Annotated in this window: 49 protein-coding genes and 1 pseudogene (1 of these 50 only partly in view); 18 read left to right on the top strand and 32 right to left on the bottom strand. The window is 43.1% G+C overall.

Annotated elements, in window-relative coordinates:
- Positions 1-77: 77 nt before the first annotated feature.
- From lptC to M917_RS12470, 8 genes are all read right to left on the bottom strand, one after another.
- Positions 78-662, bottom strand: a complete 585-nt coding sequence (lptC, locus tag M917_RS12505) for an LPS export ABC transporter periplasmic protein LptC (protein ID WP_021815231.1) — start codon at positions 660-662, stop codon at positions 78-80.
- Complete coding sequence (locus M917_RS12500; RefSeq protein ID WP_021815230.1) at positions 659-1,225, bottom strand: KdsC family phosphatase; 567 nt, start codon at positions 1,223-1,225, stop codon at positions 659-661. Before M917_RS12500 ends, lptC begins: the two co-directional genes overlap by 4 nt.
- A gap of 35 nt (positions 1,226-1,260) precedes the next feature.
- The gene (locus tag M917_RS12495) at positions 1,261-2,253 is read right to left on the bottom strand and encodes a KpsF/GutQ family sugar-phosphate isomerase (protein WP_021815229.1); all 993 of its coding nucleotides are present in this window, start codon (positions 2,251-2,253) and stop codon (positions 1,261-1,263) included.
- A gap of 233 nt (positions 2,254-2,486) precedes the next feature.
- Positions 2,487-3,011, bottom strand: coding sequence for an RNA chaperone Hfq (gene hfq / locus M917_RS12490; protein ID WP_021815228.1), 525 nt, complete (start codon positions 3,009-3,011; stop codon positions 2,487-2,489).
- A gap of 444 nt (positions 3,012-3,455) precedes the next feature.
- Entirely contained in the window at positions 3,456-4,643 is a 1,188-nt protein-coding gene (gene miaA / locus M917_RS12485) for a tRNA (adenosine(37)-N6)-dimethylallyltransferase MiaA (protein ID WP_021815227.1), read from the bottom strand.
- A gap of 205 nt (positions 4,644-4,848) precedes the next feature.
- Entirely contained in the window at positions 4,849-6,600 is a 1,752-nt protein-coding gene (mutL, locus tag M917_RS12480) for a DNA mismatch repair endonuclease MutL (protein ID WP_021815226.1), read from the bottom strand.
- Between the two features lie 205 nt (positions 6,601-6,805).
- A complete protein-coding gene (gene tsaE / locus M917_RS12475; RefSeq protein WP_021815225.1) occupies positions 6,806-7,327 on the bottom strand; it encodes a tRNA (adenosine(37)-N6)-threonylcarbamoyltransferase complex ATPase subunit type 1 TsaE in 522 nt (173 codons plus the stop codon).
- Positions 7,328-7,332: 5 nt separating this feature from the next.
- Complete coding sequence (locus M917_RS12470; protein WP_021815224.1) at positions 7,333-7,944, bottom strand: 6-pyruvoyl trahydropterin synthase family protein; 612 nt, start codon at positions 7,942-7,944, stop codon at positions 7,333-7,335.
- 323 nt (positions 7,945-8,267) lie between these two features.
- Here M917_RS12470 and M917_RS14550 point away from each other — a divergent pair, with 323 nt between their 5' ends.
- Positions 8,268-8,390, top strand: coding sequence for a hypothetical protein (locus M917_RS14550; RefSeq protein WP_021815223.1), 123 nt, complete (start codon positions 8,268-8,270; stop codon positions 8,388-8,390).
- Positions 8,391-8,483: 93 nt separating this feature from the next.
- On the opposite strand, the gene M917_RS12465 is transcribed toward M917_RS14550, so the two are convergent.
- Entirely contained in the window at positions 8,484-8,816 is a 333-nt protein-coding gene (locus tag M917_RS12465; RefSeq protein WP_021815222.1) for a YnfA family protein, read from the bottom strand.
- Positions 8,817-8,822: 6 nt separating this feature from the next.
- Complete coding sequence (locus M917_RS12460) at positions 8,823-9,635, bottom strand: PhzF family phenazine biosynthesis protein (RefSeq protein ID WP_021815221.1); 813 nt, start codon at positions 9,633-9,635, stop codon at positions 8,823-8,825.
- Positions 9,636-9,948: 313 nt separating this feature from the next.
- Here M917_RS12460 and htpX point away from each other — a divergent pair, with 313 nt between their 5' ends.
- Complete coding sequence (gene htpX, locus M917_RS12455; RefSeq protein ID WP_021815220.1) at positions 9,949-10,857, top strand: protease HtpX; 909 nt, start codon at positions 9,949-9,951, stop codon at positions 10,855-10,857.
- 105 nt (positions 10,858-10,962) lie between these two features.
- Here the strand turns inward: htpX and M917_RS12450 are convergent, their stop codons facing one another.
- Complete coding sequence (locus M917_RS12450; RefSeq protein WP_021815219.1) at positions 10,963-12,237, bottom strand: saccharopine dehydrogenase family protein; 1,275 nt, start codon at positions 12,235-12,237, stop codon at positions 10,963-10,965.
- Between the two features lie 239 nt (positions 12,238-12,476).
- Complete coding sequence (nspC, locus tag M917_RS12445) at positions 12,477-13,688, bottom strand: carboxynorspermidine decarboxylase (RefSeq protein WP_021815218.1); 1,212 nt, start codon at positions 13,686-13,688, stop codon at positions 12,477-12,479.
- Between the two features lie 89 nt (positions 13,689-13,777).
- Here nspC and M917_RS12440 point away from each other — a divergent pair, with 89 nt between their 5' ends.
- Positions 13,778-14,443 carry a DUF924 family protein gene (locus M917_RS12440; RefSeq protein ID WP_021815217.1) on the top strand — a complete coding sequence of 222 codons (666 nt, stop codon included), beginning with the start codon at positions 13,778-13,780 and terminating at the stop codon, positions 14,441-14,443.
- 54 nt (positions 14,444-14,497) lie between these two features.
- Here the strand turns inward: M917_RS12440 and M917_RS12435 are convergent, their stop codons facing one another.
- From M917_RS12435 to lpxB, 3 genes are all read right to left on the bottom strand, one after another.
- Positions 14,498-15,694: a CAP domain-containing protein gene (locus M917_RS12435; protein ID WP_021815216.1), complete on the bottom strand. Its 1,197-nt coding sequence runs from the start codon at positions 15,692-15,694 to the stop codon at positions 14,498-14,500.
- A gap of 144 nt (positions 15,695-15,838) precedes the next feature.
- Positions 15,839-16,732, bottom strand: a complete 894-nt coding sequence (locus M917_RS12430; RefSeq protein ID WP_021815215.1) for a ribonuclease HII — start codon at positions 16,730-16,732, stop codon at positions 15,839-15,841.
- A 56-nt stretch (positions 16,733-16,788) separates the two neighbouring features.
- Entirely contained in the window at positions 16,789-18,099 is a 1,311-nt protein-coding gene (gene lpxB, locus M917_RS12425; protein ID WP_021815214.1) for a lipid-A-disaccharide synthase, read from the bottom strand.
- 353 nt (positions 18,100-18,452) lie between these two features.
- Here lpxB and M917_RS12420 point away from each other — a divergent pair, with 353 nt between their 5' ends.
- Positions 18,453-19,535, top strand: a complete 1,083-nt coding sequence (locus M917_RS12420) for a 3-deoxy-7-phosphoheptulonate synthase (RefSeq protein WP_021815213.1) — start codon at positions 18,453-18,455, stop codon at positions 19,533-19,535.
- 115 nt (positions 19,536-19,650) lie between these two features.
- On the opposite strand, the gene pepN is transcribed toward M917_RS12420, so the two are convergent.
- Positions 19,651-22,251, bottom strand: coding sequence for an aminopeptidase N (gene pepN / locus M917_RS12415; RefSeq protein ID WP_040642843.1), 2,601 nt, complete (start codon positions 22,249-22,251; stop codon positions 19,651-19,653).
- 385 nt (positions 22,252-22,636) lie between these two features.
- Between pepN and M917_RS14265 the strand changes: the two genes are divergently transcribed.
- The 3 genes from M917_RS14265 to M917_RS12400 all read left to right on the top strand — a co-directional run bounded on the left by M917_RS14265 (position 22,637) and on the right by M917_RS12400 (position 24,818).
- Positions 22,637-23,236: a DUF6231 family protein gene (locus M917_RS14265; protein WP_021815211.1), complete on the top strand. Its 600-nt coding sequence runs from the start codon at positions 22,637-22,639 to the stop codon at positions 23,234-23,236.
- A gap of 151 nt (positions 23,237-23,387) precedes the next feature.
- Positions 23,388-23,906 (top strand): peptidoglycan-associated lipoprotein Pal, encoded by a 519-nt coding sequence (pal, locus tag M917_RS12405; RefSeq protein ID WP_021815210.1) that lies wholly within the window; start codon positions 23,388-23,390, stop codon positions 23,904-23,906.
- A 117-nt stretch (positions 23,907-24,023) separates the two neighbouring features.
- On the top strand, positions 24,024-24,818 hold the full coding sequence (locus M917_RS12400; protein ID WP_040642798.1) for a 4'-phosphopantetheinyl transferase family protein: 795 nt from the start codon (positions 24,024-24,026) through the stop codon (positions 24,816-24,818).
- 235 nt (positions 24,819-25,053) lie between these two features.
- Here the strand turns inward: M917_RS12400 and M917_RS12395 are convergent, their stop codons facing one another.
- Positions 25,054-25,869 (bottom strand): hypothetical protein, encoded by an 816-nt coding sequence (locus tag M917_RS12395; protein WP_021815208.1) that lies wholly within the window; start codon positions 25,867-25,869, stop codon positions 25,054-25,056.
- Between the two features lie 591 nt (positions 25,870-26,460).
- Between M917_RS12395 and M917_RS12390 the strand changes: the two genes are divergently transcribed.
- The gene (locus M917_RS12390; RefSeq protein WP_021815207.1) at positions 26,461-27,219 is read left to right on the top strand and encodes an IclR family transcriptional regulator; all 759 of its coding nucleotides are present in this window, start codon (positions 26,461-26,463) and stop codon (positions 27,217-27,219) included.
- A 182-nt stretch (positions 27,220-27,401) separates the two neighbouring features.
- Here M917_RS12390 and mmsB read toward each other — a convergent pair whose 3' ends face one another.
- The 8 genes from mmsB to M917_RS12350 form a co-directional block, all read right to left on the bottom strand.
- Complete coding sequence (gene mmsB, locus M917_RS12385; protein WP_406622053.1) at positions 27,402-28,373, bottom strand: 3-hydroxyisobutyrate dehydrogenase; 972 nt, start codon at positions 28,371-28,373, stop codon at positions 27,402-27,404.
- A 72-nt stretch (positions 28,374-28,445) separates the two neighbouring features.
- Complete coding sequence (locus tag M917_RS12380) at positions 28,446-29,714, bottom strand: enoyl-CoA hydratase/isomerase family protein (RefSeq protein ID WP_021815205.1); 1,269 nt, start codon at positions 29,712-29,714, stop codon at positions 28,446-28,448.
- A 51-nt stretch (positions 29,715-29,765) separates the two neighbouring features.
- A complete protein-coding gene (locus M917_RS12375; RefSeq protein ID WP_021815204.1) occupies positions 29,766-30,548 on the bottom strand; it encodes an enoyl-CoA hydratase in 783 nt (260 codons plus the stop codon).
- Positions 30,549-30,620: 72 nt separating this feature from the next.
- Positions 30,621-31,781 (bottom strand): acyl-CoA dehydrogenase family protein, encoded by a 1,161-nt coding sequence (locus M917_RS12370; RefSeq protein ID WP_021815203.1) that lies wholly within the window; start codon positions 31,779-31,781, stop codon positions 30,621-30,623.
- Between the two features lie 268 nt (positions 31,782-32,049).
- On the bottom strand, positions 32,050-33,534 hold the full coding sequence (locus tag M917_RS12365; RefSeq protein ID WP_021815202.1) for a CoA-acylating methylmalonate-semialdehyde dehydrogenase: 1,485 nt from the start codon (positions 33,532-33,534) through the stop codon (positions 32,050-32,052).
- A gap of 442 nt (positions 33,535-33,976) precedes the next feature.
- On the bottom strand, positions 33,977-35,995 hold the full coding sequence (locus tag M917_RS12360; RefSeq protein ID WP_021815201.1) for a propionate--CoA ligase: 2,019 nt from the start codon (positions 35,993-35,995) through the stop codon (positions 33,977-33,979).
- 218 nt (positions 35,996-36,213) lie between these two features.
- The gene (locus M917_RS12355; RefSeq protein ID WP_021815200.1) at positions 36,214-37,884 is read right to left on the bottom strand and encodes a fatty acid--CoA ligase; all 1,671 of its coding nucleotides are present in this window, start codon (positions 37,882-37,884) and stop codon (positions 36,214-36,216) included.
- A gap of 161 nt (positions 37,885-38,045) precedes the next feature.
- A complete protein-coding gene (locus M917_RS12350; protein ID WP_051354288.1) occupies positions 38,046-39,191 on the bottom strand; it encodes an MFS transporter in 1,146 nt (381 codons plus the stop codon).
- Positions 39,192-39,657: 466 nt separating this feature from the next.
- Here M917_RS12350 and M917_RS12345 point away from each other — a divergent pair, with 466 nt between their 5' ends.
- Both M917_RS12345 and M917_RS12340 read left to right on the top strand, forming a co-directional pair.
- Positions 39,658-40,404, top strand: a complete 747-nt coding sequence (locus M917_RS12345; protein WP_021815198.1) for a hypothetical protein — start codon at positions 39,658-39,660, stop codon at positions 40,402-40,404.
- 122 nt (positions 40,405-40,526) lie between these two features.
- A complete protein-coding gene (locus M917_RS12340; RefSeq protein ID WP_021815197.1) occupies positions 40,527-41,273 on the top strand; it encodes a hypothetical protein in 747 nt (248 codons plus the stop codon).
- 81 nt (positions 41,274-41,354) lie between these two features.
- Here the strand turns inward: M917_RS12340 and M917_RS12335 are convergent, their stop codons facing one another.
- The 4 genes from M917_RS12335 to M917_RS12320 form a co-directional block, all read right to left on the bottom strand.
- The gene (locus tag M917_RS12335; protein ID WP_021815196.1) at positions 41,355-41,867 is read right to left on the bottom strand and encodes an Rrf2 family transcriptional regulator; all 513 of its coding nucleotides are present in this window, start codon (positions 41,865-41,867) and stop codon (positions 41,355-41,357) included.
- A gap of 193 nt (positions 41,868-42,060) precedes the next feature.
- Positions 42,061-43,314: an NnrS family protein gene (locus M917_RS12330; RefSeq protein WP_021815195.1), complete on the bottom strand. Its 1,254-nt coding sequence runs from the start codon at positions 43,312-43,314 to the stop codon at positions 42,061-42,063.
- A 289-nt stretch (positions 43,315-43,603) separates the two neighbouring features.
- A complete protein-coding gene (locus tag M917_RS12325) occupies positions 43,604-44,041 on the bottom strand; it encodes a DUF3429 domain-containing protein (protein ID WP_021815194.1) in 438 nt (145 codons plus the stop codon).
- Positions 44,042-44,079: 38 nt separating this feature from the next.
- Positions 44,080-45,438 (bottom strand): DASH family cryptochrome, encoded by a 1,359-nt coding sequence (locus tag M917_RS12320; RefSeq protein ID WP_021815193.1) that lies wholly within the window; start codon positions 45,436-45,438, stop codon positions 44,080-44,082.
- 225 nt (positions 45,439-45,663) lie between these two features.
- Between M917_RS12320 and M917_RS12315 the strand changes: the two genes are divergently transcribed.
- Positions 45,664-45,909: a hypothetical protein gene (locus M917_RS12315; protein ID WP_021815192.1), complete on the top strand. Its 246-nt coding sequence runs from the start codon at positions 45,664-45,666 to the stop codon at positions 45,907-45,909.
- A gap of 111 nt (positions 45,910-46,020) precedes the next feature.
- Here the strand turns inward: M917_RS12315 and M917_RS12310 are convergent, their stop codons facing one another.
- On the bottom strand, positions 46,021-47,511 hold the full coding sequence (locus tag M917_RS12310) for an aldehyde dehydrogenase family protein (RefSeq protein ID WP_021815191.1): 1,491 nt from the start codon (positions 47,509-47,511) through the stop codon (positions 46,021-46,023).
- A gap of 373 nt (positions 47,512-47,884) precedes the next feature.
- Between M917_RS12310 and M917_RS12305 the strand changes: the two genes are divergently transcribed.
- The 7 genes and pseudogenes from M917_RS12305 (at position 47,885) to M917_RS12275 (ending at position 56,016) form a co-directional block, all read left to right on the top strand.
- A complete protein-coding gene (locus M917_RS12305; protein WP_021815190.1) occupies positions 47,885-48,496 on the top strand; it encodes a TetR/AcrR family transcriptional regulator in 612 nt (203 codons plus the stop codon).
- A gap of 244 nt (positions 48,497-48,740) precedes the next feature.
- Positions 48,741-49,953, top strand: a pseudogene (locus M917_RS12300) (iron-containing alcohol dehydrogenase).
- A 124-nt stretch (positions 49,954-50,077) separates the two neighbouring features.
- Positions 50,078-51,127 (top strand): NADP-dependent oxidoreductase, encoded by a 1,050-nt coding sequence (locus M917_RS12295; RefSeq protein ID WP_021815187.1) that lies wholly within the window; start codon positions 50,078-50,080, stop codon positions 51,125-51,127.
- A 195-nt stretch (positions 51,128-51,322) separates the two neighbouring features.
- Positions 51,323-52,000 (top strand): type 1 glutamine amidotransferase domain-containing protein, encoded by a 678-nt coding sequence (locus tag M917_RS12290; RefSeq protein WP_021815186.1) that lies wholly within the window; start codon positions 51,323-51,325, stop codon positions 51,998-52,000.
- Between the two features lie 4 nt (positions 52,001-52,004).
- Entirely contained in the window at positions 52,005-52,634 is a 630-nt protein-coding gene (locus M917_RS12285; protein WP_021815185.1) for a glutathione S-transferase family protein, read from the top strand.
- A 286-nt stretch (positions 52,635-52,920) separates the two neighbouring features.
- Positions 52,921-54,609, top strand: a complete 1,689-nt coding sequence (locus M917_RS12280; RefSeq protein WP_021815184.1) for an efflux MFS transporter permease — start codon at positions 52,921-52,923, stop codon at positions 54,607-54,609.
- A 102-nt stretch (positions 54,610-54,711) separates the two neighbouring features.
- Positions 54,712-56,016 (top strand): HlyD family secretion protein, encoded by a 1,305-nt coding sequence (locus M917_RS12275; protein ID WP_021815183.1) that lies wholly within the window; start codon positions 54,712-54,714, stop codon positions 56,014-56,016.
- A gap of 67 nt (positions 56,017-56,083) precedes the next feature.
- Here the strand turns inward: M917_RS12275 and pdxH are convergent, their stop codons facing one another.
- Both pdxH and glmM read right to left on the bottom strand, forming a co-directional pair.
- Positions 56,084-56,743 (bottom strand): pyridoxamine 5'-phosphate oxidase, encoded by a 660-nt coding sequence (gene pdxH / locus M917_RS12270; protein ID WP_021815182.1) that lies wholly within the window; start codon positions 56,741-56,743, stop codon positions 56,084-56,086.
- A 52-nt stretch (positions 56,744-56,795) separates the two neighbouring features.
- Positions 56,796-57,671: the 3' portion of a phosphoglucosamine mutase gene (gene glmM, locus M917_RS12265; protein ID WP_021815181.1), read on the bottom strand. It continues 495 nt past the right edge of the window; only the last 876 of its 1,371 coding nucleotides appear in the window; the start codon falls outside the window, past its right edge — the gene reads right to left on this strand; the stop codon is at positions 56,796-56,798.

Genomic DNA, 57,671 nt, shown 5'->3' with positions numbered 1-57,671 from the left:
GATTTGCGCACTTCATGTTAGGGCGTGTCATCATGTATTTTTAGTATTTAGTACATAGCCAATAAGGGCGATACTGATCAGAATAATGCTTTATCTTGGCGTTCGGCTGGAGTAAAGGCGACTGCCACTTGACCAAACTCATACTCACCCGTTTCAAGGTTCGCTTTCATACTGGAGGCTTCAAAGCGATTCATACCCTGTTCAATTTTAACAGGCTCTTCACTATATACCTGACCTGACTTGGTATTGCCTTTGAGCGTACTCCCAGTCACCTTGATGGGTTCAATGTCAGGTGCGCTTTTATTACCTTCACTGACCAATGAAAAACCACCTGACAAACTAAGCTCACCCGTTTGCTGACTAATAGCAGCACTACCCGCTTCGATACGATAGCGCTGCTCAGCTGATGGCTCCCAATTCATAGTGATGCCTGACATCTCATCTAAATTGGTCTCTGGGTTATGCGTCAAAGATTCAGCGGTGAGCTCATACTCAGTCTCACCTTTCTCATTTGTCTGTACCGCCTTGATATCTGTCGCTTCATAATCGACATCAGTCGTCTCCATACTAACGGGTGGCGCAACTTCCCCTTGCTGCTGAAAAAACCAGCCAGCAATACCAGCAATAATCAGGGCGAGGACGATTAAAACACGAGTATTCACGACAAATCATCCTGATTTTTGGCTTCATCAAGCGTGTAGTGTGCGATAAAGTCTTGATAGTGACCATGACCTTTTAAAATAAGGTCACATATTTCACGTACGGCACCAGTACCGCCAGCACGCGTGGTAATCATATCACTGCGATTGATGACTTCTGCGTGCGCATTAGGCACTGTTGCAGAAAATCCCACCGTTTGCATCGCTTTAATATCTGGTAAATCATCACCCATATAGGCGCAATCAGCGGCAGTGATACCAAGTGCTGGTTCAAGGATAGACAGCAGCTCGTTAAAAGCCATTAACTTGTCGTCGCGACCTTGTATCACATAATTGACACCCATTTCTGCGGCGCGCTTATCAACCATGGCACTACTGCGACCAGTTATAATTGCCGTCAAAATACCATAACGCGCTAAAGACTTGATGCCAACGCCATCATGAACTGAAAATGCTTTGGTCTCTATACCATTGGCATCATAAATAATTTGACCATTTGATAAAATACCATCAACATCCATTACTAATAGCTTTACTTGTCCAGCTTTTTTGATTAAGTCTTGCATCCGTGGTCTCTTTTTAAAGGCTATTTTTTATGCGACTATTTTACACCAGCTTGCAGCAAATCATGTACCGTAATAATAGCTTCTAAATGATTCTCGTCATCAATAATTAATAACTGATTGATGCTATTTTCATTCATGACACTTAGCGCATCTGACGCACGCATGGCCTTGCTAACGTGGCGCGGATTGCGAACCATCATGTTGCACATTGGCGTTTGCAGATCAATGCCTTTTTCTAGATTGCGTCTCAAGTCACCATCTGTAAACACGCCAACGACCTTATCATTATCATCAATCACCACTGTCATACCCAAACGTCCAGCAGACATGGTAAAGAGCGCTTCTTGCAGCGGTGCGTTTTGATGTATGATAGGTAATTCGTCATAATTAGTATGCATTAAGTCTTCAACTCGCGTAAGCAACTGGCGACCCAACGCGCCTGCTGGATGCGACAAAGCAAAATCTTCTGACGTAAAGTTGCGGGCATGTACCAACGCCACAGCCAATGCGTCGCCAAGTGCTAACGTCGCTGTAGTACTAGACGTTGGCGCAAGGTTAAGTGGACAAGCTTCCTGTGACTTACCAAGCGTCAATACAATATCTGCCGCGTGTGGTAGCATACCGCGCTTATCACGGCTAATGCTAATAAGCGGTATATTCAGACGTTTGACGACGGGCAATAACATCTTGATCTCATCCGATTCACCAGAGTTGGAGATTGCCAGCAATACATCGCCTTTTACCAACATACCCAAGTCACCATGCCCTGCTTCACCAGGATGCATAAAAAATGCAGGCGTGCCCGTAGAAGCAAATGTCGCTGCTATTTTACGGCCAATCAATCCAGACTTGCCCATGCCAGTGACCACTACTCGACCCTTACAAGCCAAAATAATATCGCAAGCTTGCGCAAACCTGTCGTCTATCTGCTCTGTCAGTAATGACAATGCTGATATCTCAGTATTAATCGCATCAATAGCTGTACTTATAAACTGCTCATGGGTCACATTGATTTGGGTATTACTCATGAATCCACTCTATTTTTATAATGAATCAAGATAGTATTTTACTATACTATGCCTAATATTAATAATAATCCGTCCAGCCTATAGCAAGTAATGTGATTGCAGCTGACCTGACACTTATGTCAGCTACTGGTTTTATATACATTTATTTAGACAAAAAAAACCCACTATAGAAGCAGGTCTTGATCAAATTAATCATGTCTCAACGATGCATTCTCAATCATGCAGTCTAATGTTTAATCATTGCTATCATTAGTGTCATCGTTTGACTTGTCTTCAAAGCTTGTGTTCTCTGCTGGTGTTTCAAAACCACGGTCTTGACCAAAACCACCGCGCTCAAAGCCGCGTTCCTGACTTTGACCAAAGCTGCCGCGCTCAAAACCACGCTCTTGACCTTGGCTAAAGCCGCCGCGATTAAAACCACTACGATTGGCCGCAAAACCGCGCTCTTCAAAACCGCCAGCAGCAGGATTGCTACCACGTTCAAAGCCACCGCCCTGATAACCTGTTGGGGCGGCACTTTGAGCTTGAGCACCAGTACTCGTTGTACTGCTTCGCGGGTTACGAGCTGGTACAACAGTTGAAATGGCATGCTTATAAACCATTTGACTGACAGTATTTTTGAGCAGTACCACATACTGGTCAAACGACTCAATCTGACCTTGCAGTTTGATACCGTTGACCAAAAAAATAGAAACAGGAATGCGATCTTTACGCAGCGAATTCAAGAACGGATCTTGTAAAGTTTGTCCTTTTGACATGAAATCTCTCCTAAATATTATATAGTTATATTTTAAGCGCCAATTATTCTAAGTGTTGATTCAATTATAATGGCTAAAGGTAGATAGAATAATAAGTTTTCTTTTTAAAATGTATCTAAATAATCACTTATCATCGTTAAGTGATTCACTTTACCGTGAATAAATTATTATTGTCAGTCATTAAGTAACTATTTATTTCATTAATTTGTTTTATAAATATTCTTTGCCAACAAATATCCCTCAAGCAGCTGCTATTAGGCAGAAATTGGACCGATATTATACTTAATGCTTTAATAGATTGAGATTATAACAGCTATCTTCATCATCATTTGAAACTAATTGTCATTACTTATTTATGTACTTATAAAAATTTCTTAGATTTTCGATACCGCATTTTTTATAGAGAATACTTCTAATAGTATGATTTTTTATTGTAGATACCCTTTATTGCAGATACTCTCGTGCTTGTACCATGGTAGAAAAATCTCGTATCGTTAGAGTATTATTTACAGAGTCATTATTATTGCGTAAATCAGATTCTATTGGCATTACGATAGGAGTATCAGGCAATTGCATGACTTTGCGTAACCAAGTGTGCTGGCGCTTCGCCAACTGCCTCGTAGCATATAATGCCTTATTTTGCATTTGCTGACAAGCAAGTGCCTCTGTCTGAGTCGCAGATCTGATCGATTGAGATTGTGTCTGAAGTATGGTACTCGGCTTTGTTTTTTTATTGACTGACTCATCAAGCGTGCCAAAAGCACTATAAAATTGCGCTCTATCCAAATGTGGTTGAGAAAATACTGGATGGTCAATATGGACTAAATACTCTAATACTTGCCGATAACCAACGCAGCGCATAGCAGGCAAGTTAGGTGTCAACGGATACTGCTCAAGTAAATGAACGACTTCATTCACCAAACCTTCATCCCACATGATGTCTAAACGCTGCTCGATACGCTCATGCAGCCATAAACGATCTGGCATGACTGCCAAGGCGTGCCATTGCTGGTTTGGATTGTGGGCTAATGCTTGTTTGGGTTGGCGCTGCCAGTCACTTATTGGCATGTCTGTTTGCAGGTACACTTCCACAGCGCGGGTAATACGCTGGGTATCAGTGGCATTGAGTCGCTGATGACTGATCGAATCTACTTTACCGAGATAGTCGTATAATGTACCAATGCCCTCCTCTTGTCGCCACTGCTCAACTCTCGCGCGCACGCTGTCATCACTATCAGGCACAGGAGACAATCCATCCAGTAGCGCCATGTAGTACATCATTGTGCCACCCACGAGCAAAGGTATTTTGCCATTCTGGTGACAACGGTCAATTAATTTTGCAACGTCGCTGACAAACTCAGCGACACTATAGCTTTGCATTGGATCAATGATATCGACTAAATGATGCGGATAACGAATTAGCTCAGCAGCAGACGGTTTGGCTGTACCAATATTCATATCGCGATATATCAGCGCTGAATCTACTGAAATTAGCTCATAACGTCCGGTATCGTATAGCTCATAAGCCAGCGCTGTTTTGCCACTGGCCGTTGGTGCCATCAAACACACCACACTATTATCTGCCAATTTATGAGATGAGTTATGAGATAAGCGATCGGACGAATGTCTCATGAAATTGCCTTTAGTAATGATGAGTAGTTGTTAATAATTATGAATATAATCAATCCACTATAGAACAAATACAGTGCTATTAGAGTAATCTTTTCTTACCTGCTATGTCTGCGCAGCTCGATGCTGCGAAAATATTATCCTAGTAGCACGTTACAATGGTTGTACTTTTTTTATTTAGGGTCAGCCAAAACTAAAAGCAGTATCTTTAAAGTTCAGATGAAAGCATCCACGTTACCAATTGATGATTATCGATGATTGCCATTGCATTCTCAGTCAACAATGCTTCGACATCTGTTGTAAACACTGTCAAATCTTGCATAGACATTTGCGCGCTTGCGGTAGTCAATTGCTGATTAATGGCACTGGCACTGCACAGTGTTTCTTCGTTTTGGCATACACCATCATTCTTAAACACATTCGATTCAAACAACCATGCTAACTTTGACCACCAGTCATTTGCACTAATAAGTAAATATTGGCCTTGATGATAAAAGAGGAGCCAAGGCAACGCTTTACGATCGCTGTGTTTAATAAGAGAAGGCTCAAGTATTGAATCATTTAAGCGAGTGATGACCTCTAAACAATGCGGTAAGCCTGTTTTTTCTGCAAATGAATCACCTAAAAAAGTGGTATTCTCCACTGAAACAGTACTTGAAGTATTAACCTTTTGATCCAAAGGCTCATCAATGTGGCATTCTGCTGAATATGCAGATAACTGCTTGTTTACTGGCCGTTTAAGCGGCAGCTGATATGACTGTTTAGGAGATTGTACTTGTCTGTTTAACGCCAGCTCATTGCTAGATGAAATCTTGGATGAATCAAATGATTTACTGGTAGAAATGTGACGGCTTGGTACTTCTTTCTCTTTCTGACCCCTCATTTCTATCGCACTGACCATTTTGAGCTTTGTCCGAAGCGCATGGCTTAAATGCGCCATGATATTGTTTAGTGGACTGATTTTGATGCGCTGTTTGGAGGGATGCACATTGATATTTAGCCATTCAGTGGGTAAATCAAAATATAGCGCATAACCGATGCCTGCAAGCTGTGCTTCTTGAGCCAATTGGCGCAGCTGATTACTAATCAACGCCTCTTTTACCAGCCGGCCATTCACATAGATAAGCTTTGGCAAAGTACGCTTTTGATCACGCATAGGCCATAACCAGCCACTGATACCTGCATGGCTGCTAGCGGTTCTGTGGTATTCTTTTGCGTGCTCTATCAGGCTAGATAGATCTACCGCCACTTCAATGGCACTCTCCATCAACGAGGTGCCAATGGCTTGCTCAAGGCGTGATAAGGACAGACGATTATTGTTACTACTTGCGCTTGCAGATAATGAGAGCCTTTTCTTATTATCGTGAAAGAGCGTGAGCGTGATATCTGCCCGCGCTAAGGCTACTTCACGAACGATGGTTTCAATATGCCCAAATTCGGTTGCAATCGACTTTAAATTGCCTCGGCGGGCAGGCACGTTAAAGTATAAATCTCTGACCGTGATCGTCGTACCACGATTGTGCACAACAGGTAGTAGTTTCGGCGTATCATCCAGTATACCTGCGACCTGTAATTGGCGGCCGATACCACTATGGTCATGACTGCTGGTCAATGTCAGACGCGAAACAGCAGCCGTCGCTGCCAATGCCTCTCCACGAAAACCCAACGTCATAATGCCATGAAGATTGGCCACATCAGCGACTTTACTGGTCGCATGACGAGTAATCGCCATCACCATATCATCGGGGTGAATACCAGCACCGTTGTCCACCACTTCAATCATGCCCATACCGCCTTGAGCAATATGTACCGCGATTGTGGTAGCACCCGCATCAATGGCATTCTCAAGTAACTCTTTGACCACCGCTGCAGGACGCGTTACGACCTCACCAGCAGCTAATTGATTGATTAGCAATGGCGACAGTTTTTTAATACGTGTATTAGAGAAATTATCGGGCATTAATGAGCATCATATATTTCGAAGTGCACGTCAGGTATTCATCATATGTTACAGTCAGTTCAATATAAACGAGAGTCAGCGAGACTGGGATAAATTTTTTGTAGCATCGAGCTGCAACGGCACAGCAAGCAAGAAAAAATTGTACCAGTTTCGCTTTGTAATATCGCGTACCCGTTTTATTTGGTATCAACTATTAACCTAAAAACTAAATATTAAGCACTGATAAATCTATCCCTTGCGCTTGTCCTGATTTCGACAGTCGCAGCTCAACTTGACGAGCGTCCTTATCATTATCGTCATTACCTTGGGTCATATCAATAAACAGCGATGGTGGTGGCAAATAACTATCGGCACGACTGGCCCATTCGATAATGACCAGCGCATTTGGTTCATCCAGATACTCATCAAAACCTATAAATGACAACTCTTCTGGATCTTGCAGGCGATACAGATCCGCATGATAAACAGGTTTACTTGTCCCATCAGTTTGTCGAATAGTATAAGGCTCAACCAACGTATAGGTCGGGCTTTTGACTGCATCTTGATGACCTAATGCCTGTAGCCAATAGCGAGTCAATGTGGTTTTGCCTGCACCCAAATCCCCTGCCAGCCAGACACTTCCTGTCAATGACAAAGCAGCCAGTTGCTTTGCTAAAGCTTGCGTATCCTCTTCAGAGTGCAATATCAATGTTTTCACATTTTCGTTATCTGTTATATTATTAGACATCTGGCTTAATCTGCCTTTACTTGCGTCTGTACCTGCATGGTCACTGACGGATTGACAAAACGCTCCCCACGAATCAACTTGGCATACAGCTCAGGATCATGCCATTCAGCACAAACTTGCTCACTAAACTCAAACGCTTCTAAATCAAGTTTGCCCATTTGCTCATTAGCCACATCATCAGCAAAACACTGCGCATAACCAGTCGCGGTTTCGTGTGCAATCACCGAATAAACGCTGACATCTGTCTCACCATTTTGCATTTGAGTTTGTTGTAAAATCTCTTGCGCCCAAAAAAATATCACGCGTGAGAACTGCTCTGCCGATGGTGATACTGGCAAACTTATCCAACGCGCACTGAATTTTTTGCAAGCAGCGATATAGTCAGGATCGTCTTTATTCCAAAAACAAATGGCATGATCAAAACTATCAATAATGTCTTTGATCGAAGATTTTAGCAGACCAAAATCATAAACCATCTGTCCCTGATCCAAGCGCTTGGCCTCAAGAATCAATTCAATCTGGTAGCTATGACCATGAATAGAATGCTTACAACGCTCAGAGCTACAATTACGAACAATATGAGCGTTTTCAAATTTAAAAAGTTTACGAATACGCATGATAATCAACCAAAACAGTAAGCATCTTTGTGCTAAATGAGAGTTTGCCACATCGGCTTGTCGCCCATTATAGCAAATCGTCCTCTATCCGTAAGTAAGCACTTATGAATACTCATATTGATTGAACGAATCAATTGCATTCAATCCTCACTAAAAAATTGTTAAATCGTAGTGGAATTGTGCAAGCGCTATCAATTGCCCAGCCTTAAGTCTATACTCAAATCAAAATGCAGCGTTTACATCGAATGTAGCGCGTCTCTATTAAGTCGATTTAATCTTACTTAGAAAACCGTATATATTTGTTACCCCAAGAGGAAAATACCATGAGCAAAGGCCAAGACAGTAAAAAGAACGTCAAAAAGAAACCGCTTTTGACAGCAAAAGAGAAGAAAGCAGCCAAACAAGCAAAGAAAGATGATAATGGCAGTATCTTAGGCAAACATTAATATTGAGCGCGTTACTATACTAATTGAATATAGACTAATTGCATCTATGCCAATCACTCTCACCGTTTGATTGGCATTTTCCATATCATGTAATCATGTACTGCGCGGCGCAAACATAATAATCGCCATTCCTACTAGCGCAACTATAGAGCCGAATATATCCCATGTAGTGGGCCGAATGCCATCCACTGTCCACAGCCAAATGATTGCCATAACGACATATACTCCACCGTAAGCGGCATAGACTCGACCTACCGCCGTTGGATGTAGTGTCAGCAACCACACGAAGGCCGCCAAACTAAGCACGGCAGGAATAAGCAGCCAAATGGACTTACCTTCTCGCAGCCAAAGATAAGGCAAATAACATCCCACAATCTCTGCTAGTGCTGTCAGCGCAAAAAGCCCTACTGTCTTTAGTTCAGTCAAAGTCTATTATTCCTCAACTGTGATAAAACCCGTCATATACTGCACGGCGTTACCAGAAACCAGTACTCTATTATTTGCCACGGTACAGTTAAGCACGCCGCCTCTCTTAGACGCTTGATAAGCAATCAATTCATTTTTATTCAGACGCTTAGCCCATAAAGGCGCTAAACCAGTGTGTGCCGAACCCGTTACAGGATCTTCATCACCGCCGTTAGCTGGCCAAAAATAACGTGAGATAAAATCATAGTCTTTGTATTCAGCAGATTTGGCTTGGCACGTAACCACTACATCTAAAGGGGTAAGCTGTTTTAGTTGCTCGTTATCACGCTTTACATTTAATACATCAGACTCAGAATCATAAATCACAAAATAGGCTTGCTCATTACGATAAATCTCAACTGGCATAATAGAAAGACCTGCCGATAAACGCTCAGGAATATCATCGATTTTTTCAGGCATTCTATTAGGGAAATCCATTTGTATTTTCCCAGCCTCTGTTTGTAAGACTGTCAAAATTCCAACCGCTTCGGCTGAAAATTTAATGGCATCTACAGTAGGGTTTTTGTTAAATAAAACAAAGGCTGATGCCAAGGTCGCATGTCCGCAAAAAGCAATCTCGGTAAATGGTGAAAACCAACGAATGTGATAAATGCCTTCTTTATCAGCAACGATAAAGGCGGTTTCCGATAAATTATTTTCAAAAGCAATAGATTGCATCAAATCATCACTTAACCACTTCTCTGTGATAATCACCGCAGCGGAATTGCCTTTAAACATAGTATCAGTAAAGGCATCGATGACATTTATTTCTAATTGCATTTGATATTCTCTTTTTAGTTATATGAATGACTATTGAGTTATTGATGAGCTTATCGATAAAAACTTATCTCAATCTCGCTAACTCTCTTTTATATTGACCTAACTATATAACGACCGATAGTAGCAAAAACATCCTAGTGCTGCTAGCTTGAATAGTAGCACTAGGATGTAATGTTGCAGCGATTAAACCATCAAAGGTATTGTTATTTATCAAAATAACGCCATTTACATAGAATCAAAATATATGAATAACTGCTTACCAAAGGATTCTGTCCTGAAGTTGCACTTAAATTTTAATTAGGAAATTAGCGTCATGATGCGTATTGGATTGTTCTTATTAACCAACTTAGCGGTGATTGTGGTATTTAGCATCGTGTTTGGTATTTTATCCAGATTTTTTGGAATTGGAGGCGTACACACGGCAGGTGGGCTAAACTACACCAGTCTGGCGATTATGTGCGGCATATACGGCATGGTTGGTTCGATGGTATCACTATTTATCTCGAAATGGATGGCCAAAAGATCAACGGGGACGGTGGTTATTAAAACACCCAGCAATGCCACTGAACAATGGCTCGTAGATACTGTTGCCAAACAAGCGCGAGCGGTAAATATCGGTATGCCTGAAGTAGGGATTTTTAATAACTCACAGCCAAATGCCTTTGCTACCGGCTGGAACAAAAATAAAGCGCTGGTGGCGGTTTCATCTGGTTTACTGCAAAACATGAATCAAGATGAAGTAGAGGCGGTACTCGCACATGAGATTGGCCATGTGGCCAACGGTGATATGGTCACACTGGCGCTCATTCAAGGAGTAGTGAACGCCTTTGTGATGTTCTTTGCGCGTATTATTGGTAGTTTCGTAGACCGGACTGTATTCAAAAATACCAGCGATAGTCCTGGAATTGGGTACTTTGTGACTAGTATTGTGATGGATATTTTGCTCGGTTTCTTGGCATCTGCCATTGTGATGTGGTTCTCGCGTCTACGCGAATTCCGTGCTGATGAGATGGGGGCAAAACTTGCCAGCAAAGACAAAATGATTAGTGCGCTTGATGCACTGCGTCCTTCTGCACAGCGCCCAGATCAAATGCCAGAGAGCATGAAAGCATTTGCGATCTCATCGGGACAAACACAAGGCTTTAGTATCGCGAACCTGTTTCGCTCACACCCAACGCTCGATGACCGTATTGCGGCGTTGAGAGCATATAATCCTAGTTGAAGCGTGATAGATTGAATAATTTTTTAGAGTGTGATCCTCCAATTCTATTAGCCCAAAAAAGCCCATCTATAACAGATAGGCTTTTTATTGAATCAAATTCGCTAACTAAATATCAAACTCAAGCGCTCTATCGCCTTCGCTGTCTTTGATACGCGTTGGCAAGCCAATCTTATTCAATAGATTGATAAATGGCTTGGCATCCAGCTCTTCGACATTGACCATCTTGCCCGCATCCCACTCACCAGTCGCGACTAACATGGCTGCCGCAACAGGTGGTACGCCTGCAGTATAAGAGATGCCTTGGCTACCGACTTCATTATAAGCGTCTTTATGGTCGGAGATATTATAGATAAATACCTCGGTATCGACGCCATCAATCTTGCCTTTGACCTTGTCACCAATACAGGTTTTGCCAGTATAGTTCGGCGCAAGCGAGCTTGGATCTGGTAGTACGGCTTTGACGACTTTTAACGGAATCACTTTTTGGCCTTCAGCTGTCATCACAGGCTGCTCAGACAGCAGACCTAGGTTTTGGAGCACAGTGAAGACATTCATATAATGCTCACCAAAACCCATCCAAAAGCGGATATTTGGTACGTCTAAATTAGCCGATAGCGAATGCACTTCATCATGACCACTTAGGTAGCTGTTTTGCACGCCAACAACTGGCAGATCATCGGTACGCTTCACTTCAAACATCTTGTTAGATTGCCACTTGCTATCCTGCCAAGAGTAGACCGTTCCAGTAAATTCACGGAAATTAATCTCAGGATCAAAGTTAGTGGCAAAATATTTGCCGTGGTTGCCTGCATTAATATCAATAATATCAATGTCAGTAACCGAGCCTGCATCCATCATGTCATAGCCAAGACGTGCATAAGCATTAACCATACCAGGATCGAACCCTGCGCCTAAAATAGCGGTGACATTATTGTCTGCACAGCGTTGCTTACGCTTCCATTCATAGTTGTCATACCATGGCGGCGTCTCACAAATCTTGCTTGGATCTTCATGGATAGCAGTATCAATATACGCCACACCTGTCTCAATACAAGCTTCGAGCACCGTCATATTGACAAATGCTGAGCCAACATTAATGATAATCTGCACACCAGTGGCTTGTATGAGATCGATCAATGCTTGGGTATCCATAGCATCGACTTGATGCGTATGCAATACCGCATGCGTTTTAAAGCTGTCTTTTTCTATGACGCTTTGAGCGATAGCGTTGCACTTGTCTAAAGTACGCGAGGCGATATGAATCTCGCCAAGTACGTCATTATGCATGGCACATTTATGTGCCACCACTTGAGCGACCCCGCCTGCCCCAATGATAAGTACGTCTTTTTTGCTGGGCTTAACTTGTTGGTTTGTGTTCAATGAACAATCCTCCTTTGTGTCCCTGTCGATACCATTGATCGCGGCTATGCAAAACAGAAACGAGTGAATGATATGCGTGAATTAAAAAGGAAGACCGAGGAAAACCCACGCACCCGTCGGGCAAATAATACTCTCGTATTTGCCCGACGCGATTATAACAATTTTTACATGCTTTTCGGCAATAATTAATAAATAATATAACCAATAGTTTTGTATGTAACAAACCAGCAGACTTAAAATTAAGACAAGCTTGCTTTGTAGTCTTGATAATCGAACTCGCGCTGAATATCGATACTGCCATCCAGACGGCGAATCACAATGGCTGGCATATTCACACCATTAAACCAATTTTTCTTTACCATGGTATAACCTGCGGCATTACCAAAGGCAATCTTATCCCCTACTTTTAAATTACTCGGTAATTCATATTCACCAAAGATATCACCCGCCAAGCAAGATCGACCATAAATAATGGTGTTGTCTGACGAGTTATTTTTGTCTATCGCTTTTATTTCGATAGCGTCATTATTAATAGCGGCAATTGATGCAGGCTCTTGATAAATCAGCAAATCGAGCATATGCGCCTCAATGGAGGCATCGACGACCGCCAAGTTTTTTTCATTGTGCATGGTATCTAACACGGTTGTGACCAATGAACCTGCACCATGAATACTCGCCTCGCCTGGCTCAAGATACACTTGTACGCCATAAGTCTCGCTAAACCCTTTTAATCTTTCGGCCAGTTTTTCTAGTGGATAATCAGGCGCGATAAAGTGGATGCCACCGCCCAAGCTCACCCACTCTAGCTGCTCTAAAATGTCTCCAAATCGTGCCTCAATGTCTGCCAAACTCTCACTAAAGGCTTCAAAGCTGTCATTTTCACAGTTGTTATGAATCATCACACCCGTAATATCATTGAGTACCGCTGCAATTTTGTCTTTATCATGCTCACCAAGACGACTAAAAGGACGAGCAGGATCCGCAATAATAAACGATGAATTGCTCGTTTTTGGGTTCAGGCGCAATCCGACTGGAATACCTTGCGCCGCTGCTTGATCTTTAAACGCGTTGAGTTGCGAAATCGAATTAAAAATAATCTTATCAGCGTAGCTGAGTACTTCAGGGATTTCATCGGCGCTATAGGCCACGCTATAAGCATGCGTTTCTTTCTTATCTTTACTATTAACATCGGCATTATTACCAAAAGTCTCATGACCCAAACGCACCTCATTCAATGATGACGAGGTCGTGCCATGTAAATAAGGCTGCATCACATCAAATACACCCCATGTTGCAAAGCATTTGAGCGCCAGTAACGCCTTGGCGCCTGATAACTCACACAGCCGAGCGATAATCTGCATATTGGCAACGATTGCCGCTTCATCAAGCAGGTAATAAGGCGTTGATGGCAAAGAGGCGTCGGGAGTTTTTACTGAGTTTTTTGCGTTCATAAAGGTTACCTAATAGCCGCTGTTGGCATCATGACAGAGATAAATATTTGCGCTATAGTAGACTAAATTCATCATAATTAGAATATCTTATGTCATTATCCACCGATTATTCCTCTTCTACCAACCGCACCAATGTATCGGCAGTTGATCCAAAAAATATCAGTTTAGAGTATCTCAATGCTGATGCCCGTGCGGTCTTGGATTTTTGGTTTGACAAAGACAACGAGCAATATTGGTTTGCCAAAAACGATCCATTTGATCAGCAGATAAATGATAAATTTGGCACAATTTGGCAGGCGGCAAAGCAGGGAGAATGTGTGACATGGCGCATCACAATATCACCAGCAGACAGCAACAGTTCAATCACCGCCTTGGCTGGACGCTTGGCAGAAATTATTGTCTTAGATCAGTTTTCACGTAATCTATGTCGCGGGCGAGCGTGTGCCTTTTCGCAAGACAGTATGGCATTGGTATTGGCACAAGAGGCCATTCAGCATCCGCATTTTGATACGCTACCAGTAGATTGGCGCAAGTTTATGATTATACCTTTTATGCATTCAGAATCATTGATGATTCACGAGCGTTATCTGCCACTGTTTGAACAGCTAGGCGATGCTGAAACCTTGGATTTTGAGCACCGTCATAAAGATATTATCGAGCAGTTTGGTCGTTATCCCCATCGTAATGACACGTTAGATCGCGAGTCAACGGACGAAGAAGAGGCCTTTTTGCAGCAGCCGAACTCGTCTTTTTGATGTCATTTTATGCATAAAATCTTATTATGTATAAAATCTTAGCAAAGGTGCAGTTTATGCGCTATTCACTGCACCCGTCTTAAAGACAAAGCTCTTGCGCTCTATCGCCTTGTTGTCTATCAATACATCAAAGCTCACGCGATATTCACTATTGCCATGCAAACCGCAGTTTTTACTTCTGCTACTAAAAGCCTCGCAGCTTTTTAAATCGTCAGTAATAGGTAAGATAAACGCTTCATTTTCTGGCAAGGCATTGGTCGTATTTTTGTAAGGATCTTGACGATAATCTAGCAATTCAATCGGCACATTGATATTGCGCCGCATATCATAAAATGTCACATTGCTGATATTAATCGTGCGTGCGGACGGCACACTGATATAGACGGGTTGCCCAATTGGGTCAATTTGTAAATCTCGACCCGTATGTTTAACGGGGTCGGGAATTTCATTATATAGCGCAGTCACGGTATCAGTGACACCTTGACACGGATAAGTAAATACGCCTTCGATGGTTGCGTTTTTGGTCGCTTGCGTTGCTGCGGTCTTATTGACCAATACATACCCTTGATTATCGGTAGCGTCTTTATTATATGGCTTATAGGTAACCATACCCGTGCCAGTCAGATATAAGCTTGGCGACATAAGAGACCGCAAGTGATACGGCGCAGCCAACAATGACTTGGCCATTGAGCTTGCCATGACCTCTGAGCTAAACAGCTTACCTGCTGAACTATAATACATCGATTGTGCGATATTCTCGGCTGCCCCAAAGCGTGCATTAGCGTAGTCTGCATTTGATAACCGCGCTCCCAAATCTAGCCCGCCAAAAAACGGATTGTTGGTATTGGTCACGTTTGCAATATCTGCAATCTCATTCTCGTAATGTGCATTAAATAGGGTCGGTGTGCTATTGGCAAAAACGTATTTGATATAATTGGCATGCTGGGTGGCAATATTTTCTAAAGCCGTATCAGCAGACAAACCATTTAGACCACAACTGGTTCTCGCCAAACTAAATGTATTGTTGGCAATTAACGCCGCATTGGTATCGTTGGTTCCTATTGAATTGGTAGCCTGATCGTCAAGATTATCATTCGACCGGTCTATAGAGGCATCGCTCGGCTCGGCGATAGGTGGAATGATTCTCGGCGCAGGAGTCTTATCAGCGTCTTCCCCACCGCCATTGCAGGCAGTCAAAAGTACCGTTAAAAACAGTATGGTCGCAACGTTATTTTGTGAGGTGTGGGACATTACCCTTGATCCTATGACGTGGTAGCACACATATGAATATAATATAGCTTAAAATCAACTATATAGGTATTGGTAAGCGATATTATAGTGCTTCATGATACTGTATTTTTGCTTAGGCTATTTTGAGTACCAGTTGCTATTAATTTAGCGTACGTTTTCAAGTGCCTTTCTTACGGGCGCAAAACTGCGTCTATGCGCAGATAGTACGCCATACGTCTCAATTGCTTCCATATGTGCCCGTGTCGGATAACCTTTGTGCTTGGCAATGCTATACTCTGGGTGCTCGGCATCAAGGGCATACATGGTTTTATCACGACTTACCTTTGCCAATATACTGGCTGCCGCGATACTGGTATGACGCGCATCACCCTTCACCCAAGCTTGGCAATCAATCAACGATTTTGTTATACCTATTTCATTAAGCATTGCATAATCTAGATCAGGGCAGCGATTACCATCAAACAATATCTGAACTTGCTGATGAGGTCTTATTTGAGAGATTGCATGGCTTGTTTCAATCACATCGTTAACAAGGTGTTTGGATATCGCTGCTAGCAATGCCTCTGTACATAAACGCATACCGAGCATCGTCGCTTGCAAGATATTGACCTGATCGATGACTGCTGCTGGCACATCAGCGATGACTTGACCAATGGCATACTGAAGAACCCGTGGATAAAGAATATCACGCTTCTTTTCGCTCAGTTGCTTTGAGTCCGTCAATAGTGACAATGGCGTATCCTTGAGGGGCTGATCCTCAATCAGTCCTGACCAAGCCGAAGGTAATATCGCAGCAGCCACATTGACACTGCCTAGTAAGGGGCCACGCCCTGCTTCATCAACGCCGATCTGTAGTGAGGACTGTGCTAAATCCTCTCTTTTATTTATCGCATATTGAATAAGCAGCTCGGAGACATTTAATTGACCTGATAAGTGGATGGGTGCCGCCAGTTGAACGTATTGGCCTTTAATATCAACTTGCTCAATACTCATGTCAATTAGTGTCATATTACTTTCTACAAAATGCTGATTACTCATAGCGTTGTGATGTCTTTTTATTAATAGGATGAGAATGGGTTACGAGCGATTGTCAATTAGGCGTTGTGGCTATCGTGCATAAACCACTGCTCAATCACGCTATTAGCAGGGTCATGGTTGCTCTGCTGTTGCAATGATTGCTTGGTATCTACAAGGTCTCTTAATTGCTCGGCATAAGCACGTGGCTGCATGAGGCGCATGACTGTACGGCAAATATTATCGCCACTCGCCTGCTCTTGGATAAGCTCAGGGACGATTGCGGTACCCGCTAAAATATTGGGCAGTGCCACATAAGGCACTTTTACCAACCGCTTGGCAATTTGATAGGTTAGCTGATTTAGTTGATAAATAACTACCATTGGTCGCTCAAGTAGCATCGCCTCTAACGTTGCCGTACCAGATGCCAGCATGACAACATCCGATGCCGCCATTGCCTGCTGACTAAAAGCTGGCTGGCTATCATCATAGACCACAACGATAGCCGCGCGCAGTTGCTCTGAGCGTCGATCAATGACATCTTGGACGATATATTGATGATTTTGATCAACAGTTGGAATGATAAAACACAGCTTGGGATCTAACAATATCAGCTTTTGGATACCGTCCAGCATCAATGGCAAAATGGCGGTAATCTCGCCGCGCCGTGAGCCCGGCATCACACAAATAAGCTGACTGACATCATCAAATCGTTCAATAAAAAACTGCTGCAACCCATCATTGTGCCAGACCAGCTCGCTACGGCGCTGATTGATAGGCGTGTCCAATAACGCTTGATCGATGGTACGTAGCAGCGGATGACCGACACAGATTGCTGGGTGGTTGTGGCGTTCATAGACTGGTAGCTCAAACGGGAATAAACACAACACCAGATTGGTAGCGGCTTTAATATTGTGGATGCGCGACTCACGCCACGCCCAAATAGAGGGACTGACGTACTGCACACAGAACACGCCTTGTGGCTTTAGCTTTTTAGAGACTCTCAGATTAAAGTCAGGCGCATCAATACCAATAAACCAATCAATCTCAGCTGCTTTAAACGCCGTCAGTAATTCACGGCGGGCTTTGAGCAAATCAGGCAACTGTGACATAACCTCCACCAGCCCCATCACCGCTAAACGTGCCAATGGAAAAATACTTTGCATCCCTTGCGTTTGCATTTTGGAGCCACCAACGCCCACCCAAATGATATCATCACGCAGGTTGTTCATTTGCTGCATGAAATCAGCCCCCAAACTGTCGCCTGACACTTCACCAGCGACAATTCCTATAACGAGTGGTGTCGTCTTTATTGTCGCTACGTATTGATCAGGCAATGTCTGAGCGATGGCAGCAGTATGTTCATTATGAGGCGTAGCAGAATCTGTCATGACAAGCTCTCGATATTCAAAATTACAATTAATACAAAAATGACTATTATAAAAGATAACCCATAAAATGCGCGATAAGATGACCAAACCAAATGAGCATTCTTATCATCTATCGTATTTGGATTCAGTCGTTTATGTCGTCATCATACGTGACGATGGCATAAATAGCTAAAATCGCGTATAAATTCTATAAAAAATCAACCATTCTGAAGTGTCAACAATTTTTAGCTATAACTAAGTTTTGGTTTCCTCATTCCAGTTATCAGTCAATTAACTGCTCGACTACCCTTGTCAATCAACACTTTTGTCCGCATAATGAATATTCCTATAAATCAGCTAGATGATATATAACCATGACAACATCAGTTACCCATAATGCAGATATTGACGACGTGAATATTGAAAAATTTATTCCTTTGATTACTCCCGCTGAGCTAAAAACTGAGCTGCCTCTATCAGATGAAGCCTATAAAACCGTACTAAACGGTCGAAACACTATCCAAAATATCTTGGATGGTAAAGACAAGCGTCTGTTTGTAGTTATTGGGCCATGCTCGATCCATGATATTAAAGCCGCTCACGAGTATGCTGATCGGTTGGCCATATTGGCAAAAGAGATCGAAGACAGTGTATTTGTCGTGATGCGTGTTTATTTTGAAAAACCGCGTACCACTGTCGGCTGGAAGGGTATGATTAATGACCCTGATATGAATGACAGCTTCGATATCGAGAAAGGCTTGCGTACAGCTCGTAAGCTACTGCTTGATTTGAATGAGAAAGGTCTGCCTTGTGCCACTGAAGCATTAGATCCTAACACCCCGCAGTACATGCAGGATTTGATTAGCTGGTCAGCAATTGGCGCACGTACCACTGAGAGCCAAACGCATCGTGAAATGAGCTCTGGCTTATCATGTCCAGTTGGCTTCAAAAACGGTACTGATGGCGGTATGACGGTTGCGGTCAATGCCATGCAAGCAGTAAAAGCGGGCCATAGCTTTTTGGGTCTGTCATCAGATGGCAAAGTCTCTATCATTAAATCCAAAGGTAACCCTTATGCCCATGTAGTACTACGCGGTGGCAACGGCAAACCCAATTACGATGAAACGGCTGTCGCTCAAGCAGAAAGCGAGCTGGCAAAAGGCAAAACCAATAGCAAGATTATGATTGACTCAAGCCACGCCAACTCAGGTAAAGATCCGTATCTACAGCCAATGGTCATCAATAACGTTGCGGAGCAAATCCAAAACGGTAATAAGTCCATTATTGGTATGATGATTGAAAGTCATCTCAAAGGCGGTCGTCAGGATTTAACAGAAGATCTTGATGCACTTGAATATGGCATGTCCATCACTGATGGCTGTTTAGATTGGGACAGCACCGTTACGGCGTTACACAGTCTACACGATATGGTAAAAGACGTATTGCCCACTCGTTAATAGCGATTGGATATATTGACTCGGTGTTAAGCCATTCATGAAAAAATCCCGCCTGATATCAATGATGTCAGGCGGGATTTTTTATCTATTGATCTATGAGTAAGTCTGTCTTACATTAACCATTTTCGGCCTTTAGTACACTCTCTAAACTTTCAATTACGTGTTTGGAAGCGGCGTGTTTTTGCAAGTCCAAAAGTTTATTATGAGCCATTTGACGACGTGGCTCAACCAATGTATTCCATCTTGCTAACGTTTGTAATAAGCGTGAGGCCAATACCGGATTGGCATCATCCAACTTTTTGATCACCCCTGTATAAATCTCTAAACCCTCTTGTGTCCATAATACCGTTGGCTGCGAGCTAAAGGCGCTAATAACCGAGCGTACGCGATTGGGCGTATTCCAGTCAAAGTCTTGATGCTCAAGTAAGGATTGAATAACATCGGTACTAACAGTATCAGCAGACGCTTGCACACTGAACCATAAATCAATGACCAAATCATTTTCTTGAAAGCGTTCATAGAAGTCGGCCAAATACTCATCAGCATTTGTCACTTGATGATTGACCATGGCTTTTAATGCACCAAAGCGTTCGGTCATACAGCTGGCATTATTATACTGCTGCTCAGCCCATTCTACTGCGCCATTGACATTGGCAGTCAATGCCATGTCCAGCACCACATTACGCAAGGCGCGTGTACCGCGAGCATCGGCACTATCTTCGTAAGACTGCATTGGTAGCTGCTCATAAAGCCCTGCCCACTGATCTTTTAACGCCTCTGCGACCTGTTGATACAACGCTTCACGTTGGGCTTTAATCAACTCTGGATCATAGTTTTTGTTGATGGCAGACGCCAGTTCTTGCGCTGAGGGGATATCAAGCAAACGCGCGGCTAACATGGCATCATCGGCTGCCAGTCTCGGCAACGTTTGTGCCAATGCCTGCAAATAAACGTCCGGACTGCTTTTTGAGCCTTGGCCTTGCAGCAAAATACGATTGACCAGCATTTGTGTCACTTGCCAACGGTTAAAACCATTGGTCTCATGTGTCAGTAAAAACGCCAAATCTTCATCCTGATAATCATAATTAAGCTGGACAGGCGCGCTAAAGTCTCGCAATAAAGACACCACAGGCTCGCTAGCTACATCTTCACAAGCAAAGGTTTGTGTTGCCTGATCTAAGAGCAACATACGCTCAGCGATGATATTACCCGAGTCTTTATCAAATAACGCCGTCGCCACCGGAATCGGCAAGGGTTTTGGTGCATCAAAACCACTGACGTGACGTGTCTGCTGACTCAAAGTAATGGTTAGCGTTTGCGTGGCACTATCATAATTTTGGTGACCCGAAACAACTGGCGTACCAGGTTGGCGATACCAATCGATGAAGTCCTCAATCTTATTATCAGTGATACTGAGCGCAGATAAAAAGTCCTCAACGGTGACGGCTTGCCCATCATAACGACGGAAGTACTCATCCGTCCCTTTACGAAAATCTTCTTGCCCCAATGTATTGGCAATCATACGAACAATCTCAGCGCCTTTCTCATAAACAGTCGTCGTATAAAAGTTATTAATCTCAACGAAGCTCTCAGGACGCACAGGATGCGCAAGTGGCCCAGCATCTTCGCTAAACTGATGCGCACGTAAAGTCGCGACATCATCGATACGCTGTACGGCACTCGATTGCTGATCCGCTGAAAACGACTGATCACGATAGACCGTAAATCCTTCTTTTAAGCATAACTGGAACCAATCACGACAAGTGATGCGATTGCCCGTCCAGTTATGGAAGTACTCGTGAGCAATAATGGCTTTGACGCTAAAGCTACGTGCATCAGTCGTCGTTTCTGGACTAGAGAGCACACAGGCGGTATTGAAAATATTGAGACCCTTGTTTTCCATCGCGCCCATATTAAATTGGCTGACCGCCACGATCATATAACGATCCAAATCATAGGCTCGGCCATAATTGACCTCATCCCATTTCATGGCATCCTTTAGGGCTTGCATACCGACATCACATTTATCGATATCAGCAGACTTCGCGTATATCTCAAGTAGGACATTTCGACCCTCACTGGTTTTATAAGAATCGGTTAATACGTCTAAATCAGCGACCACACAGGCAAACAGATAGCTTGGCTTATTGGTGGGATCATGCCAAATGGCATAATGGCGGTTTGGCTCGTCAGTTACCTCCCCTGCTTCGACTAAGTTACCATTAGCCAATAACGTTGGGTAACGTTTATCTGCCTCAAGACGCGTGGTAAATATCGCCAAAACATCGGGACGGTCTGGATAAAAAGTAATCTTGCGAAAACCTTCAGGCTCACACTGAGTGACGAACATCGTATCATCACCACTACCTGCCATATAAAACCCTTCAAGCGCCGTATTGGTCTGTGGGCAGATGCGTACTTGAATCTCTAATGTAACCTCATTAGGAGCATCAGAAATCGTCAGCTTCCCTGCTTGTTGCTGATAATCCTCAGTACCCAGTTGACTGCCATTCATCTTCACCATTAGCAGCTCTAAATCTTCACCGAACAATACAAGATCGCCTGTGGTTTGGCGTACCATTTTCAGAACGCTGTCTATCTGGGCATATGTTTCAAACAACTTAATATCTAAATCAATGGTTTCCACATCAAAACTTGGTTTTTTATAGTCTTTTAAGTTGATTTTACTAGGCGCATGCGGCGGTACGTCCGGCATATCTGGATTGATAATTTGAGCATCGGTTTCAGCAGTCGACATATGAATTCCTATTATTTTGAGAGTGAGGTATTTATGATATAACCATACAGAGGGAAGTGTTGAAGCACTATAACGGAAGTAGCAAAAGGCACAGCCGTGATAACGTATTACTAAGATAGTACTTTCTTGCTTGCTGTGCCGTTGCTGCCAGAGGCTGCGAAAACCTATCCTAGCGCCCTGATTTATTTTATAGTGGATTGACTATAGATTGACCTGAAACGCTAAAATTCAAGACCATGATTAGAATCATGAGATGATTAACATGCGTTAGCAATTGGATAATGACGACTAAAATGATTTAATAGACGCACTGATGACCCACATTCTATAAACGGCCTATTATATGACAAAGCACATTGCCAGTCGCTCAGATATTACTTTACCACTACTCAGAGACTATGTTGATGCTCTGCTACCATCGCTAGCGAATGGTAATGCTGAGGTGTTATGGATTGTACAAGACAACAGTGCTTGCGCGGCCTTAAGAGCACAGCTAAAAAGCCACATACCTAATACAGACAATGATGCAGCAGTGAACGCAACTCGGAAATTACAAGTATCGACTTTATCAGAGCTTACGCAACAACAGACATCTAAACGCTATGAGCTTACCTGCTTTTGGCTCCCTACATTATCATCAGAACAGCTACAAAAATGTATTCCACTACTTATGCGGTATCGCGATCTTTATGCTGCACACTTGCTAATCGCCCTTGATAGCACTATAGACTTAAAGGCTTATGGTTTCACCCCATTTGACATCTTGAATGAGCATGCTTTAAAAACAGATGATAGTAATCAAACCATATTACCCTCGTCACTCACTTCATCGGTATCAACCACGCTGTGGCAGTTTAATTTGTATGATTATAAACAACTGCCCAATTGGCTCAACGCCGACTACTGGGCCAATCCTGAAAACTGGGGCAAACATCGGTGGTAAAACATTGCATATCTATCTGTAAATTCTAGGGATATTTACAGTAATACTACTTACATAAAGTAACATTTAGTATATGATAGATAGCAATTGCCTAAGTTTTATCGTAAGCAGTTTAAAAAAACAAATTTAATTAAAATTTTAGGAGCTCATTATGTCAACCAGTTTTTCTAAGATCGCGGTTCTTGCTGTATTATCAAGCGCGGTTGCATTAACCACAGGTTGTGCTACCAAACGTTCTACTTCTGAAGTGGTGGTTGCCCCACTAGGTATTCCAGGCGGTCAAGTTGGATACACTGGCGCTGTTATCGTAGATAACTCGAATGCGGTCATTTCTGGTGCTGAGAATTTGCAAGCGGTTGTCTATTTTGCCTTTGATAGCAGTGCTATTACGACACAAGCAGCAAATGTTCTAAATCAACATGCAAGCTTGCTAAGCTCAAACCCAGCCGCTGGTGTGGTCATCGCAGGTCACACTGATGAGCGTGGCAGCCGTGAATACAATATCGCATTGGGTGAGCGCCGTGCCCAAGCAGCACGTGATTATCTTGCTGCCCAAGGTGTCGCTGTAAATAATATCCGTGTCATCAGCTATGGCGAAGAACGTCCTGCAGTTGCTGGTAACACAGAAGACGCTTATGCTCAAAACCGCCGCGCTGAACTGTCTTATTAAGACTGGTAGACCAATAAAAGTCAATAAAACTTAATGTTCTTTATAAAAGCCCAGCGATACCACATTGCTGGGCTTTTTACGTTTTACTCAGTCAACTAACATCAATCGACACACTCAATGATGCCAATCCTAACTCATACCCAATATACTCAGCTCGCCCCTACGACGTGGTGTGCCACGGCACAAGTGAATGACGCTCTATCTCAAAGCTTTGAAGAATTATGGAGGCAATCATCATGGTTACTCGTCTCTCATATACCACCTATTATAAATTTCTATAGGCATGATGAGCTCAATTGGCAGAACTACCTTTCACCTGTAACTTTGTCAGTACGTGATATGACTCATAATCAACGCCAGCTACAGCGTAAAGGCGTTCGACTATTACTACAACAGTTACTGGATCAGCTAGAAATTAATGATGCTTTGGATGAGTCTGCTTTTCCTTATCGATTGATCAATAATAACTACTATGTTTGCTTTAGTCATACAGGCTCTAAGAATAAAAATGACGTGAATAACAACTCTGGTCAAGCAACTCATCAGCCCCTAAATAATCAAGTTGCCGTGATTATTAGCCGCGATCGTCCTGTAGGGATTGATATAGAAGCAAACGACGTTGCATGGAAAGTAGCACAACGTTTTTATTCAGCCAATGAGATTGCCACCATACAAGCACTGCCAATGATTCAACGTAATATTGTCACTAAGCTCCTGTGGCAAATAAAAGAAAGTTTAATTAAGATACATCAGTATACATTGGCACAAGGCCTAGGTAAGGACTACGCTTATCTCATTGCTGGTTTGCTCAATGCCATAAAAGAGCCTTCTCCTTTAATCGTCATTCCCGATATTCAGTCTCATTACCATATTGCAGTTTTGCCCGCCCAACAAACTATCGTCATCTTTTAGAGATTTTGTAAATATATAGTTGAAGCAGTTTATAAAGCGGGTACAAGGCAACCGAGTACAGATAGTAACGTTATATAGCAAGCGAGGCTAACAGCGTACCCACTTATAAATTCTCTGACTATATTTGTCGCGAATAATGGTCGTTACTTTATTACAAACAAAAAAAACGACCCTAATTAGGATCGTTTTTTTATTTTACTATCATTCTAATAACAGTACTTAAACTGCTATCAGATTAGAAACGGTAAGTTGCACCAACTTTAACAATTGGCATCCACTCAAGATAGTCTTTATCTTCTAGCTCTTGCTCAGCAGCATTAGCGGCCGCAGCTGCCTCGATTGGGTTAGTGCCATTGCCTGCAGCACGTACAGTTGCATCTGTTTTGCCCATATACGCGGCACCTAGTTCTCCAAATACACCGAAATTATTAGTGATATTAGGACGGAAACCAACAGTTGCGTACGGTGCTAATTTGTTGCGATGCTCTAAGCTACCCTCTAAGGTACCTACTTCGTCTGCATCATAATCAACATCATCAATTCTAAAATTACCATCTTTAGCATTGGCACGAACATCGATATCATTATCAGGAACAATGATACCAGCGCCCATTGTAAACCAGTTACCAGCAGGACGTAATTGTACGCCTAGGTAAGGGTTGCTGAAATCTGTATCAACATCGTAGTTTACGTCGTTTGCATCAAAGTCGCCGCCGAATAGGTCAGCAACATCGCCACCTGCCCAACCAGCTTGTAATTCAGTTTTCTCGTTTACAGACCAACCAATGTTAGCACCATAACCTAACGTACCAACTTCAGCACTAACAGATGCTGGGTTGATAGCAGTTTGGAAAAGTGTTTTCGTACCACCAAAGATAGCACCTGTTGTGTTACGTACCACACCAGCATCAGCATTGTAGGCATAAGAAGCAGGTTGTGCTTCATAAACAACAGTGTCATTACCGTCAACAACGATAACAGGTTCAGCAGCTAGTGCAGCAGTTGATGCTAATACAGCAGCAGAAATTGCTGTTAATTTAATAAGTCTCATAAATACTCTCCTAAAGTGTGGAATAAATCGCCCAAAAAAATGATAATTTAGTGTTTTTTAAATCAATCATTTTGTTGAGCAGATTAAAACAATTTTGGCTGGAAAAGTCACCCCTATAGGTGGGCTTTTTATTTGCCATTATGTAAAGATTGCATAGGTATTGTAATAATTGCTACACCAACCCGCAAAACTTCGGCTTTCTGTTACACAATACTCTTAAAGCAACCAAACTACCCTCGCATGAATATTGGCTAGCTTAATGTTCCTGTGAGGGTATTACAAAACGTGTCATCATAATGACCTACCTCACTATTTAATACAATGACAGTTATATGGGTTATTACTACAGTTTGTTGTGTTTTGTGAGTGGGCGTATCTATTATTGCTATTATATAAAAGCTAAGACATGCAAATGAGTCATATAAATATTGCTATATAGCATGACTAGTTCTCGTATAAGCTTGATATTATGCTAAATTAGAAACTATGACGAAATAGCACAGGGCTTCTGATTTGCTACTGTCTGTTCTATTTATGAAAATGTTGTGATGTTTTTTATTTTATTCTTTTTATTATCATTGAGTCATTCATATGCCTAAAGTATCGTCGATTACCCGTGTTCTAGAGATAATAGAGGCTGTGTCTTACGCCTCTAAGCCGCTCTCGCCACTTGAGCTGTCGCAAGAGCTGGATATTCCTAAACCAACCATGCATAGATTGATTCAAAATTTGGTTGATGATGGATTTTTGACCGTCGATATTGGCGGTGGTATTATTCCGGGTAAACGGGTACGTAACTTAAGCGTCGAGCTTTGGCAGCAGCGGTTATTTTTTAATGAGCGGCAAATGATTTTGCAGAAACTGGTTGATGAGATTAAAGAAACCTGTGGTATTGGTGTTCCCTATCACATGCATATGATCTATACTAATCGGGCACAAACAACTTTGCCGCTACAGATTTATTTACCCGTAGGTGCAAAGTCACCCATGTGGTGTACTGCCACAGGCAAGCTATACCTGAGCCAATTATCTGCCGCGAGTCGCCATAAGATATTGCAAGGGCTGCCACTAGACAAATTCACCAAAAACACCATTACAAATATCGATGCGTTAAATGCCGAGCTTGATCGTATTGCTGAAGCTGGCATCGGTATCGATAATGAGGAATTCATTTCTGAGATGGTGGCAGTGGCCGTACCCATATTAGACAAAAAATCACGCTATCTGGCGTCGTTATATGTGCATGCACCAACCATAAGGGTTTCATTGGATGAGCTGTTGGCTCATGTACCTCGCTTACAAAAAGCGGCGCAGGATATTCAGACACTCGTATACGATCTGCAAAGCTAAATACCCTAATGAGCAAACGCGAAAAAGACCTGTACCATTATAATGACACAGGCCTTTTTTAGTTTTATTTCTGATGAATCGTTTCCTTTTTTCAAAAACTTGAGTAGTAAGAAAAACGAGAGTACCAATAGCTAGTAGACTAGCGAGCTGGACGCTGCTAATCCTATTTTTTGAAATTAGCATTAAGACAGCACTGAGCTATCGTGGCGACCCATAATGCTAGAGAAGTCCTTATCGCCATTTTCTACTGAATGAGCCTCATATAGCTCGGTCGCTTTGGCACCCATTGGCGTTTCAACATGGGTATCTTGAGCCGTTTGCATGGCAAGATTGAGATCTTTTTGCATCAGCTTGCTCATAAATCCGCCTTGATAACCATTGCTAGAAGGCACGTTTTCCATGACTTGTGGATAAGGGTTGTAGACTTCTAATGTCCAGTTGCGACCTGAACTTTGCAACATGATATCCGATAAGACTTTAGGGTCTAAGCCGTTTTTGACGCCCAAATTGATGGCTTCCGCTGTCCCTGCCATAAGAATACCAAGCAGCATGTTGTTGCAAATTTTGGCAACTTGGCCAGCACCATGATCGCCAGCATGAAAAATATTTTTGCCCATCACGGCCAATATTGGCTTAGCTTTGGCAAAGACATCGTCGCTGCCACCAACAATAAACGTCAAACTACCAGCGATTGCACCGCCTGTACCACCAGACACTGGCGCGTCTAAGAAGTCTATACCAAGCTTGATTGCCGCATCTGCAACTTTCATGGCATCAGCCGCCGCTATCGTACTGCTGTCGATGACCAGTGTGCCTTTCGGTAACGCTGCAAGTAAACTATCGCTACCATTTTTACCCAAGTAGACAGAATGAACGTGCTTGCCAGCAGGCAGCATGCTGATCACCACTTGAGCATTACTGACAGCATCTTTAGGACTACTAGCAACGCTTGCCCCTGCTTGTTGTAAACGCTGAGTCGCTGATTCAGACAAATCATAGACTGACAGCATATATCCTGCCTTTAATAAGTTTTCTGCCATCGGTGCACCCATATTGCCAAGGCCAATAAAAGCAATATTGGGTTTATCAGTATTTTGCTCCATCGTATTTATATTCTTTGTACCCATCTCATCGCTCCTTGATGATTTATGCAGACATTGCTACATATAGCCTGTCATTATTTCTAAGTTTCATTTAATATTTATTTGAATTAGCAAATCAAATCTTTAACGTACCAGCTGATTACCCAAGGAATTATTACTCAACCAATCATCCAATGGATGTTCACCTTGCGGGTAAGGATTCACAAAATGCTGTTGGATATATGCTTGGCCTTCTACGCTCAAACACTCCGATAAAGAACGCGACCACTGTGGACTGCGGTCTTTATCAATCAGTAGCGCACGCACGCCTTCTTTAAAGTCAGGATTGGCGGCACAATGCACGGCTACATTTGTCTCTAAATACAGTACTTGTTCTATCGATAAATCAGTGACCTTATGATAAAGCGCATAAGTCAACGCTGCGGTAACAGGACAGCCATGACGATAAGTTGCCACCGCTCGCTGTGTCCAGCTATCCTCAGCAAAGGCTGTATCTAACTGTGCCAATGCGTCATCACTTTGTAATAACGCATCAATGTCACTCAAGCCGCCACTATTCATCAGCTGTGCGATAGGTTGCCAGTAGGTAGCGAGTTTGCTGGCTGGCAATTCAGCCATTGGCTGAGCAGCAAGTACGCGGCTGACGATACTGTGAGCACTATTATCATGAAATTTGTCTGCATTATCGGCGTTAACCACTCCTTGCCAATTACTCTGTTTTAAGCGCTGGATAATGCCGTCATAATCACTACTGGCAACGGCATATTCTGCAAGGTTGACTAATAGCGCGTCCTTACCATTACACATCGCCCCCGTCAGCCCCAAAAACAACCCTGTCTTGGCTGGCATCCGCTGTAAAAACCAACTACCAGAAGCATCAGGAAACAGTCCAATAGTTACCTCCGGCATAGCAAACCTTGTGCGCTCAGTGACCAAACGATGACTGCACCCTGCCATGAGTCCCATACCGCCGCCCATGATAATGCCATCACCCCAAAGAATAAGTGGCTTAGGATAAAAATGCATCTGCCGATAGAGACGATACTCATGGCTAAAAAACTCTGTCGCATAAGGGTTCGGTAATGGCGCAGTCGTCGACATGCTGTCATAGAGCTTGCGGATATCACCGCCAGCACAAAATGCCTTATCCCCGGCTCCTTTTAAGACCAATGCCACTATCTGATTGTCGTCTTGCCACTGCTCTAGCTGCGCTGATAACAATTGACACATCTCAACGCTCAAGGCGTTCAAAGATTTAGGCGTATTTAACGTCATTATTCCGATTAGATGGCCGCACTCTGTCGGCTCAGTATCGAATAGTACAGGCGACTCTATCGCTAGAGCTTTTTGATTATTACTATCATGCGTCGCTGTCACATCTGTTTTTATCATATAAAGCACCTACAAAAATTAGAAAAGTACGTTCGTTCAGTCTGATTCATTTCATTTATTTTGCCAATTGGGTTGACGTTTCTTCAAAAATGCTTGAACGCCTTCACGCTGATCTTTCGTATCGAACAACTTAACAAAGGCTTCACGCTCATGAATAAGGTTTTGCGCTGGCGGGTTGTCTCTAGCAGCTTGAATAAGTTTTTTAGAGTAACTGACGGCGACTGGTGATTGTTTGGCAACCTTTTGTGCTAGAGCATGGGCAGCGGAGAGACCTTCACCTTTGTCCGTAACCTCTTCGACCAAGCCAATACGTAGTGCGGTATCAGCATCAACGCGCTCGCCACACAATATCATTCGCTTCGCCCAGCCTTCGCCAACGAGCCAAGGTAAGTTTTGTGTACCGCCCGCACATGGCAATAAGCCCACACCTGTCTCAGGCAATGCCATTTGCGCATGCGCTTCGGCGATACGAATATCACAGGCCAGCGCACATTCAAGCCCGCCGCCCATCGCATAACCGTTGATGACTGCAATACTAACACCGCGGTATGCGGACAATGCTTCAAAAGCTTCACCAAAGGCGATTGCCATGCTGATGGCCTGACCTTTATCGCCTTCTGCAAAATTATTGAGATCCGCACCTGCTGAAAAGAATTTTTCACCCTCACCATGAATAATTAAGGCATAAACATCATCTTTTGCATTTAGGTCAGTGACGAGCTGTTTGAGTGCCTTTAGACTGTCCATTGTCCACGTATGCGCTGGTGGATTGTTCAGGGTTATGATAGCGGTGTGATCGTTAATCGATAATTTAAGATTGGTATACTCTGTCATAGAACATCCTTGTTTTAGTATGGCTACATATATGATGCTTGGCTGGTGAATACGTTACTTTTCCAATTAGCATTAGCGTAATTGGCTTAGCGCATCGTCCTGTAATAGTTGACGCGAAACAATCACTCGCATGATTTCATTGGTGCCTTCTAAAATCTGATGCACACGCAAATCTCGCACGTGGCGCTCAAGTGGATACTCATTCAGATAACCGTAGCCGCCATGCAACTGCAACGCTTCATTTGCAACATCGAAGCAAAGATCCGTTGATAAACGTTTTGCCATGGCGCAATAAGTGGACGCTTGTGAATCATTATTGTCGACTTTATCAGCAGCTAAATAAAGCATTTGCCGTGCAGCTATCGTTTGCGTAAGCATATCCGCAAGTTTAAACTGCACGGATTGTAAGCTGGCAATTGGACTGCCAAATTGACTGCGCTCTTGCACATAATTGGTCGCCGTCTCCAGCGCTGACTGCGCTGTACCAACGGCACAAATGCCAATGTTAATACGGCCGCCATCTAAGCCTTTCATCGCGATACGAAAGCCCTGACCTTCCTCGCCTATCAGATTGTCTACGGGTACTTTTACATCCTTAAAGCTAATCGTTCGCGTTGGCTGTGCTTTCCAGCCCATTTTGTGCTCATTTTTACCATATTCGATACCAGCGCTATTGGCATCAACGACAAACGCTGACACGCCTTTTGGCCCTGCACCGCCCGTTCTTGCCATCACCACCAATACATCTGTCGAGCCTGCACCTGATATAAAGGTTTTTTCGCCATTGAGTACATAATAGTCGCCCTGCTTGTCTGCTTTGGTACGCAAAGAGGCAGCATCAGAACCAGCGTTTGGTTCTGTCAAACAATAACTGCCAAGCCATTCACCGCTGACCATATTCGGCAAATACTGCTGACACAAGGCATCGCTACCATATTCACCAATCATCCAGCCAGCCATATTGTGAATGCTCATATAAGCGGCAACGGATGTGTCACCCCATGCCAGCTCCTCAAAAACCATGGCAGAATCCAAGCGTGGCAGTCCCAAACCATCATATTCTGGGTTGGTATAAAGCCCTAAAAACCCAAGCTCGCCTGACTTTTTGATGACATCAACTGGGAAATGTGAGGTGCGATCCCATTCTGCGGCGTTTGGCTTAAGCTCTTTTTGGGCAAACTGTCGGGCAGTTTGGCGAAAAGCGATCTGGTCATCGGTCAATGAAAAATCCATGAGATCATCCTTGTGCGTACATAAAAAAATATGGTCGATAAAATTTGATGAGTCGTTGTTTCTTTATCATTATCTGAAAGGTTGGCGTCAGCAAAACTAACGCCATACCGCAAATATAGTTGATACCAAATAAAATGGATACACGACATTATGCTCCGAGACTGGCACAAATTTTTCTGCCTTGCTGTGCCTACGCAGATTACGAAAAATGTATCCCAGACCCGTTATACCTCTTTTATATTGACCTAACTATACAGTAGATCAATAATTAAATTGAAATAGTGGTATTCACACCGCGGCTCGCTTCATCATCGAACCAGCGCGCAGTAACAGTCTTGGTTTGAGTATAGAACTGTACGGCTTGCTTGCCATAAGGACCAAGAGCGCCAAGCTTACTCGCACGTGAGCCTGAGAATGAGAACATCGGTAGTGGCACAGGAATCGGCAAATTGATACCGATTTGACCGACCTGAATGTCTTGTTGGAATTTGTGTGCCGCTGCTCCCGATTGAGTAAAGATTGCCGTGCCATTGCCATGTGGATTGGCATTGAGCAGCTCTATCGCCTCATCCAAGCTCGCAGCACGCATGATGCAAAGCACAGGGCCAAATATTTCTTCTTTATAAATTTGCATGTCGCTTGTAACGTTATCAAAAATCGTGGGCCCAACGAAATTGCCTTTTTCAAACCCTTCTACAGTAATACCACGACCATCCAGTATCAAGCTTGCCCCTTCCTCTACACCCGTACCAATCAAATGCTCAACCCGAGCTTTGGCAGCTGGAGAAATCAGTGGGCCTAAGTCTTTATCATTTTTGCCTGCTGATACTACCAAGTTTTCTGCTTTGGCTTTGATGTCATCAATCCATTCCCCTGCGGCACCAACCAGCACCACGACTGACAATGCCATACAGCGTTGACCAGCGGCACCAAATGCAGCGCCTGCCAACTGATTGAGCGTTTGCTCTTTATTGGCATCCGGTAGGATCACACCATGGTTTTTGGCGCCCATCATACACTGGGCACGTTTGCCTGATTTGCTAGCGCGTTCATAGACATGATGACCAACAGCAGTAGAACCGACAAATGATACGGCCTTGATATCGGGATGATCGCAAATAGCATCGACGGTTGCTTTACCACCATGCACGACGTTTAGCACGCCTTCAGGAACGCCCGCTTCTACTGCCAGCTCTACCAAACGCATGGTGACCATTGGATCTTGTTCAGAAGGTTTTAAAATAAAGGTGTTACCCGTCGCGATGGCCATCGGGAACATCCATAGAGGAATCATCGCTGGGAAGTTAAAGGGTGTGATGCCCGCACAAACGCCCAATGGCTGCCAGATACTATAAGTATCAACACCAGATGCGACATTTTCAACAAAGTCGCCAATCTGTAAATTGGCGATACCTGCAGCATGCTCCACCACTTCTAAACCACGGAAGACATCACCGCGCGCATCGGCAATGGTTTTGCCTTGTTCGGCGGTTAAAATTTCTGCCAGCTCATCCATATGCTCACGAATCAGCTCCTGATATTTTAAAAAGATACGGGCACGAGTAGTAATGGGCGTTTTACGCCACGTCTGAAAAGCTGTTTGGGCGGCAGCGACCGCTTGATTGATTTCATCATTGGTGGTTTGCGGGACTTTTGCAATGATTTCTTGAGTTGCTGGATCGGTGATATCAATCCACTCATCTGTCTTTGATTGAGTAAACTGACCATTGATAAGCTGCTGAACGTGATGCATAAGATATCCTTATCTTGTTTGCGAGACTACCGTTTTTTTTGAGGTTTTTGACTGTTTAAAGAAATTTATGAGTTATAAATTTTTATAAAAACCATCAATTTAAAATGATTTATTTTGTATCGTTATTGACTATAACAATAAAACAATTTTAGGGTCAAGCGCTTTATCGAATTTTTATTTATGGGTTAAATAATCAGGTGAATTGTAGCAAAGTGCAAAAATAAAAAAGCTCATGATGTTTCATGAGCTTATCGTTTATAGTCGGTGAAAAATAATATCGATACAAAACATACTGCTGGTGCAAATTTTTCTTGCTTGCTGTGCCTTCGCAGCTCGATGCTACAAAAAATTTACACCAGCGATACTGTAGCGACTTTAAAGTATTTCAACTACAGCATTGGCTGTGTATAACAATAACAATCATGCCTGACTGACTTGCGTTTTAATAATCCTTCATAGACTGCTTAATGGCATCAATCGCTGCTGGATTGTCAAGCGTCGACATATCGCCTGTGGCTTTATCTTCTGCCAATGCTCGAATCGCTCGGCGCAGGATTTTACCTGAACGGGTCTTTGGCAGTGCTTGCGGGAAATAAATGGCAGCTGGTCGTGCAATACCGCCCAATGATTTCACAACAGCCCCAATCACTTGCTGCTCAATGCGAAAGCGATTCTCAGTGGTCGCAACTTGCTCCTGATCTCTTAACACACAAAAGGCAATGGGCAATTCACCTTTTAATTCATCTTGGATGCCCACCACAGCACACTCTGCCATCTCCGGATGCGTACTAATGGCCTCTTCGATCTCTTGTGTGCCTATTCGATGACCAGCAACGTTAATCACATCATCGGTACGTCCCAAGATATAGAAATAACCCTCTTCATCTGTGACCGCGTAGTCTGAAGTAGAATACTGCTGACCATCAAACAGACCAAAATAACTACTGACAAAGCGTTCATCGTTACGCCATACTGTGGTGAGACAACCCGGTGGCAGAGGCGCTTTGATGGCGAGCAAGCCTTTTTCACCAGCTGCACAAGGTTTACCTGTTTCCTCATTTATAACATGCGCATCGTAGCCGTACATCGGATAGCCCGGCGATCCTTGTTTGTGCGGTTTATGGTCGAATTTGGGCGTATTGCTCAAAATTGGCCAACCAGACTCTGTTTGCCAATAATGATCTAAAATAGGAACGCCTAAATGCTTAGTCAACCAATTGGCCGTTGACTCATCCAGTGGCTCACCTGCCAAAAAGAATGATTTAACGCTTGATACATCATAGCGCGTCATCCACGTCTCATCTTGTTTTTTGAGCATACGCACACCGGTGGGCGCAGTAAATAAAATATTAACCTTGTTGGCCTCGACAATGCGCCACCAGATGCCCGGATTTGGACGATGTGGCAAGCCTTCATACATGACACTGGTCATGCCAGCAAGCAATGGCGCGTAAATAGTGTAAGAGTGCCCTACTGCCCAGCCGATGTCTGATATTGCCCAAAAAGTTTCGCCCGCTTTGCCATCATAGATATAATCCATCGACGTGGTGAGCGCGACGGCATGACCGCCTGTATCACGCTGTACGCCTTTTGGTGTACCTGTCGTCCCAGAGGTATAGAGCAAATATGATGGCGTATTGGACTCGAGCCAAACAGGCTCTACCACGGCATTGGCTTCACAGCTACGGCGGCGTTCCGTGGCATAATCCACATCGATGTCTTGTGGTTTGAAAGGTAATACCCCGCGGTTTACAACGAGCACATGCTCAGGTTTTATGTTTGCTTGCTCAACCCCTTGATTGACCAAGTTTTTATAATTGATGACCTTACCACCGCGCAAACCTGCATCTACCGTAATGACCATTTTTGCTTCGGCATCATCCATGCGAATAGCTAAGTTGTGTGCAGCAAACCCGCCAAACACCACCGAATGAACTGCGCCAATACGAGCACAGGCCAGCATCGCATAAGCGGCTTCCAGAATCATCGGCATATAAATAATGACGCGATCGCCCTTCTCAATACCGTGTCGCTGTAACACATCGGCAAAATAATTTACTTCTTTGTATAAATCGTTGTAAGTCAGGCGACGCTTGGTGTAGTCCGTATAAAACTCAACGCTATTGCCCAAGTCTTTGAAAGCGTCAGTAATCCCCGGAAAGGTTTCGATCAATTCTTGATTAATCTCGGACGATAGCCAGATAAATGCATCTTGCTCTGCGCGTTCCTTTAAGTGGCGATCCACACAGTTATAGCAAAGATTGGTCTCGCCGCCGACGAACCATTTGGCAAAAGGCAAACGACTGTCATCAAGGATTTTTTCAGGCGCTTTATGCCAATAGATACGTTTTGCTTGCTCTGCCCAAAACTGCTCACGATTATTGATTGAATCATGATAGATATCAGCAAACGTTTGAATAGAAGCTTGGTCAGTGATTGGATGGGTGGCTTGTTCGCTCATAGTGGCTGTCCTTAGCGTAAACGATGGTGATGCGATACGATTGTATCAGATAACAATATAGTCCAAGATTGGCTATCCCTGCCAGAACTAAAAAAACCGATACATAATGTATCGGTTTAAAATGTAGCAGAGCGCACGATAAAGGTCAACTACTAAGCAGGTGATTAGCCACTCATTTCGACTGATCTAGCATTTTGTTAGTTGGCAATCTGACGCAACTACACTTCTGTTTGATCGGCATACATCTCACGCATGACTTTTTTGTCATGCTTGCCTACCGACGTTTTTGGTAACTCATCAACAAACTTAAACTGACTTGGTACGGCATACTCAGGAATGATGCCACGCTCGACTGCTTTTTCGGCAATGGCTTTGATATCCTCAATATTGGTGTCTTGGCAAGCCGGCTTGAGGACGATTAGTGCCAATGGACGTTCGCCCCACTGTTTATCACGAACACCAATTACTGATACATCAGCCACTGCTGGATGCAGTGATAAAATTGTCTCGATCTCCAACGATGAAATCCATTCGCCACCTGACTTGATCACATCCTTTAAACGATCCGTAATTCTAATATAACCGTCAGGACGTATATAGGCGATGTCTTGAGTATGCATATAGCCATTTTCCCACAACTCTTTACCTGCATCATCATTCTTCAAATAGCTTTGGGTCAACCAAGGGGCACGTAGAACCAGCTCGCCAGTGTTTTCTTTACCCTTGCCCACTGATTGATTGTTTTCGCCCCATACCTGCGCATCTACCATCAGCACAGGCTTGCCTGTCATACAGCGACGGGCAATGTCTTCACCCTCTGTCATTTCAGGTTCATTCAGACTAAATTCTGTCAAGCTAATAAGCGGCGCTGTCTCTGACATACCATAGCCTGTATAAACCTCGATACCTTGTGCCATTGCTGTTTTTGCCAAACCTTCTGTCAATCGTGAACCACCGATGATCATTTTTAGACCATTAAAACTGGCGTCACGATCTTGTGCTTCTTTAAGTACCATCTGTAAGATCGTAGGCACACAATGAGTGATACTCACTTTTTCATTGATAATCAAATCCATCAAGGCATCAGGCGCATAGCGTCCCGGATAGACCTGCTTTAGACCTACCATAGTGGCAGTAAATGGAAAACCCCACGCATGTACGTGGAACATCGGCGTCATCGGCATATAGACATCGCCATAACTGACGCCTTGTTTATTGGGCAACATGCCAAGCGTGGCCGCTTCTGCTAAGCTGTGCAATACCAATTGGCGATGACTAAAGAACACACCCTTTGGATCACCCGTTGTGCCTGAGGTATAAAAGGTGGTAGCAATGGTATTTTCGTCAAAATCTGGGAAATCAAACTCGCTATCGGCGGCTTCTAGCAATGCTTCATACTCACCTGTCACCCGGTTTTGATTGCCGCCGAACACACCTTCAAACGTCACGCCATTGTCATCTAGCCAAATAATATGCTCAATACTGGAGTTTTCAAACTGATAATCTTTGACCAAGGGCGCAAACTCAGAGTTGAGCAACAGCACTTTTGGCTTAGCATGGTTGATGGTGTAAAGGATTTTTTCTGGGGACAAACGGATATTCACGGTTTGCAGGATGTACTCTGACATCGGTATGGCAAAGTAAGACTCGAGGTAGCGATGACTGTCCCAATCCATCACTGCGACTATATCGCCAGCGTCAAGATTCAGATCCGCTAAAACATTGGCTAGACGATTGATCCGGTTAAATAAGTCTTTATAAGTAAAGCGCTTTTTGTCTGCATAAACGATTTCTTGATCTTGCGATACCGTCTTGGCTCGGCTCAACAACTGCTTTACCAATAATGGATAATCGTAAGCAGAAGGCGCGCTTTGATAAATATTTGACATAAATGTGACTTCCTTGTTGTCAGGTATGTAGGTAAATTATAAATAGTAGCGTAAAAGGCATTCTCTTTTACTGATAGTAAGAAAAAACCGATGCTATGTAAAGCGAGCTTACATAAGTATCGTAGGCTTCATGGTTTCATAAATTTTTTGCAAAAAGCAAATTAAGCGGTACGTGATTTTGTTTTAATCATACCAAAACTGGCCACGAGCAACGCCAATACTTGAACAAACAATAGCAACCAGACGGTGAGCGACCACTGCCCGCGCGCATAAGTTATGCCGCATAGCCACGCGCCCAAAGTTCCTCCCGCGTAATACCCCATATAATATAATCCAGACGCCAGTGATCGTCCTTTTTTGACATTGACAGCAATATAACTGATGGTGGCAGCTTGGGTGATAAAGACACCCGACGACATAATCGCCAGTCCAACAATAACGCCCCATAATGGTGTCACTAAGGTCAATAATACACCAAACATTGACACCATCACTGCGACTCGAACCGTCCGTGCCGATCCAAATCGGCGCAACAACGTGGTCGATAATGGTGTGATAATCACGCCAATCAGATAAACGGCAAAAATATTGGCAAGCGCACCCGTACTCAAATTGTATGGCGATTTAGCAAGATGCAAATTGATAAAGGTAAAACAACCGACTAGCGAGAATAAAACACAGGCGCCAAGCAGACAGGCTGTCACGACATAGCGGTTGGTCAAATGCTCACCCAATGTCTGTACCGCTGAGCGAAAGTTTGGATTGGCTTCAAAACAGCGCGACGTTGGTAGCATCTTCCATGCCCATAATGCACCTACAAGTGTCAGCATTGCCATTAAATAGTAGCCAAGCCGCCAACCGATAAGCTCATGTAAATGTCCAAGTAAAAAACGTCCCAAAAAGCCACCAAGCACATTGCCTGAGACATAAAATGACATCAGCTCAGTGAGTGCTCTTCCTTTAAACTCCTCACCAATATAAGCAATGGTCACGACCGTGATACCAGGAACAGATAAACCTTGCATAAACCGGAAAAATCCCAACCAACCTATGCTAGGACTTTGAGCAATCAACGCGGTGGGTATTGCTAAGAATAATAACGCGCCAACTATAAAGGATTTGCGCCCGACCGCATCGGAGAGCATGCCCAAAAACGGTGACATGAGGGCAATCGCCATCACTGTTGCCCCAACAACCATACCTACTTGCACCTCAGTAGCAGAAAAATCTGCCATCAGTACAGGTAGCACGGCTTGGATAGAGTACACTTGCAAAAAAGCAAACATACCAATCAAACCAATGGTCAATTTCAATACCCATGAGGGTGAATCAAATGACGGATGATACGCAGAAACCGATGGCGTCTCTGTGTGGGGAGCTTGGCTCTTTTTATTTATATGATTATTCAAAATAATACTGACTATATTGGAGCCATTTAGCAAAGGCTATAGGCGTAGGTGATAGAAATAAAACGAGAATACCTGAACTGATAGTCACAATAGAATTAGTCGTTCATGGTGAAGCAATATGTACTTTACATTATCATACCGAATAATAGACTCAGGTTTCAGTGTATGGTTCGTTTTTTTATTCATGTCTTATTCATACGTTTACTTAACAAATTTTTTCTACTTTTACACATCTACAGTGCTTCTATCTTTTTTATTACAGACTTTGTGCCCTCAAAAAACCATACTCGTAAGGCGTTATATTTTAATAAACAAGATTAACGACTAGAATAAATTTAAAAATCAGCGTTAAGGGGCGATGTTAATGACCGATGAGATTTATGATTTAGGCAAAGGATTTTGGAGTATACGAGGTTCATTTATTAAAAATGGCATACTCGATATAGGCGTTCAATCTGCGCTGATAAAACTGGCTTCAGGACGATTTGTTTTCTTAGACAGTTATACGTTGACAGGTGATGTTCGTCAGCAAGTCATGAATTTGACCAACGATGGTCACGATGTCGAAGCCATCTTAAACGTCCATCCTTTTCATACTGTTCATTGCGCGCAAATGGCGCAGGATTTTCCGCAAGCGACCTTCTATGGTAGCAGTCGCCATCATGAGCAAGTACCAAGCGTGAGCTGGGCAAATGATTTGGTCGAAAGCGATGCCGTCGCAGAGCGCTATGCTGAACTTGATTTCTCTCTTCCTAAAGGTATTTACTACATCTCGCCCAATGACGCCGTCCATGCCAGCTCTTTATTGGTTTATCATGCCGCTAGCCAAAGTATCTATATTGATGACACTTTTGAGATTCCACCTTCTAAGCTATTCAATGCGTTACAACCAAGTTTGGGTTTGCATCCGACAACCAAGCAAGCCCTCAGAAATGAGCCAAACGCTGGCAAGCAGTATTGCGATTGGGCCACAGATCTGGCGCATAAATGGCGTAATGCTCAATATTTTTGCGGCGCGCACTCTGGCTTGGTAGAGTTTGGCGAAGGCAGATTTAAGACAGCGCTACTGTCTGCCATTGACGTCGCTCGTTCTGAGCTTCAGTCGTCATAAGCTGCTGCGACAATGATCTAAATAAGACAAGCATTCAGTAGCATTCATTTCAAAAAGCTACTTACAGTCTACGCTACTTTCTATCACTCATTCTTTTAAAAATCACATAAGGAGAAATATTAATGTCCGATAAAATACATGATTTAGGGGCAGGATTTTGGAACATACGTGGCTCGTTTCGCATTGGCGGGGTTTTAAATATTGGCACCCAATGCTCACTCATTCAACTTGAATCAGGGCGCTTTATATTTTTAGACAGTTATGCCCTAACGGGTGATGTTCGCGATGAAGTAATGGCGCTGACCAATAATGGGCAAACGGTCGAAGCGGTGCTTAATGTCCATCCCTTCCATACCATACACTGTGAGGAAATGGCGAAAGATTTTCCACAAGCGACCTTTTATGGCAGTAGCCGCCATCATAAAAAAGTGCCTAAAGTACAATGGGCCGATGACTTGGTCGAAAGTGAGGCGGTGGCTCAGCGCTACCCTGAGCTTAATTTCTCCATATCAAAAGGCATCTACTATATCTCACCCAATGAGATGATTCATGCCGGCTCCTTATTGGCCTATCATCCTGCTAGCAAAAGCCTGCATGTGGATGATACTTTTATGAGTCCGCCGATGAAATTATTAGAAGTGGTATTACCAGAGCTGATACTACATCCTACCACCAAAAAAGCGCTAATAGACGAACCCGATGCTGGCAAGCAGTACTGCGACTGGGCGACCAATCTGGCACACGAATGGCGTGACGTTCGTAATTTCTGTGCAGCGCACTCATATCTGGTTAACTTCAGAGAAGGTGAGTTCGAAAAAGCATTATTGAAGGCAATTGCTAAAGCCCGTCCAAAATTAGAAAGTGCTTAATGAGCGACCTATTTTAAAACTGTAGAAATACAAAAAAGGGCTGCCAAAATGGTCGCCCTTCTTTATGATCAGCAAACTATATTATGAGCGAAATAGGAATGTCGCTAGCTCATCCTCATTGGTAATGACATCCGCCAATGTATAGCGCTCTAGAACATTAACAAATGCCGTTAACGCTTCAAAAAACACCCCTTTGAGTTGGCAGACGGGACTAATGACACAGCCTATAGATTTATCCACTTCTTCATCGATAAGAGTGATGGGTAAGCCTGTCGAGCGAGGATGTCGATCACCACTATTCACTGGTGTCGCAAAACACTCTACCAAATCAAAATCAGGCTCTATTTGTTTGATCAATACGCCTAAATTGATGTCTTTAGGTGCGCGAGCCAACCGAATACCGCCATTCTTACCGCGCACACTCTCTATATAACCGAGCTGACCCAATTGATGAATAATCTTAGTCAAATGACTTTTAGAAATACCATAGCTATGGGCAATATCGCTGATATTTGCCAATATTGATGGCTCAGGCTTTACTGCTAAATAAATCAATGAGCGCAGTGCATAATCACTATAATTGGTCAATCGCATTTGCCACTACTCCTACTTACTTTAATTAATAGTCCGGTCAATATAAAAGAGAGTCAGCAGGACTGATACAAATTTTTTGCAGCCTCTGTCTGCGCACACAGCAAGCAAGAAAAATTTGTATCAGCCCCACCCTAGTATTGACTAGATCATGACTGCTCTATTTTTCACCTCACTTTGGCGGTAAAGCTTATTATTAACCAAACAAACCATCAGGTCTTGGACGTGCCAGCATTGGTAAATAACTGATGCAAAACAGCACGAAGCACGCAATCCATGCACCTTGAGCCACCATAATCCATAATAAGTAATGATCTATATCAACGAGTGGTAACAGTACACGACTAATAAACACCAGTACCATCAAACCATACATCACATTCACCATTTTAGAGGGCTGATGAATACTACGCCCTGTATGGCCAAGAGATACGCGGGTCATCATTGCCACCGTCATCATACCAACACCTGCAATCGCCAACCCATGCATCGCAATACTGTGAGCGTATCCCAACCACGGCTGCAATGCGTACAACACAAAACTCAAGCACATACCCAAAAACGCGATATATAGCGACCAAAGCAATGGCTTTTGCCAAATACCGCGATGATACCATCCTATTAGACGTATGAGGTTGACCAATGCCACCCCAAGTGCCGTAATAGTGAGCAAGTATTTGTTAGGATAAAATAAATCAACGATAAAAAATGCCAAAAAGAACAATAAACTTGCGATATCTTGCGTCTTACTATTGCGTAGGATTACATCTTCTTGGTCGCCTTGGCTATTCACCACGCTAAGCCCACGCTCAATAAAGAATGGCACCACGCGCCGACCAATGGTCAGAACCAAACCAATAATCAAATAAAAGCCCAAATATATCCCGATTTTGGTCATAGTCATATCTGCATTAATAATGCCCCAATAACAAAGGCCATTGCCCAAGGTCAGTAACGCAAGCTTCGCCAAAATGCCCATCTGCTTGTATTGCTTAACTTGTAATACCGCCCGAAAGATTACAAAAGCCATCCAGCCGATAAACAACAAATCAAAAACGGCGCCAATGTACAACCACGACAGGCTACTACCCGCGATAGTCATACCAAGCCCAACAGCCATCCAGCTCAATCGTGCCAACAACCAACAACTAAAAATACCCAGCAGTTTATAGCCATGCGGCATCATCACTCCTGTCCAAGTTTTTACCGCTGTCAATAAGAATCCTGCGATCACCGCCAATGCATACCCATATACCATCTCATGACCGTGCCAATAGAGCGGATTTAGCACCTGTGCATCAATATCTGTATGACCCGTAAATACAAACGCCCAAAGCAACATCGTTACTATAGCAAATAACCCCGCAGCACTAAAAAATATACGAAAACTCAAATTAAAAATAGGATGCGGTGACGTTGCTGGCTTGCTGGGTAAATTGATAGAGTGCATAGTGGTCTTCTTAGGGAACTATTAATAAAAGTCATCTTAAAAATACATTTTAAATGAATGTTATAAAACATACAATGACTGTGCAGAAATATCGCATCTATGGCAGCTTACGTACAATAGAACCCATAAACTTTTATGATTATCTGCATTTTTAAATGCACAAAAAAACCACTAAAACAGTGGCCTTGTTTGTATATTTTTTAATTAGCAGCGTTGAGTTAGCAATCTTTGGTCAGCAATCCTTGCCATCAATTATGGAGAATTAGCACTATTTATAACGAAGCCCCACTTATAAATTAGTCACTGCAACCATTAATGCAAAAACCACAATCAAAGTGACATACTTTCTGACCTTAAAATACTCATGACCGATAATGTGTGCTTGATGAAGACCATAGTCAATCACTAACAAGCTCACAAATCCAAGGATCAATAGCCAAATAAAACCCACGGTCGATAACGTCAAAAATCCAAGCCACAGACCAAGCGCAATAACATTGCTAAACACGGGGAGCTTGAACGCCCATGTATTGTCATCAGCCAAGCCAAGATGGTTACCCCAATGCGCCCCTGCCATGAATGAGGCAATGACCAAACCATAAATGGATAGAACATACTGCGTTTCCCCCAAAACTGGGATCGCAGCAACACCCGCCGTCATCAAAAAGGCGCAAATTACAAAAGGAATAGCACCTGCAACGGTCAAATAAGGACTTGGTTTTTTCATTTTTTATACCTATCTTGTATTTATTTTATGGGGATTGACTATACCTCGCCTTGCCATTTACGGATAAACCCGCCATTTGGATCATATTGCTGGGCTTGTTTGTTGAGATTAAATTGTCTGCACCCTCTCGGATCAGCGCCAACCCCTGCCAAATACTGCCAATTACCCCAATTACTAGCGACATCATAATCGATAAGATGCTGCTCAAAGTAAGTCGCACCGTAACGCCAATCCAAACCCAGCTCGTGAATAAAACAGCTAGCAACCAATTGTCTGCCACGGTTCGACATATACCCTGTATTTTTTAGCTGATGCATACAGGCATTGACAATAGGATATGGCGTTGTGCAATTTTTCCACTGCACTAAACGCTTTTGATTAAACTGGGTCGATGGCGAATGTTGCGCAATCCCTTTAAACCAAAATAGCTTTTGCTGATGAGCAGCGGCGTACCAATAAAAATACTCACGCCAGAGCAGCTCAAACCATATCCAATAAGTAGAATCATTTGCAACGATATCGCGCTCATAACGACGCAGACGATTCAATACTACGTTCACAGATAGTGAACCATTGGCCAGCCAAGCTGAAAACTTAGTGGAATGTGTCCAGTCGTCAAGCGCATTTCGCGTGGTTTTGTAAATACTTGGCGCATCGGAATCAAAATAGGCTTCCAAATGCTCTACACCGTTTGGCTCACCACCTTTAAAATCAGGTAGTTGCCGTGGTAACTCATCAAATATTGGCTCGTCAAACGTTGGCACGGCAAAAAAATATTCGCGGCTGTTTTGCAAAGTTTCAGGCATTGGTGGCAATGATTTGAGAGTTGGACAAATCACAATATCTTCTTTTGCCTGCAATAAATCATAATTTGATTCGATTTTTTTGCGAAAGGCTGTAAAGCTTTTGGGCAAATCATCCAGCGGCAATTTATCAAACAACGTGGCGGTGGCTTGTACATGCCAGCATACCTGTGGGTTTTGTGCTTGCAGGCGCTTATACACTTGGTTTTGGTCGTAATCTGCCGTTTGACTGACACAGATATCTGTGACGTGTTGCTGCTGAATAAGCTCATTCAACTGCGTAAAGGTGTCTGATGTCGCCAAGTTGTCTTGCAAATACAGCAATCTATTCCCAAGTTGCATGAGTGACGCATCTAAAGCCGTCAAACTCTCAGACAAAAACCGCTGGCGTGCATGACCCATCATGTCATAGCAATAAGCCTGACGGTTGTCTTTTTTATACAGATCATCGGTCAACGATGGCGCATAGACGAGCAGTAATTGCCCATTACTGGACAGACTGACCGCTTTTGATAAAGTGGCATTGTCTGCGACCCGCAAGTCATTATGAAATAAAACCAGCGTAGTATTTTGAGCCGATGGCTGATTTGACATATCCTAAGCCTCTTAGTATTTAGATGTGATGAATGAACCACAATACTTAATTTTTAACGTTATCTTTAAAGTTTCAAAATATCATATACTGTCAATCTCATGTTTGATATTCGAGTGCAGCGCTCAAAATATTGACTGGACAAGACTCATAACCTCAAAAACCACTTATGGGCATTGACTCTCATAAGCCTGACTGCTTAAATGGCTTATCCTTAGGAGAATAGTATGACTGAACAAAATGCATCAGATGAAAATCGCAAGATTATCAATAGGTTTTTGATGACTCTCACAAAAGAGCAGCCGCAAATGTATTATGCCACGACGTCCGAAATTGCTCGTAGCATTCATAGGATGATTAAAGAACATACCAATCGATTGTCAGTAGAAGAGCAAGCGCTCGTCAGGCGAATGACTACTGAAGAAATTGAAGGCCTGCTCGGTTTTCATGCTAAAAAAAATAACGTTGAATAAAGTTATTGATCTTCACAAAAATTGATACTCACAAAAAAAGACTGCCACTAGAGCAGTCTTTTTATTCGAAACGTTTAGCGCTTATTTAAAGCGTTTAGAACGGATAATCATTTAGAAAGGATAGTCACGCGGCGTATGCTGCATAGATATCCAATGCGTTCTGGTAAATTCTTCTAGCACCCATTCGCCATTGAAGCGGCCAATACCTGAGTTTTTCTCTCCACCAAATGGCACGTTACTTTCATCGTTCACTGAGATGTCATTGATGTGAGTCATACCAGCTCTGATACCGCGAGCAAAGCGTAGGCCTTTTTGCATGTCTGCCGTAAATACTGCACTAGACAAGCCATACATCGAGTCATTGGCTATCGACAGCGCATCGTCCTCATCTTTGGCTCGGATGATACCGACCAATGGCCCAAACACTTCATTGCGCGACAAGTCCATATCGCGTGTCACTTCGCTAAAAATATGCGGTGGTACAACTTGGCCTTTAATCTCACCGCTCAATATCATATTAGCACCCTCTTCTTGGGCTTTAGCGATTTTCTCTTTGAGCGATTTGACCTGTTTTTCATTAATGATTGGACCGACTGCCGTATCTGCTTTGCTAGGATCACCGACATTTAACGTCTTAACATGAGCCAAAAAGCGTTCGACAAAGTCATCATAGATCTCGTCTTCTACGATAATACGGTTGATAGCGATACAGATTTGACCTTGATGCAGAAACTTACCAAAGGCGGCAGCTTTTACTGCTTGCTCAATATCTGCGTCTTTTAGCACAACAAATGGACTGTTACCACCCAATTCGAGCGCGACTTGTTTAATATAGTCACCGCCATTGGCCAATTCACCAATGTGCTTACCGACAGAGGTAGAGCCTGTGAACGATACAAAGCTTGGGATTTCATGAGTAACGACAGCATCGCCAATTTCACTGCCCGCCCCAACGACGACATTCAGCAAGCCTTTTGGCAAACCTGCTTCTTCAAATATTTTTGCTAGCAGCAAACCGCCTGTAATAGGAGTATCACTTGCAGGTTTTAGTACCACAGCATTACCCAAAGCCAAGGCTGGCCCGATAGAACGCTGCGTCAGATGTAGCGGGAAGTTCCATGGGCTAATAACTGCTACCACACCGATTGGCTCACGGTAGACAAAGTTTTCTTTACCTGGGGTATTAGAAGCGCGGATTTCACCGTGCACACGGTTCGGAAAGCTGGCCGCTTCAAGCGTAATTGACCGTGCACCACTGAATTCTACCATTGCTTTGATGCGAGTACTGCCCGACTCTTTGATAAGCCAATCGACGATTTCATCTTGACGCTGATCTAAGATATTGACAACCTTGTACATGACAGCAGAACGCTCAGCTGGAGTTTTTTTCGCCCATTCTTTTTGTGCCTTAGTAGCAGCTTGATAGGCTTCATCAAGCTGCTTTTTTGTGGCTTGCTGTATTTCGACTAATGTATCGCCATTATATGGATTGACGTCAGTGTTGACGCTATCATCTTGACCGCTTTGCCATTCACCGGCGATATATTGCAAGTGAAAATTGTCATAAGCATCGGCTTTAGTATTATTAATATCAGTTGACATCGTTTTTCCTATTTATTTTATGATTGTAGTTTTGGTTGTGAATAAATCACACGATTAACAAGTATGAGCTAAATTTTGAATGAGTTCTTCACCGTTATCTTTGTATACGTTATCTTTACACAGCAATTTACGCTTACTAAGATCAATTGAAACCCAACTTGCTAGACGACTGGTCTAATGCTACCATAGAGGCAATAAAAACGAGAATGTTTTGTCACTTTATATTGTTGAAAGAACGTAACACCAAATTATAACTGCTCATATAACACTGAATAAAATTTATAAAAAATGACAGTTAATGACTTTCATCTAATAACGCTTTATTCTTGCAGCACTTTATCTTTTTATAAAACCTAATCAATCTTAGGAGAACATGACTACTATGTCTGCTAACTCAAATATAATTCCACCAGACACCAAAACGCATCTATTAGAAACAGGCTATCAGCTTATCGCTAAAAAAGGATTCACTGGCGTCGGTATCAAACAGATACTGGACACAGCTGGCGTTCCTAAAGGCTCTTTTTATCATTACTTTGCTTCAAAAGAAGCTTTTGGTGAGGCTATTATTAGCAACTATTTTATCAACTATAAAATACGTCTAGATGCTATTGTGCATCGAAATAATAGTGCGCAACAAAACCTTTACGACTATTTTCAGAGTTGGTATGACACTCAGCAAAATGGCTGCGACCATGGTAAGTGCCTAGTGGTCAAGCTCAGCGCTGAAGTGGCAGACATGTCCGAGCCTATGCGCATAGTACTAAATGCGGGCTATCAACAAATCATTACTTGGCTTGCCGAACAGATCAAAGCAGGCTGGGCGGATAACTCTGTACCACACTTCGATAATGTCGCAGCCGAGAGTATGGCCAAACGTTGGTATTTTGCTTGGCTTGGTGCCAGCTTAATCGCCAAAACTAGCCAGACCAATACACCACTGGCAGAAGTATGGCAAATGACGACCTCACAGATGGGACGTTGATACCGTATATGTCTCATCAAAATATTGTTCTCATCACAAACTGATTAATAAGCGTGATTTAGTCGCTCATCAATGGGCCTTTAAATAAGACCAACCCAGTTATAAGAGATTTTTGTAAAAACCGCTAGACGACCGGTCTAATTACTGTACAATGCCCACAGATGTAAAAGATGGATGGCGAATAGACAACCAAACTTTTGCACTCAATACATTTAATAAATATCTAACAAAGCTTAGGAATCCTATGAATAACTTTCAATATTACAATCCCGTTCGTATCGTCTTTGGCGAAGGTCAAATCACACAGTTATCAGAGTTAGTCCCGACTGATGCGCGTGTTCTTATCACTTATGGTGGCGGCTCAGCGCAGCGCACAGGCACGCTAGATGAAGTAAAAGAAGCATTGGCAGCAAGTGGCTCACGCACTGTGTTTGAGTTTGGCGGTATCGAAGCCAACCCAGAATTCACTACCCTATTAAAAGCAGCGGACATGGTCAATGAGCATAACATCGACTTCTTATTAGCAGTTGGTGGCGGCTCAGTCATTGACGGCAGTAAATTTGTCGCGTTGGTGTCTTCGCTGACTGAAGAAGACGGCACAGTCTCACGTGAACAAGCATGGGACGCTCTCACCAGCTATTGCAAAAATATTGATTCTGCTATCGATCTGGGTGCGGTCCTGACCATTCCAGCCACTGGCTCTGAGATGAATTCAGGTGGCGTTATCAATTATAGCGAACGCCAAGCTAAGCTACCGTTTGGTAATGCACTCGCCTTCCCTAAATTCTCAATTTTAGATCCGCTCAAAACGTTAACATTACCTGAGCGTCAAGTCATGAATGGCGTTGCTGATGCATTCGTCCATGTGATGGAACAGTACCTGACATACCCAGTTAACGCTAAAGTTCAAGATGCCTTTGCGGAAAGCTTACTTAAGATCTTGATTGACGAAGGTCGAATCGTGAAACAAGATCCGGAAAACATGGAAACACGTAAAAATATTATGTGGACAGCAACGATGGCGCTGAATGGTCTCATTGGTACAGGTGTGCCACAAGATTGGACGACGCATATGATCGGTCATGAGCTGACATCATTGCATAGCATCGACCACGCTCGTACTTTGACTATCCTACTTCCATCAGTAATGCGTGAATTAAAAGAAAGCAAAAAAGAAAAATTAGCTTCAATATGCGCGTAACGTATGGAACATCACCGACACCGATCAAGATGACGATGCCATTATCGAAACAGCCATTGTCTTTACCGAGAACTTCTTCCGTGACCTTGGCTTGCCAGTCAGTTTGGCGGATGCGGATTTGACGGAGTCAGCGATTGACCCAATCGTTAAGCAGCTTGAAGCACACAAAATGGTGAAGCTTGGCGAACACGGCAAGAATGACTTAGCTGTATCGCGCCGTATTTTACAACGTGCCGTTAACAGCAAAGCGTCTTAATAAGAAACATCACAGTCACAAGAAAAACATATCGTTATGTTATCTGTAGTAGCTACTCAGTCATGAGTAGTTACTACTTCAATAATAAATACTTAAAATCGATAAATATAAAAGGAATATTAAAATGAGTTTTGATAAACAACAAAACCAAGAAACAAATCGTCAAATCAAACTGGCTAGTCGTCCTACAGGTGAGCCAAAAGCTGAAAACTTTGACATGGTTACAACCAATATTCCAACACCAAATGACCACGAAATGCTTCTGCGGACGGTTTATTTATCATTAGATCCGTATATGCGTGGGCGTATGAGTTCAGCAAAAAGTTACGCTGATCCATTAGAAGTGGGCGATGTCATGTTAGGTGGAACCGTTGCCCAAGTGGTTGAGTCTAATATTGATAAATTCGCAGTGGGTGATTTGGTGGTTTCTAACTCAGGCTGGCAAGACTATAGCGTCAGTGATGGCGAAGGCGTTCTAAAGCTTGATAAAAATATGGAAAACCCTTCGTATGGTTTGGGTGTCTTAGGCATGCCGGGCTTTACGGGTTACATGGGTTTAACCGATATCGGTAAACCGAAAAAAGGTGAAACATTGGTCGTTGCTGCGGCTACTGGCCCAGTCGGTGCGACTGTCGGACAAGTCGGCAATCAATATGGTTTACGTACTGTCGGTATCGCTGGTGGTCAAGAAAAATGTGATTTCGCTGTCAATGAACTTGGCTTTGACGCTTGTATCGATCATAAAGCCGATGATTTTGCAGAGCAATTAAAAGCGGCCTGCCCAGACGGTATCGATATCTACTACGAAAACGTCGGTGGTCATGTGTTTGATGCGGTAATGCCGCTATTGAATGCTCATGCTCGCATCCCAGTTTGCGGCCTTGTTGCACAATACAATGCAACCGATCTCCCTGATGGTAAGGATCGTTTGAGCGTGTTGACTGGACTTGTCTTGAGCCAGCGCTTAACAATCAAAGGTTTTATCATTTTTGAAGAGTATGGCGATCATTATCCTGAATTCTTAAAAACCATGAGCAAATGGGTCGAGTCAGGTGATGTTAAAACCAAAGAACATATCGCTGATGGCTTAGATAATGCACCTGATGCCTTTGTTCGTATGCTAAACGGTGATAATTTTGGTAAAACAGTGGTCAAAATCGCTGATGTGAAATAACCACTTAACAACATAATTTGCTAAGACAACCACTGAAAGTTATTGTCTTAGCGTGAATACTGTTCACAGTCATTGCTACTATCAATACTACTGCAACCCTATCGTTTTACTACGGTTCGTTAATGGTTTGATTGACGATAGCACGACTGTGACCTCTTTCTTTGATTAAAAAACCAACAATAAATAAGGATACTTATGAATATTTTAATGGTACTAACCTCGCATGATCGTTTGGGTGATACTGGCAAAAAAACAGGCTTTTGGCTAGAAGAATTTGCAGCTCCTTACTATGCGTTTCTAGATGCGGGCGCCAATGTAACTTTAGCTTCTCCTGCTGGCGGTCAGCCACCACTAGATCCTAGTAGTGATACTGAAGACACACAAACCAAAGATACCAAGCGTTTTAAAGACGACAAAGATGCGCAAGAGCATCTAGCCAATACTGAGAAATTGGCGGATATGAAAGCTGAAGATTTTGATTCAGTATTTTATCCGGGCGGTCACGGCCCATTGTGGGACTTGGCAGTTGATAAAAACTCTATCAATCTGATCGAGACTTTCGTTAAGCAAGACAAGCCTGTGGCCTTTGTTTGCCATTCACCAGCAGCCCTTAAAAATGTCAAAATTGATGGTGAATACTTAGTCAAAGGCAAAACAGTCACTGGTTTTACCAACTCAGAAGAAGACGCTGTTGGCCTGACCGATGTTGTACCGTTTTTAGTAGAAGACGCGTTAAAAGCCAATGGTGGTAACTACGAAAAAGCCGCTGATTGGGAATCATTTGTTGTTGAAGATGGTTTATTAATCACAGGTCAAAACCCAGCGTCTTCAGAAGAAGCTGCCAAGCGTTTGATCGACAAGCTCAAAGGTTAATATCATGATTCGCTTACATCATCTCAATCAATCTCGTTCGTTGCGTACGCTTTGGCTCTTAGAAGAGCTAGGCGTGCCTTATGAAGTGGTCAGTCATCAACGTGATGCAAAGACACATTTGGCACCAGATTCTCTAAAAGCAGTACATCCACTTGGTAAATCTCCGGTTATCGAGATAGATGGAGAGATATATGCTGAGTCAGGTGCTATCACTGAGCTATTAATCGAACGATTTGCACCAGAGCGCTTGCGCCCTGCAACTGACAGTGTAGATTATGGCCATTATTTAGAATGGATTGATTTTGCCGAAAGCTCATTGATGTTGCCATTAATGCTTGAACTGTTTACCAAAAAAGCAGGCATTGATGACAATGAGTTTTTGAATGGCTATATCGATACAGAAAAAAACAGATTGTTTGAATATCTGGATGCATCGGTTGAAGGTAAGTCATTTATTGTGAGTGATAAGCTAAGTGGTGCTGACTTTATGTTGTCATTTGACTTGATCATTCTTGCTAAGCGTCAAAAGCTCGATGCTTATCCGAATATCAGGCAGTATGCTGAACAGCTGGCCAGTCTTGATAGCTATCAGCGCGCCATGCGTCTAGAAAAAAACTACGATCAATCCATTTAGCGTTGTGAACCAATCTCATTGCTGAACATTTGATTTGACCTATTTTGATGTATAAAGCACAGCTCTTATTAGGGCTGTGTTTTTGTTCAACTCATTATTTTTTTTGACAAGACGAGCAAAGCATTTGTAAATGGTTGCAGCGGTATAGTTGAAATACTTTAAGGTCGCTATAGTACTGCTGGTGTATCGATATCACTTTTCACTAACTATATACTCGCTTGGTACTATTTTTGTCTGGAATCTGCTCTATGTCTTTTTACTCTCCATCGCATCTTATCGTACGCTCATGAATACTGAATATCAATTTAAGCCGCATGAACAACCAATGATGGTGGGCTCTCCAGCCAATCCTGACCATCCTGCACGCCGTAAACTATTCTATTTAATTATTGGGATTTTTATTGGCATAACAGCCAGCTTCCAAAATGGTCTACTGGTGGCCAATTTGACCCAAATTCAAGGTGAGATGGGACTGACGCCAGTCGAAGGCGGTTGGATATCCGTCGCTTATAATATGACAAATGTTTGTATTACTGTCTTACTATATAAGATTCGCCAGCAATTTGGCATGTCCCTTTTTAGTAAAATCACTCTGTTTTTTTTATTAGCCGCGACGAGTTTACAGTGGTTGGTCAGTAGCCATCTATTGAACGCTACTAATATCCAGATTGACTCTTATTATCTAGAAATTATTGCTAGAGGATTGAGTGGTATGGTTGCTAGTGGCATGACCGTACTAGGCTTATTCTATTGTTTGCAAGGCATGCCAACCGTCAAACGTACCAGTGGATTAATACTGGGATTTGGTTTAGTACAGTTTGGCATTCCATTATCTCGCCTTATCTCGCCCTACCTTGCTATCGATGGCCAACTTGAAAACTTATTTTTATTTCAATTTGGTTTGGCATTAATTTGCTTTGGACTGATCAATATATTAGAGCTACCGCCCGGTAATACCGAAAAAGTCTTTGAAAAACTCGATTTTTTAAGCTTTGGTTTTTTTGCCAGTGGTCTTGCTGCGTTGGCGGTTTTTTTGGTACAAGGCCGTATTCAGTGGTGGACAACGCCTTGGCTGATCTACGCACTTATCATTGCAGCTGTTAATATTAGCATCGCACTATGGATTGAAACGCACCGCAAAAATCCCATGCTACAAGTTCGCTGGATGCGTAGTCGCAATATTATTGCTTTCATGGTCACTGGTGCTGTCATGCGTATTTTACTGTCTGAGCAGAATGTAGGCGCTGCAGGATTGCTGGCCAGTCTTGGCTACGGTAACGATCAGCTGATTACTTTTTATGCTGTCATCCTAGCTGCCAGCGTCTTAGCCTTAGTGATTAGCATTTTTAGTACCAATGCGATGGATCTGCGCCGTCCCGTTATTTTTGCAATGGCACTTATCGCCATTGGTGCTTGGATGGATACTGGAGTATCTATTAATTCAGCCCCTTATATGTTTTATCTGAGCCAGTTTCTCATTGCATTTGCTGCTGTGTACTTTATGGGACCACTGGTTTTTGAAGGGTTTTTACGTGCTATCGCCAGTGGCCCTGCCTATATTATTAGTTTTTCTGTCATCTTTGGTATCTCTCAAACGATTGGTGGACTAGCAGGCGCGGCGGGCATTCAGGCTTTTACGACGATTCGTACGCAAATGCACTATGCTGATATGGTCGGTTCACTCAATTTAGGAAATCCTGCGTTGATGGGACAAGTAGCTGGTGCAAGTAGAGCTTTGTCGAGCCAAATAACAGACTCTGCCCAAGTAAACGTGGCGGCAATGGGACAAGTACTTCAAGGTATACAACGTCAAGCGACGGTTGCCGCATATAATGACTTATTCTTTTTGATAGCCAGTATGGCCACTTTCACTACGGCCATTTTATTGATCAATTATTTTTATTACCGATATCATAAACGCAATCCACTAGCTAAAGAGCTCGCGGTCATCGCTAAAATGCGCGAACCAAAATAATCTTATTAGGACATATCCTAACGACATTAATAATATTAAAATCCATTAAATAACTGTTTAAACCTTTTAAGCACTTGTATATTCAAAATCTAGGAACGCGTCATGAGCCAAGAAAAACCCAATGAGTTTAGCCAAAAATCTCATACATCAACTGGCGCGCCAGCTAAAGACATAGGTACAGATTCCAATAGCAGTACAGCAGATATCACGGCAAACGCTACGCCAGATAGCATAGACACGCCAAAACCAGAAACACCTTCTGACCGTTCTGTTTCTTCGCCTGTAGAGAGTTCTATAGAACATAATGAACTTCCTATGCCGCCCAAAGAGCCTATTCCTGACTCGACTGGCTGGTCGCCCAAGAAAAAATCTTACTTGAATTTGGGTTTGCTGATTCTGTTGATCTTCATTGGCGTGGCACTGATTTTATATGCATGGAAACTACCTCCGTTTACCTCTTCCATTCAACAAACAAATAACGCTTTTGTCAAAGGTCAAACGACTATTATTAGCTCGCAAGTATCAGGTTACGTGACTGACGTAGCAGTACAAGATTTTGCTAGTGTCAAAGCGGGTGATCTATTGATAAAAATAGATGATCGAACGTTTCAACAGCAGCTTGAACAAGCCGAGGCCAATACCGAAGTGGCGATGACCAATCGCTCTAGCAACACTCAAGATACGCAAACCAGCCAAGCGCAAATCGAAGCACGAGAAGCTGATTTGTATAGCGCCAAAATTGATGTTGAAAGTGCTCGTGAGGATCTAAATCGCTATCAAGGCTTAGATGCCATCGGTGCTGTATCGAAAGCCGAGGTTGCTCATATCAAAGCGCAGCTTGCTCAGGCACAAGCAAGTGTGCAACAAGCGGATGCCAACTTACAAGCGGCTCGTCAAAACCGAGAAAAAACCAGTGGTAGTCGCTCTTCTTTGGATGCGAACATAAAAAGCGCTGAAGCAGGTATCAAACAAGCTCAAATTAATTTGGACAATACCATCATCACGGCTCCTGAATCTGGTCAGCTCAGTCAAGTGAGCGTTAAAGAAGGTCAATACGTTAGTGCCGGTACTCAGCTGATGTATATCGTTCCAAAAGGAATATGGATTATTGCAAATTTTAAAGAAACCCAAATCACGAATATGGCCATAGGCGAACCTGCCGCTATTCATGTTGACGCACTGGGCGGTGCCAAGTTTAGTGGTCATGTCAGTAATATCTCTCCGGCAACAGGCAGTGAGTTTAGTGCAGGTGCGGCCAATCCGGCAACGGGTAATTATATTAAAATTGCCCAACGTATTCCTGTACGAATCGACTTAGACCAAGATCAGCCTAAGCTTGCACGATTGCGTCCAGGTATGTCTGTCTCAGTTGATATCGATACCAATGTGATCGCGGCAAAAAAATAACATCAAAAAGCCACTCTCAATAATTGGTAGAGTGGCTTTTTGATGTTCTAAAATAATACGTTTATCATTATGGTAGTAAACGTTTTGTCATCCATTTTGCTGCCTCCGTACTACTATCTTGCTCATAAACAATGCGGTCATGCATCCGATTGGCTCGCCCCTGCCAAAACTCAATTTTTTCAACAGTAATTTCATAACCACCCCAGAACGCTGGTGTTGGTACAGGACTGTGCTCTGGATATTTTGTTTGTAATTGCACAAACGTCTGTTCCATGACCTCACGGTTAGCGACTTCGCCACTTTGTGGTTGGCTTACCCACGCGCCCACTTGACTGTCATGCGGACGTTTTTGAAAATAGGTCGCAGACTTATCAGCATCAATTTTAGCAATACTGCCACTGATACGAATTTGGCGCTCAAGCTCATGCCAAAAAAACAGGGCCTCAGCATGAGGATTTTCTACAATGTCTTGTCCTTTCGCGCTTTCGTAATTGGTATAAAAAACAATACCGGTATCCGTCATTTCACGCAGCAAGACGATACGCACACTGGGCTTATTGTCTGCACCGCAGGTTGCCAAGCTCATCGCATATGGTTCTTGCACGTTTTGCTCTATGGCTTCAATCATCCAAGCGTTTAATAGCTCAAATGGTGACTCTGGTACTGACTGTTGGTCAAGCTCACCTTTTTCATAGGAGAGGCGCTGATCGGTAAAATCCATGCTCATCGTAATTCCTTATTTTAATATTGATATCGTTAGGGCGTGTCATTAAGGATGATCAACCTAATAAGGCTTTAATATGATCGGCTAACTCATTCGCCATCACATCACACTCTATGACATCATCTGACTCGACCATCACCCGAATCATCGGCTCTGTCCCTGACTGACGAATGAGCACGCGACCACGACCTTCTAACGTAGCCTGCGCTTTATCAAAAGCAGCGACGAGTTCTGGATAATGAAAAGGATCTTGCATTTGAGACAAACGCACATTGACCAGTTTTTGTGGGAGCACTTCAAAACCTTCGACGAGATCGCTAAGCGCACGACCTCGTGCCTGCATGACTGCCAATACTTGCAAGCCAGCGATGATGGCATCGCCTGTACGGCTTTTATCGAGACATAAAATGTGGCCAGAAGGCTCTCCGCCCAATATCCAACCGTTGGCTTCAAGCTTGTGCATAACATAACGGTCACCCACTTTTGCCCGAGCAAACTCAATTCCTGCTTCTTTGAGTGCCAGCTCTAAACCCATATTACTCATGAGTGTGCCCACCACACCTTTAGCCTTAGTATGACCTTGGGTGGCAAGCAAATATAAGATACCATCGCCATCAATCAATTTGCCCGTTTCGTCAACCATCACGATACGATCACCGTCACCATCTAGGGCAATACCAACATCTGCGTCGTGCTCCAGTACCGCTTTTTGTAAACCCTCAGGATGCGTCGAACCGCAATCTGCATTAATATTAATACCATCAGGCGTGTTGTTAATAGCAATTACGTTTGCACCCAGCTCACGCATGACTCTTGGTGCCACGCTATAGCCTGCCCCATTGGCACTATCTACTACTATGGTCAGATGGCTCAAATCATACTGATAAGGAAAACTGCCTTTACAAAACTCGATATAACGGCCTTTGGCATC

The sequence above is a fragment of the Psychrobacter aquaticus CMS 56 genome, from assembly GCF_000471625.1.
GTDB lineage: Bacteria > Pseudomonadota > Gammaproteobacteria > Pseudomonadales > Moraxellaceae > Psychrobacter > Psychrobacter aquaticus.
Note: the sequence above shows the minus strand (reverse complement) of the source record. Positions and strands in the feature narration are given on the sequence as shown.

What these genes read in the sequence shown, in the direction of transcription:
- mutL (WP_021815226.1), bottom strand. Translation starts at nt 6,600, where the DNA reads ATGCCCGATAATTTCTCTAATACACGTATTAAAAAACTGTCGCCATTG.
- M917_RS14550 (WP_021815223.1), top strand. Translation starts at nt 8,268, where the DNA reads ATGAGCAAAGGCCAAGACAGTAAAAAGAACGTCAAAAAGAAACCGCTT.
- pepN (WP_040642843.1), bottom strand. Translation starts at nt 22,251, where the DNA reads ATGCCGGACGTACCGCCGCATGCGCCTAGTAAAATCAACTTAAAAGAC.
- M917_RS12370 (WP_021815203.1), bottom strand. Translation starts at nt 31,781, where the DNA reads ATGGATTTTTCATTGACCGATGACCAGATCGCTTTTCGCCAAACTGCC.
- M917_RS12470 (WP_021815224.1), bottom strand. Translation starts at nt 7,944, where the DNA reads ATGCGTATTCGTAAACTTTTTAAATTTGAAAACGCTCATATTGTTCGT.
- M917_RS12280 (WP_021815184.1), top strand. Translation starts at nt 52,921, where the DNA reads ATGAATACTGAATATCAATTTAAGCCGCATGAACAACCAATGATGGTG.
- M917_RS12290 (WP_021815186.1), top strand. Translation starts at nt 51,323, where the DNA reads ATGAATATTTTAATGGTACTAACCTCGCATGATCGTTTGGGTGATACT.
- M917_RS12310 (WP_021815191.1), bottom strand. Translation starts at nt 47,511, where the DNA reads ATGTCAACTGATATTAATAATACTAAAGCCGATGCTTATGACAATTTT.
- pal (WP_021815210.1), top strand. Translation starts at nt 23,388, where the DNA reads ATGTCAACCAGTTTTTCTAAGATCGCGGTTCTTGCTGTATTATCAAGC.
- M917_RS12435 (WP_021815216.1), bottom strand. Translation starts at nt 15,694, where the DNA reads ATGTCCCACACCTCACAAAATAACGTTGCGACCATACTGTTTTTAACG.
- pdxH (WP_021815182.1), bottom strand. Translation starts at nt 56,743, where the DNA reads ATGAGCATGGATTTTACCGATCAGCGCCTCTCCTATGAAAAAGGTGAG.
- M917_RS12430 (WP_021815215.1), bottom strand. Translation starts at nt 16,732, where the DNA reads ATGAGTAATCAGCATTTTGTAGAAAGTAATATGACACTAATTGACATG.
- M917_RS12495 (WP_021815229.1), bottom strand. Translation starts at nt 2,253, where the DNA reads ATGAGTAATACCCAAATCAATGTGACCCATGAGCAGTTTATAAGTACA.
- M917_RS12305 (WP_021815190.1), top strand. Translation starts at nt 47,885, where the DNA reads ATGACTACTATGTCTGCTAACTCAAATATAATTCCACCAGACACCAAA.
- hfq (WP_021815228.1), bottom strand. Translation starts at nt 3,011, where the DNA reads ATGTCAAAAGGACAAACTTTACAAGATCCGTTCTTGAATTCGCTGCGT.
- M917_RS12315 (WP_021815192.1), top strand. Translation starts at nt 45,664, where the DNA reads ATGACTGAACAAAATGCATCAGATGAAAATCGCAAGATTATCAATAGG.
- M917_RS12360 (WP_021815201.1), bottom strand. Translation starts at nt 35,995, where the DNA reads ATGAGCGAACAAGCCACCCATCCAATCACTGACCAAGCTTCTATTCAA.
- tsaE (WP_021815225.1), bottom strand. Translation starts at nt 7,327, where the DNA reads ATGTCTAATAATATAACAGATAACGAAAATGTGAAAACATTGATATTG.
- M917_RS12340 (WP_021815197.1), top strand. Translation starts at nt 40,527, where the DNA reads ATGTCCGATAAAATACATGATTTAGGGGCAGGATTTTGGAACATACGT.
- M917_RS12345 (WP_021815198.1), top strand. Translation starts at nt 39,658, where the DNA reads ATGACCGATGAGATTTATGATTTAGGCAAAGGATTTTGGAGTATACGA.
- M917_RS12390 (WP_021815207.1), top strand. Translation starts at nt 26,461, where the DNA reads ATGCCTAAAGTATCGTCGATTACCCGTGTTCTAGAGATAATAGAGGCT.
- M917_RS12440 (WP_021815217.1), top strand. Translation starts at nt 13,778, where the DNA reads ATGTCATTATCCACCGATTATTCCTCTTCTACCAACCGCACCAATGTA.
- M917_RS12365 (WP_021815202.1), bottom strand. Translation starts at nt 33,534, where the DNA reads ATGCATCACGTTCAGCAGCTTATCAATGGTCAGTTTACTCAATCAAAG.
- M917_RS12355 (WP_021815200.1), bottom strand. Translation starts at nt 37,884, where the DNA reads ATGTCAAATATTTATCAAAGCGCGCCTTCTGCTTACGATTATCCATTA.
- lpxB (WP_021815214.1), bottom strand. Translation starts at nt 18,099, where the DNA reads ATGACAGATTCTGCTACGCCTCATAATGAACATACTGCTGCCATCGCT.
- M917_RS12395 (WP_021815208.1), bottom strand. Translation starts at nt 25,869, where the DNA reads ATGAGACTTATTAAATTAACAGCAATTTCTGCTGCTGTATTAGCATCA.
- M917_RS12325 (WP_021815194.1), bottom strand. Translation starts at nt 44,041, where the DNA reads ATGAAAAAACCAAGTCCTTATTTGACCGTTGCAGGTGCTATTCCTTTT.
- M917_RS12275 (WP_021815183.1), top strand. Translation starts at nt 54,712, where the DNA reads ATGAGCCAAGAAAAACCCAATGAGTTTAGCCAAAAATCTCATACATCA.
- M917_RS12400 (WP_040642798.1), top strand. Translation starts at nt 24,024, where the DNA reads ATGATGCCAATCCTAACTCATACCCAATATACTCAGCTCGCCCCTACG.
- M917_RS12295 (WP_021815187.1), top strand. Translation starts at nt 50,078, where the DNA reads ATGAGTTTTGATAAACAACAAAACCAAGAAACAAATCGTCAAATCAAA.
- htpX (WP_021815220.1), top strand. Translation starts at nt 9,949, where the DNA reads ATGATGCGTATTGGATTGTTCTTATTAACCAACTTAGCGGTGATTGTG.
- miaA (WP_021815227.1), bottom strand. Translation starts at nt 4,643, where the DNA reads ATGAGACATTCGTCCGATCGCTTATCTCATAACTCATCTCATAAATTG.
- M917_RS12380 (WP_021815205.1), bottom strand. Translation starts at nt 29,714, where the DNA reads ATGATAAAAACAGATGTGACAGCGACGCATGATAGTAATAATCAAAAA.
- M917_RS12500 (WP_021815230.1), bottom strand. Translation starts at nt 1,225, where the DNA reads ATGCAAGACTTAATCAAAAAAGCTGGACAAGTAAAGCTATTAGTAATG.
- M917_RS12285 (WP_021815185.1), top strand. Translation starts at nt 52,005, where the DNA reads ATGATTCGCTTACATCATCTCAATCAATCTCGTTCGTTGCGTACGCTT.
- M917_RS12320 (WP_021815193.1), bottom strand. Translation starts at nt 45,438, where the DNA reads ATGTCAAATCAGCCATCGGCTCAAAATACTACGCTGGTTTTATTTCAT.
- M917_RS12420 (WP_021815213.1), top strand. Translation starts at nt 18,453, where the DNA reads ATGACAACATCAGTTACCCATAATGCAGATATTGACGACGTGAATATT.
- M917_RS12460 (WP_021815221.1), bottom strand. Translation starts at nt 9,635, where the DNA reads ATGCAATTAGAAATAAATGTCATCGATGCCTTTACTGATACTATGTTT.
- M917_RS12375 (WP_021815204.1), bottom strand. Translation starts at nt 30,548, where the DNA reads ATGACAGAGTATACCAATCTTAAATTATCGATTAACGATCACACCGCT.
- M917_RS12330 (WP_021815195.1), bottom strand. Translation starts at nt 43,314, where the DNA reads ATGCACTCTATCAATTTACCCAGCAAGCCAGCAACGTCACCGCATCCT.
- M917_RS14265 (WP_021815211.1), top strand. Translation starts at nt 22,637, where the DNA reads ATGACAAAGCACATTGCCAGTCGCTCAGATATTACTTTACCACTACTC.
- nspC (WP_021815218.1), bottom strand. Translation starts at nt 13,688, where the DNA reads ATGAACGCAAAAAACTCAGTAAAAACTCCCGACGCCTCTTTGCCATCA.
- M917_RS12335 (WP_021815196.1), bottom strand. Translation starts at nt 41,867, where the DNA reads ATGCGATTGACCAATTATAGTGATTATGCACTGCGCTCATTGATTTAT.